This window comes from Halopseudomonas oceani, from assembly GCF_963677335.1.
GTDB classification, from domain to species: domain Bacteria; phylum Pseudomonadota; class Gammaproteobacteria; order Pseudomonadales; family Pseudomonadaceae; genus Halopseudomonas; species Halopseudomonas oceani.
In genome coordinates this window covers 960282-1010000 of record NZ_OY781932.1, presented here as the reverse complement: position 1 = coordinate 1010000, position 49719 = coordinate 960282, and the positions used below count along the sequence as shown (strand labels likewise).

The window sequence follows — 49719 nt, the reverse complement described above, 5'->3', positions numbered from 1 at the left end:
CGACACGCTATCCACGCTGTTTGACCAGGCCAACCTGGGTGCCAGCACCTTGCATGCGGTCATTAACAGCAGTCAGGACGCGCAACGCTTCACTCGCCTGAAGGTTGGCCAAGTACTGGAGTACCAGACCGATACGGACGGCCAGCTGACCGCAATGCGCTCCAAATTGAGCGACCTGGAAACCATCCGCATCGATCGGACGGCCGACGGCTACTCATTCAGCAAGCAGGTTATCGAACCCGAAACCCGTGAACGCTACGTTCAAGGCACCATCAACAGCTCGCTGTTTCTCGCCGCGCAGAACGCAGGCCTCAACCACAACCTGACCATGCAGATGGCCAACATCTTTGGCTATGACGTCGACTTCGCCCGCGACATCCGCCAGGGCGACAGCTTTGAGGTCCTATTCGAAGAGCTGCATGTTGGCGACAAGACTGTCGGCACCAACAATATCCTGGCCGCTCGCTTCACCAACCGCGGCAAGACGTACACAGCCGTCCGTTACACTGACCACAATGGCTACGCCAGCTACTACCGCGCCGACGGCACCAGCATGCGTAAGGCCTTTATTCGTACACCGGTTGATTTTGCCCGCATCAGCTCCCGCTTCAACCCCGGTCGCCTGCATCCGGTACTCAACCGTATTCGAGCCCACAAGGGCGTCGATTACGCAGCAGCAACCGGAACACCAATCAAGGCTACCGGTGACGGCCGCGTGGTTTCAGCAGGCCGTAAAGGCGGCTACGGCAATGCAGTTGTCATCCAGCACGGCCGCAAGTACCAGACCCTGTACGGCCACATGAGTCGCTTTGCCAGTGGCATCACTGCCGGAACCCACGTCACACAGGGACAGATCATCGGCTATGTCGGCATGACCGGCCTGGCAACCGGCCCGCACCTGCATTACGAGTTCCGTGTTGACGGTCGCCACGTTGACCCTCTGAGCGTGCAGCTGCCCGCTTCTGACCCAATACCGAGCAGCGAGCGTACAGCCTTCCTCGCGACCAGCCAGCAGCTGATGGCGTCGATGGATCAGTCCCGCGCCACCCAGCTCGCCACACTGGATCAGTAATGCCCTCCTTGTATGTCGGTATCATGTCAGGCACCAGCCTGGATGGTATCGACATCACCCTCTCCCGGTTCCGAGACCCCCATCAGGCCGAATGTCTGGACGCGCTATGCGTGCCGATGCCAGCGGATCTGCGCCAGCAGTTGCTTGACCTGTGCAGCCCCAGCAGCGACGAGCTTTACCAGGCCGGGATCGCGGGCAACGCCTGGGCGCGACTGGCAGCAGAAGGCGTACAACAACTGCTGAACCAGAATCCGGTATGTCGCGAGCAGGTGCGCGCTATCGGTAGCCACGGCCAGACCGTTCGCCACCATCCGGACCAGGGATTCAGCTTGCAAGTCGGAGCGCCGTCATTACTGGCGGAACTTACCGCCATCGACGTGATAGCGGACTTTCGCAGTCGCGACCTCGCAGCGGGGGGCGAAGGAGCGCCGCTGGTCCCTGCGTTTCATCAGTGGCTGCTGACTAGCCCGACTCAGACTCGCACCTTGGTAAACATTGGTGGATTCGCCAACCTGACGATTCTGCGGCCCGGCCAAACAGCTGCTGGCTTTGATTCGGGACCGGGCAACGCGCTAATGGACAACTGGGCTCAGCGTCATATTGGCACCCCTTACGACGCCGATGGCGACTGGGCCAGCCAGGGTCAAGCACACCAGGTGCTGCTTGATCGTATGCTTGCCGACCCCTACTTTGCACGGACCGGCCCCAAAAGCACCGGACGCGAATATTTCCACGAGGCCTGGCTGGCCGCACACCTGAAGCACACCCCAGGCGTATCTGCTGTTGACGTGCAAGCCACTCTCGCCACGCTCACTGCCACAACGATCGCCGACAGCCTACAGCAGGTCGCACGCGATACGAACGAGCTATACATTTGTGGCGGCGGCGCGCGCAATGCACACCTGATGAGGCTCCTGCAGCAGCGGCTGCCTGCACAAAAGGTTCAGTCGACGGACGCGCTGGGCGTCAGTCCGGACTGGATGGAAGCAATGGCATTTGCCTGGCTGGCATGGAGGTTCGATCAGCGACTGCCGGGCAATCTGCCCAGCGTAACCGGTGCACAGGGAGAGCGCATCCTGGGGGCGCTCTACCCCGCCTAGTCAGATCGAGAAGGAAGACCCGCAGCCGCAGGTGGTGCTGGCATTGGGGTTATTGATGACGAAGCGTGAACCTTCAAGCCCTTCCTGATAGTCCACCTCTGACCCAGCCAGGTACTGGAAGCTCATTGGATCAACCACCAGTCGCACGCCATCGCGCTCAACAATGGTGTCATCTTCAGCCAACTCGTCATCGAAGGTGAATCCGTACTGGAAGCCTGAACAGCCGCCGCCCGTCACGAAAACACGCAGACTCAGACTGTCATTCCCTTCTTCTTCAATCAGTGAGCGCACCTTACTGACCGCGTTATCACTGAAAATAAGCGGGGAAGGGATAAAGACTTCAGCAGACATACAACCTCCGGCGGCCACAGCCGCAGCACAACAGGGCGGCCATTATCCGTTTTCCCGAGGTTTTTGGTCAACTATTCTCCGTTTCCAGCTGGAGAACCGGGTCAAGCTGCACCGCTTGCGCCTCATCGGCCAAGTAGTTGAGCTGACCATTGATCTGCGCGCCCATGACCATCTCCATGTAGCGATAGTAAAGGTCGCCGCTTATGCGCGCCTTGGTATCGAGTTCGAGATGCTCCAGCGCATGCACATCCCCGACCACCTGGCCATTAATAACCACATGAGGTGCCTTGATCACGCCCTCGACATAGCCGTGCTCGCTGACACGAACCAGGCCTTGCTCAGCCTCAATGTTACCGATAATGCGCCCATCAACCTGCAACGCGCCATCAAAGCGCATGTCGCCTCGAATCTGAGCCTGCTGAGCAATGATGGTGGTCTTGCCGCTGAATTGACTGATATCGGCCTTTTTGTGCTTGTCGGATCCCCACATCAGGGTGCTGCTCCTGTAACCGTCCAATCGAATACCTGCTCAACCAGGGTGTCATCGTCACGGGTCGCAACAAGCGTGACCTGCGCTGGCTCAAACCCCTCGGGAAGCGTTATAAAAGCCTGCTCGCTGCGCGCCGGCACCACCTGAAAGTAGCGGAAGTTCAGGTCCAGACTATCGCTACCCAACGCTGGGGACAACTCGGACAAAGGCAAGGTCTCAGCCTTGCCGTCGCGTTTGCCCGCGACACTGATCGCCAGCTTGGCCTGCAGCGTGTCGCCCTCGTCGCCCACCCGACTGACCATGACTTTATAGCGAAAAGTGTCGTCAGCATCTGTGGCCTGCAGCTCAAAAGCCTGGATCCGCAACCCCGGTGCCATCGCATTGGGCGCCAGCACACCCTGATACTGAGCCAGACTTTGCTGCTGCTTGAACAGCTGCGCTTCCAGCTCATGAATGATCTGCTGACCTTCCTGTACCGAGTCACGCGCCACCAGCAGGTCGACCTCCATCTGGTGATAACGCTGACGGGCATCTTCCAACTCTCTGGCCAGTTGCGCCTGACTCTCAATCAGCGCCTGACGCTCCAGCTCAAGCGGCTGCTGGTGTTGCATCGCGGCTTCCCAGCCCTGCCAGGCGCTGACCGGGATCGAGATCAGCAAAAGAATGACCATCCCGCGCCGCCAGCGCCGCTGCATCCGACTTTCGCGCGGCTGCAGCGTGACATGGTGATCTCGAAACGAGTGAGAGCCGGCGCGCTTTGACCAGCGCATCAGGGCATCAGCGCGGGCTGCTGCAGACCGGCGCGCTCGTCCAGCCCGAACAGGATGTTCATATTCTGTACCGCCTGCCCGGAAGCGCCTTTGGTCAGGTTATCAATCACTGACAACACCACCACCAGGTCCCCACCCTGCGGACGGTGCACGGCGATACGGCATACGTTGGCGCCACGCACGCTGCGGGTTTCCGGGTGGCTGCCAGCCGGCATCACATCAACAAAGGGCTCATCTGCGTAACGCTTTTCGAACAGCGCCTGCAGGTCCACACTGGTATCCGCCACACGCGCGTAAAGGGTGGCATGAATACCGCGAATCATCGGCGTCAGGTGCGGCACAAAGGTCAGACCAACAGGGCCACCGGCAGCCAGTTGCAGACCCTGGCGAATTTCTGGCAGATGACGGTGACCCGCAACCCCATAGGCCTTCATGCTTTCACCCGCCTCGCAAAACAGCGAACCAACATTCGCGCCACGACCTGCGCCACTGACGCCTGACTTGCAGTCGGCGATCAGCGTCGCCGGATCGGCCAGCCCCGCTTCCAGCAACGGAATCAAACCCAACTGGGCCGCGGTCGGATAGCAGCCGGGGACGGCGATCAGGCGCGCACTCCGAATGGCCTCTCGGTTAACCTCGGGCAGACCGTACACCGCTTCCGGCAGCAGGTCCGGCGCGCCGTGCGGCTGGTGATACCACTGGGCCCACTCTTCGGCGTCACGCAGACGGAAGTCCGCGGACAGGTCGATCACCTTGACGCCGGTTGCCAGGAGTTCACCCGCAAGCGAGTGAGCGACGCCATGCGGAGTAGCAAAGAACACGACGTCACAAGCGCCGAGGGCAGCGACATCCGGCACAGAAAAACGCAGGTAATCGTAGTGACCGCGCAGATTGGGATACATATCTGCAACGCAGAGGCCTTCTTCAGATCGCGACGTGATGACCTCGACATGCGCTTCGGGGTGCTGGGCCAACAGCCGCAGCAACTCAACACCGGTGTAGCCGGTTCCGCCTACAATGCCTACTTTGATCATCATCACATCCTGAATTGCGTTTGAATTATTGGTAACCTGCGGCCAGCCTGCGCAACGGTGCCGCAAAACGGTCCCCTATGATAAAAGCGCTGGCGGAAATTACCAGCGCTGACCCGGCGCCAGCCAGCTTACAGGAGAGACGCGTGTACCTCTGGATAAAAGCCTTTCACATCATGGCCGTGATTACCTGGTTTGCCGGCCTGTTCTACCTGCCCCGCCTGTTCGTCTATCACGCTCAGGCCGAAGACGAGATCAGTCGCGAGCGTTTCAAGATCATGGAGCGCAAGCTGCTGCGCGGAATAATGAACCCCTCCATGATCATCGCCCTGCTGCTCGGTGGCTGGATGCTCTATCTAAACCCGGGCTGGCTAAGCCAGGGCTGGATGCACGCCAAGCTGACGCTGGTCACCCTGCTGGTAATCTACCACCACCTCTGCGGTCGCATTCGAACCCGCTTCGCGGCTGACGCCAATACTCGCTCACACGTCTACTACCGCTGGTTCAACGAGGCTCCAGTGCTGGCTTTGGTGGGTATTGTTATTCTGGTTGTAGTCAAGCCCTTCTAATCCGCCCTCACGGCCCTGTCCTGCGCCCAGGCGCGCAGGGCTTGCAGCTTTTCGGCCATGACGACTGACAGTGGTGAAGTCCGACCAATTGCCGCCAGTATGTCGCGCCCGCCCAGCAGCTCCCCACTGGCTGCAGTCGCATAAACCGCCGACACCACCGCCTGTTCGATCTCCGCGCCAGAAAATCCTTCACTGGCCTGCGCCAACTGCTGCAGATCGAACTGACTCGGATCAAGGTCGCGCTTGGCCAAGTGAATGCCGAAGATTTCGGCACGTACGGCCTCATCCGGCAGATCGACAAAGAACAGCTCATCGATCCGCCCCTTGCGGATCAGTTCCGGCGGCAGTTGCGACACATCATTGGCGGTCGCCACCAGAAAAACCCGCGATTGCCGTTCCGCCATCCAGGTCAACAGGCTGCCCAGCATACGGCGCGAAACGCCACTGTCACTCTGATCTGCGGCAACACCCTTTTCGATTTCATCGATCCAGAGAACGCAAGGCTCAAGTGCATCCGCCAACTGCAATGCCTCGCGCAGATTTTTCTCTGTTTCCCCAATGTACTTGTTATACAGCCCAGCCATGTCGAGCCGCAGCAACGGCATCCCCCACAGGCCGGCGACAGCCTTGGCAGCCAGGCTCTTGCCGGCACCCTGCACGCCGACCAGCAAGACGCCGCGCGGCATATCCTGAACGCTCCCCGCGCTGCTGAACACTGCCTGCCGGTCCGCCAACCAGGCTTTCAGTTTTTGCAAGCCGCCCACCTCGCCAAAGCGGGCAGTTTCCTGCTCATAGCTGAGCACGCCATCCAGGCCGAGCAGCTCGAACTTCGCCTTGTTCAGGTTCGGCAGGTCGCTCTGGTCAATAGCGCCGTCGTCGATGATCAGGTTGCGGGCCAGTCGACGCGCCTCATCATGGGTCGTGCCGCGCAGGTTGCGTACCACCTGCTGCAACGTGCGGTTATCAGTACGCACCCGCTGACCACGGTTGGCCTCGCTCCAGCGGATCGCTTCCTCCCGCACAATCGCGGTGAGCTCTTCTTCGGACGGCATGCTCAATTGCAGCCGGGCCGCCAGCCGGCCGAGTTCCGGCGGCAGAGTGACACCGTGACTGATCAAAATCAGCGTCGGACCCGTCACTCCCGGGTTCATGGCAAGAGTCTTCAACTGCCGGACGATGCGCGGCGAGTCAAGGAACGGGTGCAGATCGCAGAACACATACAGCGCGTTCTCGCCAGACTCTCGCACCACATCAAGCGCAACACCTGCATCGCGGGTATCCCGCTCCGGGTCAAGGTCAGCACCAAAACCGAGCCGACTCAGACCATCCAGATGATTCCAGGTGTACCATGTCTGCGCGCGTTGCACGGCCAGCGAGCCGATGGTTTCAAGCACCCGCAATTCCTGCCAGGACTCAATGACGATCAACCGGACACGCGAATCCAGCACCAACCCAAGGTCGTGAATATCGTTTTTCAACCAACGCCTCCTCTGCTGCGCAGCGCGCCATGCTACGCACTTCCCGATAGTGCCAATCCGTTTGCCTGCGTTACACTGCCGATGATGCGGTCACCGACCGCGCCCTAAGCAAACCAAGGAGCGCAGCGTGGATTGTCTGTTCTGCAAGATCATCGACGGCAAGATTCCGTCCAAGAAGATATACGAAGATGATCAGGTCTTCGCCTTTCACGATATCAACCCGCAGGCGCCAGTGCACTTTCTGGTGATCCCGAAAAAGCACATCGCCACACTGGACGACGTCACCGAAGACGATCGCGCCGTTGTCGGTCACATGGTCTATACCGCACAGAAACTGGCGAAAGAGCTGGGCTGCGAAGCAGGATACCGTACCGTGTTCAACTGCAATGAACAGGGTGGCCAGACCGTATACCATATTCACCTGCATGTCCTTGGCAAACGCCAGATGACCTGGCCGCCGGGCTAAGCCGCAGAGGGCAGGAGGAGCCACCATGAGCACTCGACACTACAGTTTCATCGACCGCCTGCTGAACCAGGCCGACCAGTCACTGCGCACACTGATTCCCGGTGCAGCCCAGGCTCAGCGCCCCTCACCTGCCCAGCACCTGGCCAATGTGCCGCTGGACGATGAGGAACGTCAGCACATCGCCGGACTGATGCGAATAAACCATACTGGCGAGGTGTGCGCACAGGCGCTTTATCAGGGCCAAGCGCTGACCGCCAAGCTGCCCGAAGTACGCGACAAGATGGAGCACGCTGCAACTGAAGAGATTGACCACCTGGCCTGGTGCGAGCAGCGCCTCAAGGAGCTGGGCAGTCGCACCAGCGTGTTCAATCCGCTGTTCTACGGCATGTCGTTCGGCATTGGTGCAACCGCCGGGCTGATCAGCGACCGCATCAGCCTGGGCTTCGTCGCAGCAACCGAACAGCTGGTCGAACGCCACCTGGACGATCACCTGACCCAGCTGCCGGAGGAAGACATCAAGTCACGCGCCATTCTGGAACAGATGCGCGAAGACGAGATCGAACATGGTCACCAGGCACTGGAAGCTGGTGGCGCGGTATTCCCGGAGCCGATCAAGCAAGCCATGGTGCTGCTCTCCAGGGTAATGACCAAGGCCACTTACAAGGCCTGATTCATTGCTCGCACGGTATCGGGGTGGCGCAGATGCAACACCCCGAACAACATGACCTGCACCAGATGCACGCCCAGCGCACCGGTTTTTTTCAGCTTGCCGAACGTCAGCAGACATTCCAGCACATGCACACCCAGCACGATCAACGCGATCATCTGCAGACGCTGTGGATTGGGTACCGGGACGAGACCAAACAGGCTGAGGATGACCGTCAGCCAAAAAACCAGCATCAACAATTTGCCTACCAACATGGACGCACGCATGAAAACTCCCTGCTTGTTGTTATAGAGGAGCCCGATGGTAGCGCACCATGGTCAGCGTGAAAGGGCCCAGTTCGCCAACAGACTGGCCGTCGAGCGCCATAAAGAAAACGGGCGCGCAGACTGCAACGCCCGCAGACAGCAGATCAGTCGATTTCGACGATTTCGTAGTCGTGGGTCACTTCCACACCGGCGCGCCCCATCAGGATCGAAGCCGAGCAGTACTTCTCGGCAGACAGCTCGACCGCGCGCTTGACGTGCGCTTCCTTGAGGTTCTTGCCCGTTACCACGAAGTGCAGGTGGATCTTGGTGAAGACCTTGGGTTCAACGTCAGCGCGCTCGGCGGCCAGTTCGGTGTGCACATCCCGAATATCCTGACGGGCCTTCTTGAGGATGCTGACCACATCAAAGCTGGCACAGCCACCCAACCCCACCAGCACCGTTTCCATCGGGCGGATACCCATATTGCGCCCGCCTGCTTCCGGCGGGCCATCCATCACTACCGTGTGGCCGCTGCCGGACTCACCAAGAAACATGACCCCATCGACCCACTTGACCGTTGCTTTCATCACCCACTCCCGCCGGAAATTCGCTCAGAGGCCGCGAGAATACCACAGCCACCTGCGACAGATGTCCGCACTGGTCATACGGGTAAAAACTGGACATAATTCGTATCAGTCTCAAGCTGAGGCTCACATGGATGCGCCGCATCTTGGATACGCGCGACTACGGCCAGGACACGCTTTTAATGGTTTCAATCAACCTGACTCCTAAAATAAAAAACATCGATGCTTTTCTCGCCCACTGCCATCGCAGGCGTTTTGCTACACGTAGCACGCTGATCCATGCGGGCGACCAATCAGACAGTCTCTTCTATATCGTCAAGGGCTCGGTCACGATCCTGATCGAAGATGAGCACGGCCGCGAAATGATCATCGCCTACCTGAACCAGGGCGATTTTTTCGGCGAAATGGGGCTGTTCGATCTGTCACCGGCGCAGCACGACCGCAGCGCCTGGGTGCGCGCCAAAACCGAATGTGAAGTAGCGGAAGTCAGCTACAGCAAGTTCCGTGAACTGACCCAGCGTGATCCCGAACTGCTCTACGCCGTCGGCCGACAAATGGCTGAGCGCCTGCGCAAAACCACGCGCAAGGTTGGCGATCTGGCGTTTCTCGACGTGACTGGACGGGTTGCTGGCACCCTGCTTGAGCTGTGCAAGCAGCCTGACGCCATGACCCACCCCGATGGCATGCAGATCAAGATTACCCGCCAGGAAATCGGCCGCATCGTCGGCTGCTCCCGGGAAATGGTTGGCCGCGTGCTGAAAAGCCTTGAGGAACAGGGCCTGATCGACGTCAAAGGCAAGACTATGGTGGTGTTCGGCACCCGCTGAACCACCTCCGTGGCCGGTGGCGCACGCCCCCGGCCGCTCTCTGCAGCCCCCACACTGCTCATGTACAATCGCTCACCTGGCCAATCCAACACGAGGTGAACATGGGCTTGAACAACGAGTGGATGCAACGCGACATTTCGGTGCTCTGGCATCCCTGTACCCAGATGAAAGACCACGAGCACATGCCGGTCATCCCGATTCAGCGGGGCGAAGGCATCTGGCTGCATGACTTCGAAGGCAACCGCTACATGGATGCTGTCAGTTCGTGGTGGGTCAACATCTTTGGCCACGCCAACCCCCATATCAACCAGCGCATAAAGGACCAGCTCGACTCCCTTGAGCACGTGATTCTCGCCGGATTCAGCCACACCCCGGTGATCGAACTGTCCGAGCGTCTGGTGAAAATGACCCCTGCGCCGTTGACCCGCTGCTTCTATGCTGACAACGGTTCCTCCTGCATCGAAGTGGCGCTGAAAATGAGCTTCCATTACTGGCTCAACACCGGCAAGCCGCAGAAGAAGCGCTTCGTCACCCTGACCAACAGCTACCATGGCGAAACCCTGGCGGCCCTGGCCGTCGGTGACGTCGCGCTGTACAAGGAAACCTACCAGCCGCTGTTGATGGACGTGATCACCGTCCCCTCCCCCGACTGCTACTACCGAGAGGAAGGCGTTAGCTGGGAGGAACACAGCCGGCAGATGTTTGCGCACATGGAAAAGACCCTGGCCGAGCAGCACGAGGAGATTGCCGCGGTCATTGTCGAGCCGCTGATCCAGTGCGCTGGCGGTATGCGCATGTACCACCCGGTGTACCTCAAGCTGCTGCGCGAAGCCTGCGACCGCTATGGCGTTCACCTGATTCACGATGAAATCGCAGTCGGCTTCGGCCGCACCGGCAGCCTGTTTGCCTGCGAGCAGGCCGATATTGCCCCGGACTTCCTCTGCCTCTCCAAGGCGCTGACCGGCGGCTATCTGCCAATGGCCGTGTGCATGACCAACGACACCATCTATCAGGCGTTCTACGACGACTACGAGAGCATGCGCGCCTTCCTGCACTCGCACAGCTATACCGGCAACCCGCTGGCTTGCGCCGCAGCACTGGCAACCCTGGACCTGCTGGAACAGGGCAATGTGATCGAGGCCAACAAGGCGCTGTCGGCACACATGGCCAAGGCCACCGCCCACTTCGTCGACCATCCGCATGTAGCCGAAGTCCGCCAGACCGGCATGGTGCTGGCCATCGAGATGGTCAAGGACAAGGCGACCCGAGAGGCCTATCCGTGGCAGGAGCGCCGCGGCATCCGGGTCTATCAGCACGCACTGAAAAATCAGGCAATGCTGCGCCCACTCGGCAGCGTGGTGTACTTCATGCCGCCCTACGTGATCACGCCGGACCAGATCGACCACCTTGCCAGCGTTGCCTGGGAAGGTATCCAGCTGGCCACCCGGGACTGATCGCATGCGCGTATCCCGCTTTTATCTGGATCGCCCGCTGGCGGCGGGCGAGGTCATTCTCGACGGCGACGTTGCCCACTACATCGGCCGAGTTCTGCGTCTGGCGCCCGGGGCACCGGTGCAAATCTTCAACGGCACCGGCCAGGAATGGCCGGGCGAAGTCAGCGCGGTGAGCAAACGCGAAGTGACCATAACCCTGCAGCAACCGGTGCCCGGCACACCCGAGTCGCCGCTGCATACCCACCTCGGGCAGGCGTTATCCCGTGGCGAGCGCATGGACTGGGCCATTCAGAAGGCGGTCGAGCTGGGCGTCAGCGAAATCACCCCGCTGTTCACCGAACGCTGCGAGGTCAAGCTGCAGGGCGAGCGCGCCGACAAGCGCCAGGCTCATTGGCAGCAGATCGCCGTCAGCGCCTGCGAACAATGCGGCCGCAGCACAGTGCCGGCAATCCATCCACCAATGGCACTGCAGGACTGGCTGTCCGGGCTGCAGGTCGAGGTCAAGCTGGTCCTGCACCACCGCACCGAGCAGGATCTGACCAGTCTGCCGGCACCCCGCTCAGCCGCTCTGCTGATCGGCCCGGAGGGCGGCCTGAGCGCTGGCGAGATCGTGCAGGCTGAGCAAGCGGGGTTCCACGCTGCCCGTTTCGGCCCGCGGGTACTGCGCACCGAGACTGCCCCGGTGGTCGCGCTGACCATGCTGCAGCACCTCTGGGGAGATGTCTGAGCGGGCGCGGTGCGCCTGCCAGAACTCGCCGGCCAGCCCCTCCAGTCGCTGCACCAGCGCCATCAGCTCGGCGGCATGCTCATCGTTTTCGGCCATCGCCTCTAGGTTGGTCACGCTGCCCAGGCGGATACGTTGCAAACTGCGGCTGATTTCGTCACTGACACTGCTTTGCTGCTCCACCGCCGCGGTAATCTGCGCACTGGCCAGCGCCAGCCCGGCAAACAGGGATGCACCCTGCCCTGCAGTAGCGCGGCGCAGTGGTAAACATCAAGGAACAAGCAAGTCTTTCAGATCGTCGGCGCACATGGGGAAGCCCAGTTTGAAGCCCTGCCCCAGCGTGCACCCTTCCTGCAGCATCAAATCGACCTGACTCAAGTGTTCGATTCCCTCGGCAACGACCTCCAGCCCCAAGCTGTGGCTCAGCGCGATGATCGCTCTGCAGATGGTGAGTTGCCGGGTATTTTCGTGGGTCTCGTGCAAAAAGCTGCGATCCAGCTTGATGATGTGCAGCGGAAAACGATTAAGGTAGCCAAGCGAGCAGTAGCCGGTACCAAAGTCATCCAGCGCAATACGCACGCCCATCTCGGCGAGTTCACGCAGGCTGGCGAGCACCCGCGAATCGTGATCGATCAACAGACTTTCGGTAATTTCCAGCACCAGTCCGCTGGCGGCGTATCCAGTGGATTTCAGAATATCCCGTACACGCTGTACAAAATCCGCTTCCTGCAACTGCCGGCCAGACAGATTCACCGAGCAGCGCAGCGGCCCGACCCCATCGAGTTGCCAGCTTTGCGCCTGGCGGCAGGCCTGCTCCAGTACCCAGTAGCCAACCCGCACAATCTCGCCTGATTCCTCCAGTACCGGGATAAAGGCGGCAGGCGAAACGGATTCGCCCTCGTGGGACCAGCGCAACAGTACCTCGACCGCCACTGGTGGCTGATCTGGCGTACGCAGATCAAAGATCGGCTGATAGTGCAGGGTAAACTCGTCTCGCTGCAGCGCCTGCAGCACATTACTTTCCAGCCTCAAACGCTGCCGCGCCCGCTGCTGCATCGACTGGTCGAACCGCTCGAAGCGCGCCTTTCCCGACTCCTTTGCGCCGTAAAGTGCCAGGTCGGCGGCCTGCAAGGCGTCCTCCAGTCCCTGCCCCGGCAACAGCGGGGCAACACCGATACTGGCGCTGACCACCAGGCAACGCTCACCAAAACACAGCGGTTCACGCAGCGCCGAGAGCACCCGCGTTGCTACTGTCTCGGCATCCTCAGCGCACGCCAGATCATCCAGCAGCATGACAAACTCATCGCCGCCAAAACGGGCGAGCTGATCGCCAGGCCGCAGGCAGGTGCGCAGCCGCTCTGCCACCATCAGCAATACCCGATCACCGGCGGCGTGGCCGAGGCTGTCGTTAATCAGCTTGAAGCGGTCCAGATCGATAAACAGCAAAGCCGCGTGACGCGCACCAGGGCGGTTCAGTTGGGCTGCGGTGCGCTGCAGCTGAATGTTGAGCTGGTGTCGATTGATCAGCCCGGTCAGCGGATCGTGCCGTGCAGCATGCTCCAGCTCACGCTGAAAGCGCTGGCGCTCGCTGATATCGGTCTGCGACCCGGCCAGTCGGCGACAGCCGGAGACATCCACCTCAACCACCCCCCGGGTCAATACCCAGAGATAGCTGCCGTCGCTGCGACGCATTCGATACTCGTGCCGAATCCAGGGCGAGCCACCTTTGAGGTGCTGCTGAATCGCCGCCTGCAACTCAGCCTGATCGTCCGGGTGCACGCGCTCAAACCAATGCATCGAACGCTGCCCGACCTGCGCCTGAGTCAACCCAAGCATGCTGGCCCAGCGCTCGGAGACGTACAGCTGATCATGCTGAAGATCCCAGTCCCAGATACCATCGTTGGCACCGCGCAGGGCATGGGCGTATCGGGCTTCGCTGGCTTCCAGGGCACGGTGCTCGGCGTCGATATAGGCATCAGCGGCCAGGCTCATATCAAAAAAGACAATCTTCAGCAGACTGTCGAAATCCGCCAGCCTTGACTCCTGTTCCACGCTCAGATCGTCGAACCAGTTGCCGAGCATGCGACTCAGGTACAGCCGATACGCGCCCAGATACCACTTGAGCTCAACCCCAACCTGTTCGTGTATGTGCCCGATGCGCACACGCTCTTCCAGATAGCGCTGGTCAATCTCGCCACAGAACAGGCGGCTGTAGTAGCCACGCTGGCTGTGCTTCAGGCGCTCGACCAAGCCGTCGCCGCGGAGAATCGCCTGCGTTTCCGGATACTGTTTCAAGCGCTCATAGAGCGCCTCAACAAATTCATGGCTGGTCCGTTCGCCAAAACTGGCAACCCGGCGTAAGCGCTCGCCATCTGCGTCGGTCCAATCGAGAAAATGCAGCCGCTGTTGCAGGCCGCAGGCATCAAGCCCCAGCTTGTCGAGTACCGGTTTAAGCACGGTTATCAAATCCATGACAGTGAATGGGCAACCCTCCAGACGGCGGCCGACTGTTGTTATGCGGGTTTGTCCAGGCAACAAAAAAGGCGCTGCAGCCCCAAGCTGAAAAAGCTCGGGGCTGCAGCGCCTTGTCTTTCAGGCCCTTGCGTCCTGACCGGCAAAGCCGTCTCTTTGTAAAGAAACACGCTACCCTAGAGCCCATCCTCTGACAAGCTTTGCAATAGCCCTTGCAAGCGATGGCGGAGCGCCGCCAACTGGCGCGAACGAAAGGCGTGACGCGTCTGCTCCAGCGTGGCAATAGCATCTTCCAGAACAAAGCGCACGCGGCTGCGCTCGCTCAGTTGGTCAGGGGCAAGCCAACGACATAGCGGCGCTTCACTGCAATCCTGCGGCTGGCAAATCAGCTCACAATCAAGCCCGGCCTGCTGAAGCGCCTTAATAATCGGATCGCGCTGCTGAGCCGGAGCAGCAACAACCACTTTGGATTCATCGGTCATGGCAGATCAGAAGAAGAAGTAAGAGTGATGTCAAATTGTAATCAACACCGCATTGAAAGACATTAACAGAGTCAAAAAAACGACACATTTGCTGATCTGTATCAATGCTACCACCCCCCTGCGCGACGCCACACCAATTGACCCGCCCCTGCCCCTTGGGTAATGTTCAGCCGTTTGAATCACCGCCGGATGAGGTAACGCATGGCCCGGAAGAAAACTGCCGTAGATTTCGAGCAGTCGCTAGGCTCGCTGCAGGCACTGGTAGAACGCCTGGAAAGCGCAGACCTCAGTCTGGAAGAGTCGCTCAGCGCCTTTGAGCAGGGCGTCGCCCTGACCCGCGAGTGCCAGCAAGCACTCGCGCAGGCTGAGCAGAAGGTCCAGCAGTTGATCGAAAATAATGGCGAGCTAGGCACCGAGCCTTTTGACGGCACTGGCGAATGAGCGACTTTCAGCAGTACCTCGAATCCTGCCAGCAACGTATCAACGCCTTTTTGAGTAGCCAGCTGGATACCCCTCAGCCTCGCCTCGATCGCCTCTACAGCGCCATGCGCTACAGCGTCGTGATTGGCGGCAAACGGATGCGGCCGCTGCTGGCCTATGCGAGTTGCGAGGCCGCCGGCGGCAAGCCGGGGCAGGCAGATCACGCTGCCGGGGCCGTCGAGCTGATTCACGCCTACTCGCTGATACACGACGACTTGCCCGCCATGGACAACGACGACCTGCGCCGCGGTCAGCCCACCTGCCACCGTGCCTTCGATGAGGCCACCGCGATACTTGCCGGTGACGGCTTGCAGGCGCTGGCCTTTGAGCTGCTGGCATCTGCGCCGCTCTCGCAGGCAGAAACCCGCCTGCGCATGGTCCAACTGCTCGGCCACGCCGCCGGCCCGCAAGGTATGGTTGGCGGGCAGGCAATCGATCTGGGCGCGGTCGGCGAAAAACTGGATCAGGCCACGCTGGAATCCATGCATCGGCACAAAACCGGTGCCCTGATTCGCGCCAGCGTGCAATTGGGCGCGCTGGCCAGCGAGCGCATCAACCCCGCCCAACTGGCCGCCCTGGGCCGCTATGCCGACAGCGTCGGTTTGGCGTTTCAGGTGCAGGACGACATCCTCGATATCGAGAGCGACACCAGCGTGCTGGGCAAGCAGCAGGGCGCCGACCTGGCCCGTGACAAACCGACCTACCCGGCACTGCTCGGGCTGGACGGTGCCCATCGCCTGGCCGCTGAGCTGCGCGACCAGGCGCTCACCGCCGTCGCTGAGTTCGGTCCTGCGGCAGAGCGCTTGCGCCAGTTGGCTGACTACACCGTTCAGCGCCGCTTCTGAGATACCCCTGCGCGCAGTTGGGCTATTGCCCTGCATCGGTTAAACTGCGCCCTTGTTTTCCCGCCACCGACAGTGGCACCCAGAGCCTTGTTTGATGCCCAGCACTTTCCACGAAATCCCGCTCCATCGCCCCAGCACACCGCTGCTGGACTGTGTCGACGACACCGAGTCGCTGCGCGCGCTCGACGAAAGTCAGCTGCCAGAACTGGCCGATGAACTGCGCGCCTTTCTGCTCTGGAGTGTGGGCCAGACCGGCGGTCATTTTGGTGCTGGCCTCGGCGTCATTGAGCTAACCATTGCATTGCACTATGTCTACCACACGCCGGATGACCGCCTGCTGTGGGACGTAGGCCATCAGGCCTACCCGCACAAGATCCTCACCGGCCGCCGCGAACAGATGGCCAGCCTGCGCCAGAAAAACGGCCTCGCGGCCTTCCCGCGCCGCAGCGAAAGCCCCTACGACACCTTTGGCGTCGGCCACTCCAGCACCTCGATCAGCGCCGGCCTGGGCATGGCTATCGCTGCCGGGCTGCAGGGGCTGGACCGCCGCACCGTCGCAGTAATCGGCGATGGCGCGCTGACCGCAGGCATGGCTTTTGAAGCACTGAACCACGCCTCGGAAGTCGAGGCCAACATGCTGGTGGTGCTGAACGACAACGACATGTCGATCTCGCGCAATGTCGGCGGCCTGTCCAACTACTTGGCCAAAATTCTCTCCAGCCGCACCTACTCGCACATGCGTGAAGGCAGCAAAAAGGTACTGGCGAAGATCCCGCCGGCCTGGGAGCTGGCACGCAAGACCGAAGAGCACGCCAAGGGCATGCTGGTGCCGGGCACCCTGTTCGAGGAACTGGGCTGGAACTATATCGGCCCGATCGATGGCCACGACCTGCCAACCCTGGTGCGCACCCTGAAGAACATGCGCGAGCTCAAGGGCCCGCAGTTCCTCCATGTAATCACCCAGAAGGGCAAGGGCTTCTCGCCCGCCGAGGCGGACCCGATCGGCTACCATGCGATCACCAAGCTGGAACCCAAGGCCCCGAGCAATGGCGTCAGCAAACCCAAGTTCTCCAACATCTTTGGCCAGTGGCTGTGCGACATGGCCGAGCAGGACGAGCGCCTGATCGGCATTACCCCGGCAATGAAGGAAGGCTCGGATCTGATCGCCTTCTCCGAACGTTTTCCCAAGCGCTACTTCGATGTTGCCATCGCCGAGCAGCACGCTGTCACCCTCGCAGCTGGCATGGCTTGCGAAGGTGCCAAGCCGGTGGTTGCCATCTACTCGACCTTCCTGCAGCGCGGCTACGATCAGCTGATCCACGACGTTGCGGTACAAAATCTGGATGTGCTGTTCGCCATCGACCGAGCCGGCCTGGTTGGCGAGGACGGTCCGACCCACGCCGGCAGCTTTGATCTGTCGTACCTGCGCTGCCTGCCGAACATGCTGATCATGGCACCGGCCGACGAGAACGAAACCCGTCAAATGCTGACCACCGGGTTCCTGCACGAAGGCCCGGCCGCCGTGCGCTATCCGCGTGGCACCGGCCCCGGCGTACCGATTGATCCGGCACTGGAACCGTTGCCAATCGGCAAGGGCGCGGTAACCCGCCGGGGTGAGCAGGTCGCCATTTTGTGTTTCGGCACCCTGCACCAGCACGCCAGCAAGGCCGCCGAGGCGCTCAACGCGACCGTGGCCAACATGCGCTTCGTCAAACCGCTGGACACCCAGCTGATTGCAGAGCTAAGCGCCAGCCATGACCTGCTGGTCACCGTCGAAGAAAACGCCGTCATGGGCGGTGCCGGCAGCGCAGTCAACGAGTGGTTGCTGGCCGAAGGCATCAACCTGCCGGTGCTCAACCTCGGCCTGCCCGATCTCTATGTCGAGCACGCCAAGCCCGCTGAGATGCTCGCCGAGTGCGGGCTTGATGCAGCCGGCATCGAAAACGCAATCCGTACCCGTCTCAGCCGACTTGGCTGAGACTTGACCCGCCGGGCCGAAAGCCCTAGAGTCCGCCCCACTTCCAGTCGCCTGGGTGCCCGAGGCTGCTCTGCAGCCCGGGTGAAACGGGAAGTCGGTGCAAATCCGACACTGCCCCCGCAACGGTAAGGAATCGCAGGCCTGCCCTGCCAGTATCATCGACAACGCCACTGTGCTCAGCATGGGAAGGCGATGATGCTCTGATTCCGAGTCCGGAGACCGGCCCAGCGCGAGTACAGCCACGGCACTGCCGTGCCCGCTGTCTGCTGAGGTGTCGCGGAGGGCGTCACCGGTCAGCGTGCAGTCGCCGCGCCGTGGCCTGCCTCCTGACTTCCCGCCCTCCTCAAAAGCCGAACTTTTGAGGAAACCAATGAACAAGTCACTGCTGATCATCCCCGGCCTGTTAGCCTGCGCTGTTGCTCAGGCCAACGATGCTCTCAATCTGCCTGAAACCATCATCACTGCGTCCCGCCTTGAGCAACCACGCGAATCGGCGCTGGCAGCCAACACCGTCTTTGACCGGGACGACATCGAGCGCCTCCAGGCCCGCAGCGTGCCGGAACTGCTTCGCCGCGTTCCGGGTGTTCAGCTAAACAGCAATGGCGGCGTGCTGTCGTACTTCGTTCGCGGCGGCAAAACTGACCAGACCCTGGTACTGGTAGACGGACAACGTATCGCCTCAGCAACCACGGGCGGCGCGCGGCTTGATTACCTGAACATCGACAATATCGAGCGCGTCGAAGTGGTACGCGGTCCGCGCTCGGCGGTCTACGGCGCCGACGCCATCGGCGGCGTAATCCAGATATTCACCCGGCAGGGTCAAGCAGGCCTGCAGCCAACCATTCGACTGGGAGTTGGTAGCAACCACACATTCGAGCGCAGCATTGATATCAGCGGCGGCAACGACAATAGCCGCTTCATCCTCGGCGCAACCCTGAATGAAACAGAAGGTTTTGACCTCACCGAGGATAACCTTGGCAACGACCGCGATGATGACGGCCAACGCACCAAGAGCTATTTCGCCCGCTTTGATCACGCCTTCAACGAGGACTGGAGCGCAGGTCTCAGCGTCAACGAACAGAATGGCAAAAGCGAGTTTGATGACGCCTACGAGTTCAACCCGGCCAACCCGGAAAACCAGTTCCGCGTACGCGGCTATGCTGCCTACCTGCAAGGCCAGCTGACCACCAGCTGGCGCAGCCGCCTGGAGCTGGGCAGCAGCGAAGACCGTAACAAAACCGTCGGCTCTCGCTTCAATGACGGCCAGATTAAAACCGAGCGTCACTCTGTCAGCTGGTTGAACTACATCGACCTGTCTGCTGACCAGCAGCTCAACGTAGGGGCTGACTGGCAACGCGACAAACTGGACTCTACCAACGCCTACACCAAGGACCGTCGCGAAAACATCGGCCTGTTCGCGCAGCACAGCTGGACTGGGGAAAGCATCAGCACCGAGCTGGGCGTGCGCCACGACGACAATCAGCATTTTGGTGAGCACAACACCTGGAACGCCGCACTGGCCATCCCCAGCGGAGACAGCCAGCAATGGATTGTCAGCTATGCAACCGCCTTCCGTGCACCGACGTTCAACGACCTCTACGCGCCGCCGGGCTGGGGTGGCAACCCAGACCTGGACCCTGAACACTCTCGTACCTTCGAGCTGCAATGGCGTGGAGACTTGCTGAACAGCCAGTGGGAAGCCTCTCTTTATCGCACCGACATCAAGGATCTGATTGTCTGGGACTCCAGCACGTTCCAGATGAACAACGTCGACGAAGCGCGCATCAACGGCCTGGAGCTGGCCATGAGCACCGACGTCATGGGCTGGGCCTCGCGGACCGCCGTCAGCTTCATCGACCCACGTGACCGCCAGACAGGCAAAACCCTGCAACTGCGTGCAAAACGCACACTGACCAGCGACCTGGATCGTCAGTTTGGTGACTTCGGCGTGGGCGCAACCTGGGCGCTGTTCAGCGAGCGCTTTGCCGATGCTGCCAACAGCAGCACGCTGGCTGGTTACGGCACGCTCGACCTGCGCGCCAACTGGCAGGCGACCGCCTCAACCCGCCTGGATCTGAAGGTCAGCAACGTGCTCGACCGCGACTACCATCTCGGCATGTACCAGCGACCCACCGCCCCCTTTCCGGCGCCGTCGACTGACTACAGCTACAAAGAACAAGGCCGCGCGGCACTGCTGAGCGTGACCTGGACCCCGCAGCTGTAAGCACCACCCACAGCCAGCGCCGTGCCAATACCCCCCGCCCCGTGCGGGGGGTATTGGTGCCGGCATCCGCCCCTCACCCGCATGAACTCCAGCACAGCCCGTCGCTCCAACTTGCCGCCCGGCCCCGCTGATCAGGCATAATGCGTCCTTGTCCGAACCGGAATTCGACGCCCTATGTTTTTTACCAACGAGCGACTGCAGTTCTTCCGCCCGCTCACCAGCAAATACCGCGAACAGATTGTCGAGTGCCTGCGCCTGCTGCACGAGCGGCTGTACAGCGCCCGGGCCGATTACGGCGAATCACTCAAGCGCGAACAAGTACTGGATATCTTCAGTGAAGCGCTGGAACGCGCGCCGCTGCTGGAAAGCGACGACGAAGACGCCAGCCGCTTCAAGAGCAACCGCGAGCAGGCCAGCTGGATTCTCACCAGCCTGATCGAAAACGGCTGGCTGGAACGTCAGGTGGATCAGGCCACCTTCCAGTCGACCTACCCGTTCAGCCGCATGGGCCGGCTGTTTGCCCAGTCGCTGGCCGAGGCGCACGGGCACAACACCCGTACCCGCCACCGCAACACCCGCAACACCCTCAACGCGCTGTCGGCGTTTGCCGAGCACGGCGAGGTGTATGACCTGCTCGATGCCCACGAATACGCCGAGCGGATCATTGCCGACTTCACCGACATCATCGCGGAGCTGGAAGAGCGCAAGCGCCAGCTGGTACGCGAGGTCGAAGCGCAGCAACTAGTCCAGCAGGCCAGCGATCAGTTCTTCGACTTTATGGAGCGGCGCTTCCAGCCCGATCTGGCGGTGCGCCTGTCGGCCGACAGCGTCGAGAAGCACCGCGAACGCATTCAGGATGTGATCAGCCGCATTCGCCGCAAGCCACGCGAGTGGAAGGCCGAGGCCGAGCGCGAGCTGCGCCGCCTGGCGCCGGATTTGCTGGTGGACGAACGCAGCTCGATTCTCTGGCAGTTGCTGGACGGCATCGAAGGCTGCCTGCGCAACGCCGCCGACATCATGCTGCCAGCCCTTCGCCGCACCCTGCAGAGCTTCACCCAGCGCGCCGATATCATCATCCGTCAGCTCAGCTACCTGCACAGCCAGAAGCACAGCGACATCGTCGGCCTGTGCCGCGAGCTGTCCGCCCTGCCCGCCGAAGAGCAGGCCAAGCGTCTGAGCGCCGCCGGTGAGGAGATGGCGGTGGTCAATCTGGCGCTGGTCGATCCCGGCCAGGTGAAGCTGCGCGAACGCCGCGAGCGCCCGCCGGTGCACAGCCTGATGGAAACCCTCGACGCGCCGGAAGACGACACCTTGCGCACGCTGGCAGTCAATCAGTTGCTCGACAAGGCCTTCAACGTCAACGCCAGTGGCCTGCGCAGCTACCTGCGCGCCGCCCTCGGCAACGGCAGCCAGCTCAACACCCGCGACCTGCCGGTCAACAGCGCCAACGACCTGCTCGCACTCAGCCATGTGATCGCGCTGGCCAGCGCCGAGCACGCCGCCAGCGGCCTGCGCGTGCGCATCGAGCCAAGCGGCGAGACCATCAGCAACGAAACCTATTTTGATCGCCGTGACGGCTTCATCATCGATCTGGAACATGACGAACATGCGTGACGCGCTGGACCACCACCTCAACGAACGCGGCCTGAGTGCCGAGGACTTTTCCGAGCTGATGATCCGCCTGCTCGACCGCGGCGTGCTCTGCCGCGACGAAAGCAACCGCGAGGCCGAGCTCTACGACCGCTACCTGCAGGCCGCCGACCTGGTCGAGGACTATCTCTCGGTGCTGCGCATCCGCGTGCTGCATGAGCCGCGCTTCAACCTGGTCCGCGTATTCCCGCCGGGCGCGGAAGTGCCCGGCCTGGTCGACGCCGACGACAGCTTCGGCAGCGGCCTGCGCGAGCGCCTGAACCAGCAGGAAGTGGCGCTGATTCTGGTGCTGCGCGCCGAGTACGACAAGGCCCTGCGCGAAGGGCAGGTCGACGAGTTCGGTCAGGTCATGCTGTCGCTCGAAGCGCTCAACCTGAGCAGTCGCAACCTGCTCGGCCGTTCACTGCCGGAACAGCAGAGCGAACGCCGCAACCTGCTGCGCCGCCTGCGCCAGCTGCGGCTGATCCGCAGCCCCAGCGATGCCGAACTGGACAGCGGCGAAGCCTGGCTGACCATCCGCCCGGGCATCATCAGCCTGGTCACCGACAGCGCGCTGGCCCAGCTCGCCAGCCCCGAGATTGAAAACAGCGAAGACCAGCCGTCCGCCGAGGAGAACAACGGATGTATCTGAAGCGTTCGATTACCGTCAACTGGGGCAACCTGCCGGTCGAAGAACTGGAATACGGCCCGGTCAACCTGTTCTCCGGCGGCAACGGCTCCGGCAAGACCACCGCAGCGGATGCCCTGCAGACGCTGATGACCGCCGCCCACGACAACCTGTTCAACTACAACCCGGGACAGGACGAAACCACCCAGCGCGGCCGTGGCGGCAAGCAGGTGCGCACCCTCGCCTCCTACGTGCTCGGCTGTGACGACGGCGCCTACGCCCGCCCCTGGGATACCGACGGCTACATCGCCGGCGTCTTCCACCCGACCCGTGGCGAGACCGCCGAACCCTTTACCGCGGTGATCGGCGTGCGCGCCCACCTGGACGCCGCCGGCAGCAGCCGGCAGGCGCGGCAGGACGAACTGCTGCTGATGATCATTCCCGGCGAAATGCTGTCGCTGTCGCACTTTCTGCGCGAGCAGGATGACGGCCGCCACGTGATCGCCGTGACCGAGCTGCCCGGCCTGCTGCGCAAGCAGTTCAGCGCCCAGCAGATCGAAGTCTACGACCGCAAGAGCGCCTATCTCGCCCGTCTGTACGCGGCCCTGCGCGGCCGCCGCGATGCACTCTCAACCCGCGAAGCCAAGAACGCCGCGCGCACCTTTGCCAATTTCATGGCCTACAAACCAGTTAAATCCATCGACCAGTTTGTCGCCGAGGAAGTGCTGGAGCCGCGCGAGTTTGGCGACACCATCAAGCGCATCCGCGAGCTGCTGCGCACCGTGCACGGCATGGAGCAGGAAGCAGCACGGGTGCGTCAGGCGGTGGAACTGCTGTCGCTGACCACCAGCCAGACCACCCAGTATCTGGACAGCTGGCTGGAACGCACGGGGCTGGAGTACGCCGCCGCAGCGCAGGCCTGGCAGAACAACCAGCAGGGTTATCTGGCCGCCAAGCAGGAACAGCAGCAGCTCGCCAGTCAGCTCGAAGCGCTGCAGGAAGACCAGCGCCTGACCACTGAACGTCTCGGCCAGGCCCACCACGAACTGGTGCAACTGGAAGCTCGCCGTCAGGGCATTCCGGCGCTGCAGAACAAAGATCAACTGGAACAGCGTCAGCGCCAGCTCAGCGAACAACTGCGCAACGCTGTGCCCGGCCTGCTGACCCAGGCCCATCAGCGCGACCGCAACCTGGTGGCGCTGCAATCCGCCAGTGCATTGCTGACCCAGCACAGCCTGAGCCAAGCCATTCCACAACTGGCCAGCCGCGGCTGGCGCGATACCAGCGCTGCGGTACTGGCCGCCGAACGCGAACCGGTCGCCGACCTCAATCAGCTGCTGGCCCGCGACTGGATCGACCTGACCCCGCTGGACGCCGGCCTCGACGCCATTCGCAGCCAGCAGCGTGCGCACAACCAGCTGGCCGAGCGCCTGCGCGAGCAGGACAGCGAAGGCGCCAGCCTGCTCCAGCGGGTCGACCGGCTGGTGCAGGAACGCACCAGCGCGCTGAACAATCTTGATCGTCAGGTCAGCCAGATTCGCCACCAGATCAGCACCCTGCAGAGCAGCCGCGTGACCTACCCCGCGTATGTCGAGGAAGCGCTGCTGGCGATCCGCAAGCAATGCCCGCAGGCCGACCCGCGGGTACTCTGCGACCACGTCGAGGTACTCGACCCGGATTGGCAAATGGCCATTGAGGGCTACATCGGCGGCAGCCGCTACGCCATTCTGGTCGAGCCCGAATATGAAGCCGAAGCGATCCGCATCGTGCGCCAGATGAACAGCCGCGAACGCAACCGCGCGCGGGTGATTCAGGGCAGCAAGGCCAAGCAGGACGCCGAACGCATCAGCCTGCCGAACGATTCGATCCTGCAGGTCATGCGCTTCAGCCATCGCGTCGCCGAATACTACCTGCAGGCGTCATACGCCACGGTGGCCCGGGTTGCCGACGCCGGTGCCCTGCGCCAAACCCGCCGCGGCATCACCCGCGACGGCATGGGCTCGGGCAACTACGCGCTGTTTCGCTGCGACATCGACGACAGCCAGCTGGTATTCGGCGCCGCCGCCCGCGAACGCAACCTGCGCGCGCAGGAGCAGCGCCTGCACGATCTGGATCTGCAGCAGCATCAACTGCGCCGCGAACTGGAAGCCCTGCGCGAACTGGCCCGTCAATTAGGTCAGATCGCGCCGCTCGACTACGCCGCCCGCGCCAGCGAGCTGCTCGATAGCCAGCGCCAGCTGCGCGAAGTCGAGCAGCAACTAGAAGCGCTTGATCTGGGCGCGCACCACGATCTGGAATCCGAACAACAGCGCGTGACCCTGCGCCATCGCGAGCTGGAACTGCACGGCAAGGAGCTGGACGTGCAACTTGGCCGTCTGCAGGAGAAGCAGGTCAGCATCGGCCAGCGCATTACCCACTTCGCCGACCAGAGCGATGCCCTGCTCGACGCCCGCGACAAGGCCGAGCAGTATCTTCTGGATGCTGCCGCCCAAGTACCGGGGCTCGACCCGCAGGCGCGGCTGGAACAGCTCGACACCATGCTCGAACAGCGTGGCGGCCAGTTCGACTTCATTGCCGACGCCCAGGCGCTGACCAGCAGCCTGCACCGTCAGGTTGCCGACCTGCAGCGCGCCATCGAGCACTACAACGAGCAGGCCCAGCCCGCCGATCAGGTACTCGCCGACACCCCGGCCGAACTGCACAGCCTGGCCTTCTTCCGCCATGTCGGCGCGCTGCATCAGCAGCTCGACAACCTGCACAACCGCCTGCGCAACAACGTTTTGCTGGCCAAGCAGGAACAGCTCGCGAGCCTGCGCGACAGCTTCAACACCACCTTCGTCAGCGACCTGTGCCACGAGATTCATCAGGCCATCAACGACGGCCGTCGGACGCTCGAGCAACTGAACAAGGAGCTGGAGCACCACCGCTTCGGTGCCGACCGCGAGCGCTTCCAGTTCGACTGGGACTGGCTGCCCGAGTACAAGGCCTACTGGGATTTCTTCCGCGAACTGATCCAGATGCCGAACCTGGGCGACGGCACCAGCCTGTTCGACGACGCCCTGTCCGAGCGTTCGGCCGCGGTGCGCGATCAGCTGCTGGCGTTGCTGCTTGATGGCGACGAACAGCAGGCTCTGCGCGAACTGGAGCGCATCAGCGACTACCGTCGCTACCGCCGCTACGACATCCTCAAGCACCCGGAAGGCAAGTCGCCGATCCGACTGAGCGAATACGGCACCGGCTCCGGTGGTCAGCTGGAAACCCCGGCCTACATCATCCGCGCCGCCGCCGTGACCAGCGCTTTCCGCTTTAACGAGGGCGACAGCCACCTGCGCATGGTGATCGTCGACGAAGCCTTTATGCACATGGATGAAATCCGCTCGCGTGAAGTCATCGCCTACCTGACCGAAACCCTCGGCCTGCAGCTGATCTTCATCATGCCGACCAGCAAGGCCGGCCCCTTCCTGGAACTGGTCAGCAACCAGTTCGTGTTCAGCAAGGTGCCCAGCAGCCAGCCGGTCGGCGAGCTGAACACCCGCGTACTGCTCGACCGCCAGCAGCTCAACCGCGAACGCGTGGCCGAGCTGTGGGCCCAGCACCGCCGGGTGATTCGTCAGCAGGGTGCGCTGGAGTTTATGGAAGACGTGATCTGACCCGTGCATGCGTTGCCGGCCACCCCGGCAACGCATTGCACCGGCAGATGCCAAGCACCGCACATTCCCCCCAATAGTCGATTGTCCAACCAGCCACCGCCCCGCAGGATCAGCGCAGGAACACCTGCAGCCAAAGGGAAATGGCATGTCCGGCAAACCCGCCGCCCGACTCGGCGACCCCACACAATGCCCGCAGACCGGCCACGGCAGCCAGCGCCTGATCAGCGGCGCCGCTGACGTACTGATCAACGGCAAGCCCGCTGCCCGTCAGGGCGACACAAGTAGCTGCGGCAGCCCGCTCACCAGCCAACTCATCAGCGACGTCCTGATCAACGGCCGCCCCACCGCCGTGCTCGGTAGCGTTGGCGCCCACGGCGACTCCATCACCGCCGGCTCCCCGACTGTTCTTATTGGCAATCAACCCGGCAGCGCCGAGAGCCGCGCGGCTCAAGCCATGATCATCACCGGCCTGGTACGCGCATTGCGGGCGCTTTTTGACATTCCAGTGCAGCCCGGCGCCAGCAACGCCGTGCCGCTGGAGCGCGAGGAAGAAGAGGAGGAAGAAGAAACCGAACTGCCGCAGAAGCAACGCATCACCCTACGCGTCGGCATGTTCTTCGACGGCACCCTCAACAACCTGCCCAATGCTTCGCTCACCGCCCAATGCCGCCGCGAAGACCTCGCCCAACTCGGCCCCGACGGTCTGGAGGCCGTCACCCGCTTCTGCGAATCCCACGGTTATAACGACAGCAACGGTGACGGCTTTTTTGATCAACGCCCGGATAACAGTTACGGGAATGAGTTAAGTAATGTGGCGTTGTTGTTCCGTCTCTACAAAGACGACTCACAGAGACAAATAGAATCAGACGCCACCCAAGCTAGCGTAAAGGTCTATATCGAAGGCGCCGGCAGCAAAGTGGGCGAAGAGGACGCCACCATGGGCATGGCGTTTGGGCAGGGTGAGACTGGCGTTGTTGAGCGGGTTGAACAGAGCCCTACACTTCTGAGAAGAACGATCGACAATATCTACCGACATAATCCGCAGGTCATGATTGAAGCCATCGAGTTCGATATCTTCGGCTTCAGCCGCGGTGCTGCGGCGGCTCGCCACTTTGCCAACGAGGTGCTGAAAACCGGTGGAGGCATTCTCGCAAAACACCTGGATACCAAGAAACCAGCGTTCGCTCCCGGTTTCTCCATCGAAGAAAACATAGGCAACAACTTTATCGGCCTGTTCGATACCGTGGCGGCCATCGGCGCACCAGCTCAAGGACACCTCAGCGTCGGCGACGACTATAACCCGGGCGTCAATCTATACCTGCCGCGCGGCTGCGCCCGCAAGGTGGTGCACCTGACCGCAGCCGATGAACACCGCCATAACTTCAGCCTGAACCGGGTAGGAGAAGCCCATGAAGAACTGGTGCTACCCGGCGTACACTCCAACCTCGGCGGCGGCTACCCAACGCTCTCCTATGAACGCCTGGTGATTGGTAGGCCGGTCTTCTTCCTCAGCAATCACTACCCATTGGATGGCCCGGCACGCCATCAGCTGATCCGTTCCCGCGCCTGGCGGGTCAGGCAGCAAGAGGAAGAGCGCTTCCGGGCGCGCGGACTGCCTGGCGACGGCCGCTTTGAGCGGTATGAGGAGCTCGTCGGAAAAAACCCTAATACACGGGTACTGCTGACGCTATCGATTGTCCGCAGCGTCAGAGGCGAGCTATCCCGCGTATCCCTCAAAGTAATGCATTCCAAGGCAGCGAGTTCGGGTGTTCCGCTGGATACCATGAACGATGCTGACAAACGCTTCACCATCCCGCCGGACCTCAAGCCAATAGCAAACAAGGTCTACGCCGCTTGCATGATGGGATGCAGCCCCATACTGAGCGAGCAAGAAAAGCGCTTTTTGCATGGCCGCTATATCCACAGCTCGGCCAACTGGGTACCGGTGCGCGGGTTTATGGCCAACAAACCACGCCATGATTTTATCCGCGCCGTCTATCCAGACGAACCACAAAACGGATACCCAGTATGATTAGGCAAACTCTCCTCTTGTTCACGGCTTTTATCCTCAGCGGCTGCCTAAACAGCAAAGCTGCTGGACCTTTTCCGCCTATACCAGACCTGCCCTACCGCACTTGGCATGTGGGGCTACTAGCCCCTGACTATATGGAAGCCTGGGTAGAGCAAGTAGACCTTACGGATGTAAATGACCTGATGTATGAGGACGTTTTCGGCGGTGTGGCCTCGACAAGTACACCTAACAACAACGCGGGCGAAGCACACGGCTGGCCCGAAAACCCCGGCCCTGGCTCGAACTTCCCCATGACGGGAATAGGCCTCCCTGAAAAGATTACGGTGCGCTGGCAATCCCTAGCAGAACCAAAGGCCTACCGAGCATCATTCGATGTATCGGCCGCAACAAGAGCAGAAATGGTTAGACCGAGACAGGCCTACTGCGCATGGCGGGATGAATACGAAACCCAGTACCGGGACACCATTGCCATCGGAGTCGCGCCAGGAGGGGTTGTTAGGGCCTGGTTACTTGGCCCCTGTCTCGACTCTATCGAAATCGCCCACGTCCAAGGCGAAATAAACCCCGTCGGCCCCTACAACGGTGAATCCAACGGCGAGTTCTACCGCCCACCCAGCCCCAACGCCCAGCACTATATCGACACCCACGGTATCCCGTTTGGCAGTTGGTAACCGTGCTCAACCCTTCTTGCCTGGGCGTTGATCCTTGACCAGCAGCAGGTTGTTTTCCCGTCGCAGGGTGAACAGACCAATACCTTCCACCAGCCCACTGAACTTGCTGTAGCCATAGTTGCGCGGGTCAAACTCCGGCATCTGTTTGGCCAGCTGGCTACCCACCGGGCCGAGATTGGCCCAGCCGTCATCATCGGAGGCCGCTTCGATTGCCTGACGCAGCAGCGTGCAGAGCTTAGCGTCCTGTCGCAGCTCCTGAGCAGAGCGACGCTGAATAACCGTTTCGGCGTTCTCCGGATGCTGGGTAAAGATTTCGGTGTAGATAAAGCGGTCGCAGGCGGCAACAAAAGGCTTGGGCGTTTTCTTCTCGCCAAACCCATACACCACCTTGCCCGACTCACGCAGGCGCGCGGCCAGACGGGTGAAATCACTGTCGCTGGAAACAATGCAGAAGCCACCCAGGTCTGCCGAGTACAACAGGTCCATGGCGTCGATAATCATCGCGCTGTCGGTCGCGTTCTTGCCGGAAGTGTAGGCAAACTGCTGGATCGGCTGAATAGAGTGCTCCAGCAGCGACGCCTTCCACTTGCCCAGACTCGGCGTAGTCCAGTCGCCGTAGATACGCTTTACGCTCGCCACACCCAACTTGGCCACCTCGGCCAGCAACCCTTCAACAATCGCCGGATTGGCGTTGTCGGCATCAATCAACACGGCCAACCGTGTTGGCTCCATCTGCGCTGCCATAGCCTAACTCTCCTGTACAGGTAGCGATCATCTTGGCAGGCAATAGGGCTGGTGAACAACCCTGTCTAGAAACGCACCAACCCGCACAACTGCTCTACTCCACCAATAATCGCCGGCGTCGGGCGGACCAGCAGGTCACTGTCGAGTACATGGAGGCGGTTGTGCTGCACCGCGCTCATTCGCGGAAAACGACGCCAGTCGTCAAGCCAGCCTTCGGCGGTGACGCCCTGATCGGCCAGCGCGATGATGATGTCGGGGTTGGCGGCCAGCACGCCTTCGCGGCCGACTTGCGGGGCGAGGCCGGCAAGGTCGGCGAAGACATTGTCAGCACCGCACAGAGTCAGGACATCGGACAACAGCTGGTCACCGGCGACGGTGTAGAGCGGGTTGTCCCAGAGCTGCAGGAAGACCTTGGGCCGGGTTTCCGACGGCGCTGCGCGGAGTCGGTCCAGCTGGGCGCGGAAGTCGGCTTCCAGCGCTTGGGCTTCGACTGACTGATCAAGCAGTTCACCGAGCCGCAGGGTCATGCTGGCGATGTCATCAAGCCGTTGCGGGTCGAACTGTTCGACGCGAATGCCCCAGCCACGAAGACGCTCAAGCAGTTCGGGGGGATTGCCTGAGGTCCAGGCGAGGATCAGATCAGGCTGGACGGACACGATCCGCTCGGCAGAGAGGCTCTGATAGCTGCCGACGGTTTGCCGGTCGCTCAGCTCGGCAGGCAGCTGACCGTCATCCAGCACACCAACCAGCCGGGCACCAGCGCCCAGCTGCAGGGTCATGTCGGTCAGGAAGGGAGCCAGGCTGACGATGCGCTCGGCAGCCTGAACGGGAAGTGCGTTGAGCGATAGCGCCAGCAGTAGCGCCAGCAGTTGGCGCACTCAGTCGACCCAGGCAGCCGGCGGGCGATACAGCAGCATAACGCCAAGGCTGACGATCACCAGCAGCACCAGCGGGATGACCTCACCCACGCAGAAGTAATGCACCAGCGCAATCAGCGCCGGTAGCGCGGCGGCAGCCAGACCCAGACTCTGGTTGCGGTGCAAGACTGCCCAAGCACTGGCGGCCTCGTCGCTCTCACCCAAGCCTTCGGCGCGAATAAGCGCGCGTTTGTAGAGCCGGAAGCGCCAGAGGGTCAGCATCAGACTGGCCATGCCCACGCCAAACAGCGGGACGGCAGCATCGTCAAACAAGCCGGTCCAGTCGCCCAGCACCACAACCAGCAGGATCGGCAGTAGCAGAACGGCCAGACTCAGCATCCGCCAGACACTGCGCAGTGCGCGCCAATGGGACTTGGGATCAAACATCGCCAGACTCAGCCTCGGCTTCTGCCTGATGCAGCTGACCGAGCATATGGCCCAACTTGCCAGCCTTGGTTTCCAGATACTTGGTGTTGTGCGGGTTCTTGCCGAATTGCAGCGGCAGACGTTCGGCGACCAGTACGCCAAAGCCCTGCATGGCCTTGACCTTGCGCGGGTTATTGGTCAGCAACTTGAGGCTTTTGATGCCCAGATGATCGAGCATCGGCTTGCAGATGCCGTAATCGCGCTGATCCGCACCAAAGCCGAGCAGTTCGTTGGCTTCAACGGTATCGGCACCACCATCCTGCAGGTGGTAGGCACGGATCTTGTTCATCAGGCCAATGCCGCGGCCTTCCTGACGCAGGTACAGCAGCGCGCCGCGGCCTTCCTCAGCAATGGCCTTGAGCGCCGCTTCCAGCTGGAAGCCACAATCGCAGCGCAGGCTGAACAGGGCGTCGCCGGTCAGACATTCGGAGTGCAGACGGCCAAGCACGGGCTCGCCATCGGACACATCGCCCATCGTCAGCACCACATGCTCCTTGCCGGTCGCTTCTTCCAGGAAGCCGTGCATAGTGAACGTGCCCCACTTGGTGGGCAGCTGGGATGACGCAATAAAGGTGACAGTCACACCGGTCTCCTGTACGACCTTTGCAAAAAAGGGGCCGCTATATTATCAGCTGAAGCGGCTGCGGGCGATCTGCAAGACGCCTTGATAGCCGTGGTGAATGCCCTGATCTGAGCGCCAGGGAGTCAGTATTTGCGCTGGAGCAACAGCAGGTTGTCCTGTTCATCCATGCGGACACGGCTCAACCAGCTCATCCCCAGCAGCACTTCGAGCGGGAAACGGCCCTCCAGCACCAATGCCTGCACATTGCTCAACTCAATATCGCCCACTTTCACCCGGGCCAGATTAACCTGATAGCCTTCCACTGCGCTCGACGCCGTCGCCGCCCGAACCGGAGTACCATCCATTCGATAATCAATACCGAGACGTCGCGCCTGGGCGGAACTCATTGAAACACTGGTCGCCCCGGTGTCGACCATAAAGCCCACGGCTTGGCCGTTGATTGAGCCGGTAATCCGATAGTGCCCGCCCTCGCCGCGGGGGATGCTCACCTGCTGCCGCTCGGCCTGGGCAAACCCTTCGGTATATTCACGCTGCAGACCGAACTGGCGCGTCTGACCATCCACTCTCAGGGTTGCAGTCCGGCTGTCGGCGGCGATCAACTCGACCCCGTTCACCGGCGGCCTGCCCACTCGCAGCATGTGCCGCTGGCCATCGATATTAACCACTGCCGCGTTGGCGAACAGCCCGACTACCCGCACCTGGGTTGCCGCCGATACCAGCGAGGTCGCCGCCAGTCCAACGCCCAGCAGTACAGCAGAGAGAGAAGCGATACGGCCCATCCGGAGTTTCCTTTGTGCGACAGCCAGCGAGATTTACACCATAGCCAACAGGGTTTCAGCCAGCAACAGCACCAGCAACGCCATAAAGCCCGCAATGATGTCGTCGAGCATGATGCCGAACCCTCCGCCAACCTGACGATCAACCCAACGAATCGGCCAGGGCTTCCATATGTCGAACAGGCGGAATAACACAAAACCGGCCAGCAACCAGAGCCAGCCGGTCGGCGCCAGCCAGAGCGCAATCCACAGCCCGACGAACTCGTCCCAGACGATGCCACCGTGGTCGTGCACGCCCAGGTCTGCAGCGGTCCGATGGCACAGCCAGATGCCGAGCAGGGTCGACAGTACGATCACCAGGCTGTAGCCGCCTAAGGGCAGTTGCTGCCACAGCAACACAAAGGGCAATGCCGCCAGCGTGCCCCAAGTACCCGGCGCAGGGCGAATCGCGCCGCTGCCGAAACCAAAGGCCAGAAAATGGATCGGGTTGCGCCACACCGAAGGTGGCGTGGTCTCGCGCGCGTCAGTCATCCGTGCTCCTGAAATGTTGATATCCCGCCGGGCCGTCGACGTTCTGCGGGCCAAGACCGAGGTCCAGCTGAACCCCCTTGCCGCCCTGCACCTCGCCGATCACGCTCACCGCAAGCCCGGCAGCACGCCATTGCTCCAACCACCGGCGGGCAGCGCGCGGCAAGGTGAACAGCAAAACGTAATCGTCGCCACCGCGCAGCATCCAGTCGAGCCGCTGCCGTTCGGACCAGCTGCGCAGCGCATCCGACATCGGCAGCTGCGGCCCATTGATCAGCAGCCGCACGCCGCTGGCTGAGGCGATATGCGAGGCGTCGGCCAGCAGCCCGTCAGACACATCCAGTCCGGCGCTGGCAACGCCCCGCAGCCGTTGCCCCAGTGCCACCTGCGGCATAGGCCTCCAGAAACGCTGGTACAGATAATCCTGTGCTGCCATCGGCAATCCCACTGGCAGCTGATTGCCCAGCACGACGTCAAGGCCGGCAGCGCCATCGCCCAGGTTGCCGCCAACGCAGAGCAAGTCGCCGGGGCGAGCGCCAGATCTGGTCAGCGCCTGGCCAACGGGTACCTGGCCAAGCACGGTCACACCGATATTCAGCGGACCACGGGTAGTGTCGCCACCAATTAGATTGATCCCAGCGTCACGGGCCGCGTCTGCTAGCCCGCTGGAAAACGCCTGCAACCAGCCGGGCGTCGCCTGCGGCAAGGTCAGTGCAAGAGTAAAACCAAGGGGAGACGCGGCCATCGCCGCCAGATCGCTGACCGCAACCGCCAGAGCACGGTATCCCAACTCGGCGGCGGGCCCCTCTTTAGGGAAGTGCACACCCTCGACCAGGGTGTCAGTGGAAACGACCAGTTGCTGCCCAGCAGCAGGCTGCAGTACCGCGGCATCGTCACCGATGCCGAGGACGGTAGCGCTGGCCTCGCCAGCCCGCTCCAGACGCGCAGTGCGAAAGTAACGGGCAATGAGTTCAAACTCGTCCAGCGCCATGGCCGGTCGATCAGCGCCCCTTGCGGGCAGCACCGACTTCGGCCGCACGCAGACGCGGCGCCAGCTTATCGAGAATGCCGTTGACGTACTTGTGACCGTCAGTCGCACCAAACGACTTAGCCATCTCGATGGCCTCGTTGATAACCACCCGGTAGGGTACGTCGATGCGCTTGAGCAGTTCATATACGCCGATGCGCAGCACGCTCAGCTCGACCGGATCGACATCCTTGATATCGCGATCCAGCACACGGCTCAGCTCGTCGTCGATATCGCCGAGGTTGCGCGGCACGCCGGTCAGCAACTCGTGGAAATAGGCGCTATCAACCTTGCTGAAGTCGTTATCAGTGCGAAACTGCGCTTCAATATCCGACACCGGCAGATCAGCCATGTGCCAGGAATACAGGGCCTGCATCGCCAGGCTACGCGCCTTGCGGCGGGCCGACGCCTTGGGGCGACCGGCAGCGCCAGAACTCTGCTGAGCGTCCATCAGGCCTCCAGCTGCTTGATCACGCTGACCATTTCGTAGGCCGACATGGCCGCTTCCGCGCCCTTGTTGCCAGCCTTGGTGCCGGAGCGCTCGATAGCCTGCTCGATGCTATCGACGGTCAGTACACCGAAAGCAACCGGGATGCCGTACTCCAGAGATACCGCACCCACGCCTTTGACGCACTCGCCGGCAACGTATTCGAAGTGCGGGGTACCGCCACGAATAACGGCGCCCAGGGTAACAATGGCGTCGTACTGCTTCAGGTCGGCAACCTTCTTGACCATCAGCGGAATTTCAAAAGCGCCGGGAACACGCACGATGGTGATGTCTGACTCCTTGACGCCGTGACGTTTGAGCGCGTCAACTGCGCCCTCGACCAGGCTTTCCACCACAAAGCTGTTGAACCGGCCAACGACCAGTGCATAGCGGCCTTGGCCAGTTACAAAATCACCTTCGATGGTACGGATAGCAGTCATGAACAGTCTCTCTGTATAAAGAACCGGCAGGGCGCCAGGCGCTGCCGTGAATCAAATGGGCGACGAAAACTACCTGCGCTTACTCAACAGCCGGTCAGTCGCAGGGCAAGTATTCTACTACTTCCAGGTCAAAGCCGGATATGGCATTGAACTTCATCGGTGCCGACAGCAGGCGCATCTTGCGCACACCCAGATCACGCAGAATCTGTGAACCGGCACCAACGGTATTATAGGTCGAGGGACGGCGTGGTGCCGACGTGCCGGTACCCAGGTTGCTGACGTGCTCCAGCAATGCTTCGGAATCGACCTGATTACCCAGCATCAGCACCACGCCACGGCCTTCGGCCGCTACCCGGCGCATCGCTTCCTGCAGGCTCCAGCGACCAGCCTCCGGTACCAGAAACAGGTCACGCAGCGGGTCGACGTTGTGGACGCGAACCAGGGTCGGCTCTTCCGGCTCGATGTCACCCAGCGTCAACGCCAGATGCACCACATCGGCGGTACGATCGCGGTAAGCAACCAGATTAAACTGGCCCAGTTCACTGCTCAGCACTTTCTCGTCCGCCCGCTCGACCGTGCGCTCGTTGAGCAGCCGGTAGTGGATCAGGTCGGCAATGGTGCCGATCTTGATGTTGTGCTGTTTGGCGAATTCTTCCAGCTCAGGACGACGAGACATGCTGCCATCGTCGTTCATGATCTCGCAGATCACCGCCGACTCGCCAAAACCCGCCATGCGCGCCAGATCGCAGGACGCCTCGGTATGCCCGGCACGCGCCAGCACGCCACCAGGCTGCGCCATCAGCGGGAAGATGTGCCCGGGACTGACGATATCATCGGCAGTCGCTTCAGGTGCGGCGGCAGCCTGTACGGTGCGCGCACGATCAGCCGCAGAAATACCAGTGCTGACACCAACAGCGGCCTCGATGGAGACGGTGAACTTGGTGCCGAAACCGGAACCGTTGCGCTGCACCATCAGTGGCAGCTTCAAACGCTCGCAGCGCTCCAGGCTCATCGGCATGCAGATCAGACCACGGCCGTAGCGCGCCATGAAGTTAATGTGCTCGGCCTGGCAGACCTCGGCGGCCATGATCAGGTCGCCTTCATTCTCGCGGTCTTCGTCATCCATCAGGATGACCATCTTGCCAGCGCGAATATCGTCGATCAGTTCTTCAATGCTGTTCAGTTTCATCCGGCCCTCCAAGGGCTGGTTATATCAAGACTTGAGGAACCCGTTTTCCGCCAGAAAGGCCATGCTGATGCCAGTAGATGTCGGCTCGGCGGCTTTTTCGCCCAACAGCAGACGCTCCAGATAACGGGCGATCAGATCCACTTCCAGATTGACGGTGGTGCCGGGCTGGTAATCGCCCATGACGGTTTCCTGCAGGGTGTGCGGAACGATGTTGAGATGGAAGACCGCGCCTTCCACCGCGTTGACGGTCAGGCTGGTGCCGTCAACAGTAATAGAGCCTTTGTGGGCAATGTACTTGGCCAGCTCGGCCGGGGCTTCCACGCGGAAGTGCCATGAGCGAGCGTCCTGCTGCAGCGACAGCACCTTGCCGACGCCATCGACATGACCGCTGACCAGGTGACCACCTAGACGGGTAGTCGGTGTCAGCGCCTTTTCCAAATTGACCCGGCTACCGGGCTTGAGGGTGGCAAGCGCGGTGCGGCGAATAGTCTCCTGGCTGACGTCAGCCCAGAAGCCGTCACCCGGCAATTCGACGGCAGTCAGGCAGACACCGTTGACTGCAATGCTGTCGCCCAGTTTGACGTCCCCGAGATCCAGCTTGCCGGTGCGCACATACAGACGTACGTCGCCGCCCTTGGGCTGCATGCTCTGAATCTGACCAACCGCTTCGATAATGCCGGTAAACATGAATTGCCTCGCTTTCGCCTATGCCGGTCAGGAAACCAGCAGACCCAGACCGTAGACAGCGATGAAGCCGAAGGCAAAGGCCATCAGCAACAAGCCAAAGCTGCGCAGGTAGGTCATGAATGTCAGGCCGGGCATCTTGCTCATGGCGACGATGCCGGCAGCGGAACCAATTATAAGCAGGGAACCGCCCACACCGACAGCGTAGGTCAGCCCCATCCACTCGGCGACGTTCATATGCAGGTCAGCTTTCAGCAGCGCAGCGGTCAGCGGTACGTTATCAATCAGGGCCGACAGCATACCCATCAGGAAGTTGGCCAGCAGGGTCGGCATAACGTCATACAGCGCGGTCAGGTTCTGCAGGGTGCCAATATACTGAAGCATGCCAACCAGCAGCAGCACGCCGAGGAAGAACAGCAGCGTCTCGAACTCGATAACGCGGATGTACTCCAGAATCGGGTCCGCATCGATGTCTTCGTTGAAGAACCGTGCAATCAAAAACATCAGCGCCAGGCCGGTCAGGAAGGTCAGCACCGGCGGAATAGCAAAGAACAGGCTGAGCAGAATGGTGGAGACGATGGTCAGCAGGAACAGCCCGCCGATGACCTGATCCACCCCACGCAACTCGTGCAACTGGTTCTTCTCGATGATCACTTCGTTGCTCATGCCGATCGACAGCAACCCGGCCAGCAGCAGCACCGCTATCAATGCCGGCGCACTGAGCAGCAGCAAGTTGGTGATCTCGACCTTGTCAGCCATAAAGATCATCAGGGTGGTCACGTCACCCGTGATCATCGCGACACCGCCGGAGTTGACCGCAAACACCACCAACGTGGCGAAGCGAAGCATCTTGCGCAGCTCCAGATTGAGGCTCAATACCAACGCCACCGACACCAGGGTGGCGGTGATGTTATCGGCGATGGAGGAAAAGACAAAACAGAATGCGCCGGTCAGAAACAGCAGCTTGCGCTCGGTAATCCGTCCGGGAAGGATGCGATAGATAACGTTCTCGATCAGCCCCTTTTTGTTGAGATAGGCGACGAAGGTCATGGTTGCCAGCAGGAACAGCCAGAGGCTGGCGATATCGGTGATGTTCTCGTTGAGAGCATCCTGCACATGCTCCCGTACCGCATCGCTCGGCGCCGCGATAAACAGCACCAGCCAGGAAAGTGCCCCGAACAGCAGCACCACCTTGGCCTTGTTGACGTGAATGACTTCTTCCAGCACGACCCCCAAAAAGGCCACTACCGCCATTATCCACAGCAGTATCTGCACACTACTTTGCATTGTCTTACACTCTCAGGAAGGGAAAATCGGTCGTGCTGTGATGCGCCAGTCCTGGCCTATTGCGCGCATGTCGACGATGTCTACGTCCATCGCCTCACTCATGCTTTCGAAGGGCAATTGCATCAACGGCCGCGCCTGACTTCCGAGCAGACGCGGCGCCATATACACAATCAGTTCATCAACCAGCCCGGCGCGCCAGAAGGCACCAGACAGGCCGGCGCCAGCTTCCACCAGCACCTCATTGCAGCCTCGCCCGGCGAGGGTCTGCAGCACCGCGTGCAGATCGACTTTGCCGTCTGCACCGGGGACCGCCAGCAGCTCACTGCCAGCAGCACGATAATCATCGGCGGCCTGTTCTGCACTGGTACTTATGACCAATGTCGGCCCCGTTTCTCGGAAAAAACGCTGATCCAGCGGCACCCGGCGCAGACTGTCGATCAAGACGCGCAGCGGCTGACGCGCAGCGGCTGACGCGGCTTCGTCTTCGGGCAACCCCAATTCGGAGGCACGTACGGTCAGCGCAGAATCATCCAGCAGCACGCTGTCGGCACCGCTGACAACCGCCCCACTACGCGCGCGCAGGCGCTGCACATCGGCACGGGCAGCGGGCCCGGTAATCCACTTGCTCTCACCACTGGCCATCGCCGTACGGCCATCAAGGCTCATCGCCAGCTTCACCCGCACCCACGGCAGGCCTTGCTGCATACGCTTGATAAACCCGGGGTTGACCGCTTGAGCCTGTGCCTCAAGCAGGCCGCAACTGACCTCGATACCCGCCTCGCGCAGCCGATTCAGGCCGTTACCGGCAACCAGGGGATTCGGGTCCTGCATGGCCGCAACCACACGGCGGACACCTGCCTTGACCAACGCCTCGGCGCAGGGTGGCGTGCGACCAAAATGACTGCAGGGTTCGAGGGTAACGTAGGCAGTGGCGCCACGCGCCCGGTCGCCGGCCTGCGCCAGCGCGTTGACTTCCGCGTGGCCTTCGCCGGCACGTACGTGCCAGCCTTCGCCGACAACCTGGTCGTCTGCGACCAGGACACAACCAACGCGCGGATTGGGTTCGGTGGTAAAGACACCCCGCTCAGCGAGCATCAATGCTCGACTCATCCACTCCCGGTCAGCCGTGCTCCAATCAGGCATCCGTTTCATCCTGATCGCGGCGCGCAAGCCGCTCGATCTCTTCGCGGAACTGATTGAGGTCCTGGAAGCGGCGGTAAACAGACGCAAATCGGATATAGGCCACTTCGTCGAGCTGTTTGAGCTCGCGCATGACCATCTCACCGACAGCCAGGGCCTTGACCTCACGCTCGCCGGTCGCCCGCAAGCGGTGCTTGATATGACCGATCGCGGCCTCGATCTGTTCGACGCTCACCGGACGCTTTTCCAGCGCGCGTTGGAAACCGGCACGCAGCTTGTCTTCATCAAAGGGCTGGCGACGGCCGTCCTGCTTGATGACACGGGGCAAGACCAGCTCGGCGGTCTCAAAGGTGGTGAAGCGCTCCTGGCAGGCCAGACATTCGCGGCGCCGACGTACCTGATCGCCCTCAGCCACAAGACGAGAGTCGATCACCTTGGTGTCATGTGCGCCACAGAATGGACAGTGCATGCAGGTTTTCCCAGGCGAATAAAAAACGGCCTACATCTTACCTTTTGTAGGCCGCGGATGAAATGTGTCATTACATTTCAACTACCACATTGTCGCACCCGACCGGGCTGCCTGCGTTTCAGCCGCCCGGCGCCGGATCAGAGAGGCTGCCTGATCACCAAGCCGGGCAGGCTGAAACAGCAGCAGAGCCTAAATGGAAACACCGTGTTCAGGCGCTGGCGCTCAGATAGCTATCACGCAACCTGCGCTTGGCCACCTTGCCGTTGTCGTCACGGGGCAGCATATCCACCAGCTCGACACGCCGGGGAACCTTGTAACCGGCCATGTTGCTGCGGATAAACGCCTGAACGGCAGCTTCATCCAGATCCGGGTCGGAGACGGCGACCACCGCCATCAAAGACTCGCCATACTCGGCGTCCGGTATACCGAATACCGCGCAGTCGCGCACCCCGGGCAGGGTGATCAGCACATGCTCGATTTCCGCCGGATAGATGTTCACACCACCGGAGATCACCATGTCGGACTGACGGTCGCAGACATAGAGGTAGCCGTCGGCATCGAGATAGCCGATATCACCCACGGTTGCCAGGTCGTCGAGTCCGGCCTTGCTACGAGCCGCGTCGTTGTTCAGGTAGGTAAAATCCGGCACCAGCGGCTGACGCACGTAGATCACGCCGGGCTCACCGACACCGCACACCTTGCCATCCTCAGCAACGATGCGGATCCGCGTATCACCGATCGGTCGCCCTACGCTACCCGGCTTACGCCGGGCCGACTGGGGGTCTTGCAGGGTGATCATGCCGGTCTCACTGGAGGCGTAGGTTTCAAAAATCACGTCGCCCCACCAGTCGAGCATCGCCTGTTTAACGTCCGGAGCGCAGGGCGCGCCGGTCGAGGCAACAAAGCGCACGGACGAAATATCGTACCTGGCCCGCACCTCAGCCGGCAGACGCAACAGGCGGACGTACATGATCGGCACCAGATAAACGGTTTCGATCCGGTGCTGTTCGATCAGCGCCAGCGTCTGCTCGGCGTCGAAGCGCGGCATGACCACCAGTGTTTCGGCCTGCTGGATCGCCTGCTGGGCATAGGAGGTTGGCGCGCTGTGATACAGCGGCGCGGTCACCAGAGCGCGCGTGCCGGGGGTTATGCCCCAGGCAATCCGGCACAGCTCGCGCATATGCTCGGCCATCTGCGCGCGCGCCTCTGGCGGCGGCGCCAGCCGCACGACCCCCTTGGGGCGCCCGGTGGTGCCGGAGGTGTACGCCATGTGAGCTCGCGGCGTACGCTCGGGACCGGCGTAGGGTGCCTGCTGCGCCAGCCAGCGCTCGTAGTCGCGTGCATCCTCTGCCCCGCCACCAACTACCAGCACATGCACGCCCGCCGGAATGGCACCGTCAAGCGCCGCCAGCAGATCAGCCTCGACAAGCAGCACCTTGGCCGCCGAGTCATTCAGCAAATAAGCCACCTCATCGCTCTTGAAGTGCCAGTTGATCGGACAGTAGTAGCATCCCGCGGTCTGACAGCTCTGAATAGCGTCGATAAATACCGGGCCATTGCGCAGCATCACGGCGATGACGTCTCCATCCTCCACCCCCATGCGCGCAAGACCACCAGCCAGACGCTGCGCGCGCAGGTCCAGCTCGTCACCGCTGCGCTGCAGCTCGCCGCAAACCAGCTCGGCCGTCATATCAGCGCGCTCCAAAGGGCTGGGTAATACGCGCCATGCGCTCCTGTGCCTCGTGGTACTCGCGCTCCAGCGTGCTGACCGCTTCCGCTGTCGAGGTGACCGCGCCAATGCTGCCAACGCCCTGACCTGCGCCCCAGATATCGCGCCAAGCCTTGGTCTTGCTGCTGCCACCGGAGCCGAACTTCATGCTGCTCTTGTCGCCTTCGGGCAGGTTATCCGGGTCCATGCCGGCGTTGACGATACTCGGCTTCAAATAATTGCCGTGCACGCCGGTAAACAGGTTGCTGTAGACAATGTCGGCGGCAACGGTATCCACCAGCATCTGCTTGTAGGCCTCGTCAGCGTTGGCTTCATGGGTGGCAATAAAGCGGGTGCCCATATAGGCCAGATCCGCGCCCATTGCCTGCGCGGCGAGAATTTGCTCACCCTTGGTAATCGAGCCCGAGAGGATGATCGGGCCGTCGTAGAAAGCGCGAATTTCCGACACCAGCGCGAACGGGCTGAGCTGACCGGCATGCCCTCCGGCGCCAGCGCACACCAGGATCAGGCCATCGACACCGGCTTCGATAGCCTTTTTGGCGTGCTTGACGTTGATCACGTCATGGAACACCAGGCCGCCATAGCTGTGAATCGGGCCAACCACTTCATTGGGTGCGCGCAGGCTGGTGATGATGATCGGCACCTTGTACTTCACGCACAGTTCGACGTCGTGCTGCAGGCGGTCGTTGCTGCTGTGCACGATCTGGTTGACCGCAAACGGCGCCACCACAGCATCCGGGTTTGCCGCCTTGTAGTCCGCCAGCTCGGTGGTAATGCGCTGCAGCCATTCGTCCAGCACTTCGGCCGGGCGCGCGTTGAGGGCCGGAAACGAGCCGACAACACCGGCCTTGCACTGGGCAATAACCAGATCCGGGTTGGAGATGATAAACAGCGGCGAACAGATAACCGGCAGGCTCAGATTGCCTTGCAGTACGGCGGGCATACTCATGCGTGCATTCCTTGTAGTTGTGGTTGACCGACTATAGAAGCGCCGCCCTTGATCTACAATGCACACACCCAATGCCCAAACTGTTTACTAATCGGCAACAATTATGGATATCAAAACCCTGCAGTACTTCAGCGCCATCGTCGAAGCCGGCAGCATGAGCGGTGCAGCTCGTCGGCTTGGCACCTCGCGTTCGCATATCAGCCGGCGCCTCAAGGCACTGGAGCAGGATCTGCAGGTGCAGCTGCTGCGCCGCACTACCCGGCGGGTCGAGCCGACCCAGATCGGCTGGGCGTTATATGAACACGCCGCCCGTATTAGCCAGGAGCTGAGCGCGCTGCAATCGACGGTCGACAACCTCGGGCGCAACCTGCGCGGCCATTTGCGCCTGAGCGTACCCTCGGCGCTTGGCCAGCAGATCATCGGCCCGCTGCTGCTGGAGTTTGCCGACACCTATCCGGATGTGACCCTGCAGCTGACCTTCAGCAACCGCATCTTCGATCTGGTAGCCGAGGAAATTGACGTCGCCATTCGCGTCACCAACACCCCGCCGGATACGCTGGTCGCCCGCGATCTGGGCCCCATCGAATGGGTGCTGTGCGCCAGCCCCAGCTACCTGCAACGCATCGGTACACCAGCGGCGCCGGAGGACCTGCTGCGCTGTGATGTCGTGAGCGTCAAGGTGCCGGACCTGCGCCTGCCGCTGGAACTGTCCGATGGCAAGCACAGCCAGCAGCTGACCCTGCGCCCACGCTTGCAGACCGAGGACATGCTGTTCCTGCGGCGCGCCGCGCTGCAGGGGCTGGGTTGCGCTTTGCTGCCCTACTACGCGGTGAGCGAGGAGCTGAATGCCGGCAGCCTGAAAGCCGTGCTGCCTGGCTACCGCGCGCGAGTCGACGCCTGGGGCGATCACCTATACCTGCTGACCGCGCCCAACCTCTATCCAACCCTGGCCACCCGGGCACTAATCGAGTTCCTGCGCACCCGGCTGGCCGACATACCGCTGACACCGCAACACCCGACAGCGAGTGAACTCGCTACAATGCCCGCCTGACTTCAGGAACCCGACCATGACACTCGACGCCCTTACCGCTGAACTGCATCAGGTTCTGCCCGATGCCCAGCTTGTGCCGAGCCGCCTGCCCGGCCTGCCGGAACTGGAGCTGTGGTTGCTCGATCCGCGCAATCTCGATCGTGCCTTCGCTAGCGATGAAACCCGTCGTCTGTTGGAGCACCCTCCCTACTGGGGATTCTGTTGGGGCAGCGGTCTGGCGCTGGCGCGTTGGGTGCTGGATCACCCAGAACAGGTGCGCGGCAAGCGGGTACTGGATTTCGGCGCGGGTTCCGGTGTAGTCGCCCTGGCCTGCCGCATGGCGGGCGCCGAACAGGCTATTGCCTGTGACCTCGACCGCCCCGCCCTGCTGGCCTGCGCACTCAACGCCCGGCTCAATGACATGCAGATCGTGCTGTCTGACAATTACTTCGCCGTTGAAGGCGAGATCGATCTGCTTATCGCCGCTGACGTGCTCTACGACATCGAGAACCGTCCGCTGCTGGACCACTTCGCCGAGCGCGCCGGCAACGTACTGATTGCCGACTCGCGGGTACGTAACCTGACCCACCCGCGTTACCAGCGCAGCGCCATCCTACCGGGGCGTACCTGGCCCGATCTGGGTGAGCCGCTCGAATTTCGCGATGTCAGCCTGTACCAGCTTACCCCTTGACCTTGGCGCCATCGCCACCATATAAGCCAAACTCGATATCACCGCAGCGGAATAGTCCATGTCATCGCCCTATCTGTTCGACGCCACCACCGATACCTTCGATCGCTACGTGCTCGAAAACTCCTTCCACAAACCCGTGTTGGTGGACTTCTGGGCCGACTGGTGCGCGCCCTGCAAAGCGCTTTTTCCTGTACTGGAGAAAATTGTCGACAGCTACGAAGGCGAACTGCTGCTGGCCAAGGTCAACTGCGACGCAGAGCCAGGCCTGACCGAGCGCTTCGGCATCCGCAGTCTGCCGACCGTCGTACTATTCAAGGACGGCCAGCCGGTCGAGGGCTTCGCCGGCGTACAAACTGAGAGTGCCATTCGTGAGCTGCTGACGCCGCACGTCAACGAGCCCGCACCCGTTGCCGAGCAGCCCGGAGAAGATCTGGCCAGCCAGGCACAGGCGCTGATCGATGCTGGCCAGCCGCAGCAGGCGATCACCCTGTTGCAATCGGCCCTGCAGGCGGAGCCGGATGATGCGTTGCTGTTGGTATTGGCTCGCGCACTGCTGGCCGACAACCAACTGGACGACGCCGAGCAAGTCATCAGCGCCGTCCAGCAGCAAGACAGCCACAAACAAACCCTGAGCGCACTCAAGGCGCAACTGAATTTCGCCCGCCAGACCAGCGACATCCCCTCCCGCGAGCAACTGCAAGCACGCCTGAACGCCGACGCAGGTGACAGCGAGGCACGCTACCAGCTGGCCCTGCACGACCTCACCGATGGCCATGGCGACAGCGCCCTGGCATCGCTGCTTGACCTGCTGCAGCGCGACCGCAGCTGGAATGACGGAGCAGCGCAGAAGACCCTGCTGCAGGTCTTTGATCTGCTGGGGGGCGATCACCCGCTCACGGTGCAATACCGCCGCAAGCTGTACCAGGCCCTCTACTGATTCAACCAATCGCTCCCGCGTCGGCGACAGCGCATGACCGGGAGCGATAAATGCGGGGTTGCCTTATCGCAAAAATGAAATAAGATAACATTTTATTTCAACCAGGAGCTTACCCATGCGCCGTACCCTGCTTGCCCTGAGCGTCGCCCTGTCCGTCAGCCAGTCCGTCCTTGCCGAAGAACACCAGCACGCCAGCCTCGGCGCCCATGAGCACGGCGTTGCAAGCCTCAACCTGGTGGTGGATGGCAGCCTCGTGAGCCTTGAGCTCGACAGCCCCGCAGCCAATCTGGTTGGCTTCGAGCACCTGCCAAGCAATGACGAGGATCGCGCTACCGTCGCCCGCGTCAAAGCGGCACTCGAACAGGCTGACACGCTGTTCAGTTTCACCCCGGCAGCCGGCTGCACACTGCAGCAAGTCGAGCTGGAGAGCCCCCTGTTTGCCGCACACGAGGACGAAGACTCGGATGAGCATGAGCATCATGACGATCACGCATCGGGCGAACATGAACAGCATGATGACCACGACGATCATCACGACCATGAACACGGTGAACACGCCGATATCGAGGGCCGCTTTGACTTCAACTGCTCGACTCCCGAGCGACTTGAAGCGCTGACCCTGCCGTTGTTCAATAGCTTTCCGGCGATGCAGCGCATTCAGGTGCAGGCCATCACCACCAGCGGCCAGCATGGCGCCGTGCTGACCGCCGACCAACCCACGCTGTCATTGGACTAAAGCCAACATGACCACACCTCTGCTGCAGGTCACTGACCTGCAGTTCGCCTGGCCGGGCCAGCCGACCTTGCTGGACATTCCGGCCTTCACCCTTCAGCCGGGAGAGCGGCTGTTTCTCAAGGGCCCGTCCGGCAGCGGCAAGACCACGCTGCTCGGACTGCTCGGCGGAGTGCACCAGCCGCAGAGGGGCGAGATCAACGTGCTGGGCCAGTCACTGGGTCAACTCTCCGCCCTGCGCAGAGACCGCTTCCGCGCCGACCACACCGGTTACCTGTTTCAGCAGTTCAACCTGCTGCCGTACCTGTCGGTACTCGACAACGTTACGCTGCCCTGCCGCTTTTCAGCCCTGCGCCGCGAACGTGCACTGCATCAACATCCCAGCCTGAACGCCGCCGCCGAACATCTGCTGCGAGAACTCGGGCTAAGCGATACCACCCTGCAACAACGCAGCGCCAGCGCCCTGTCGATCGGCCAGCAACAGCGCGTGGCCGCCGCCCGCGCACTGATCGGCAGCCCTGAACTGGTCATCGCGGACGAACCGACCTCGGCACTGGATGCCGACAGCCGCGACGCCTTTCTCAAGCTGCTGTTCGACGAGTGCGCACAGATGGGCAGCAGCCTGCTGTTTGTCAGCCACGACACCAGCCTCGCCACGCGCTTTGATCGCGCCCTGTCGCTGGCCGAGTTGAACCGCGCCAGTCAGCCGGAGATATTCTGATGTATCTGCTGCGCCTTGCTATCCAGAGTCTGGCCAACCGCCGTTTTTCTGCCCTGCTTACCGTGCTTGCAATTGCCCTGAGCGTCACCCTGCTGCTCGCCGTTGAGCGGGTTCGCACCGAGGCTCGCAGCAGCTTTGCCAGCACCGTCAGCGGCACTGACCTGATCGTCGGAGCCCGTTCCGGCTCGGTTCAGTTGCTGCTGTATTCCGTTTTTCGTATCGGCAACGCCACTAACAATATTCGCTGGGACAGCTTCCAGCAGATCAGCAGTCAGCCGCAGGTCAAATGGGCTATCCCGTTGTCGCTTGGTGACTCACACCGCGGCTTCCGCGTACTCGGCACCAGTCAGGCCTATTTCGAGCATTACCACTTTGGCCGCAATCGCAGCCTGAGCTTCAGCCAGGGCCAGCCGTTTTCCGATCTCTATGATGCGGTGCTCGGCGCGGACGTCGCACAGGAACTCGGGTATCAGCTCGGCACCGAGCTGGTGCTGGCCCACGGCGCCGGCGCGGTCAGCTTCGTCAAACATGCGGACAAACCCTTCCACGTAGTCGGCATCCTGGCCAAGACCGGCACCCCGGTTGATCGCACTATCCATGTTAGTCTGCAAGGCATCGAAGCCCTGCACGTGGACTGGCAGCAGGGCATGCCCGCGCGCGGCGCCGGCAGGATTAGCGCCGAGCAGGCGCGTGAGCTGGACCTGACGCCGCACGCCATTACCGCGTTTATGCTTGGCCTCAATCGCCGCATCGATACCTTTGCCTTGCAGCGTCAGATCAACGAGTTCACGGGTGAGCCGCTGCTGGCCATCCTGCCCGGCGTTGCCCTGCAGGAACTCTGGGGGCTGCTTAGCGTGGCGGAAAAAGCATTGCTGCTGGTGTCCGTATTTGTCGTACTGACCGGACTGGTAGGCATGCTGACCGCGATTCTCAGTGGCCTGAACGAGCGACGCCGGGAAATGGCCGTACTGCGCTCGGTCGGTGCGCGGCCGCTGCATATCTTCGGCTTGCTGTTGCTGGAGGCTGTCAGCCTGACCATCGCCGGTATCGCTCTCGGCCTGGGCCTGCTGTACGCCGGCATCGCTGTGGCCCGGCCCTGGCTGGAACAGCAATACGGTCTGTTCCTGCCGCTCGGCTGGCCAACCGGCAACGAGTTGGCGCTGCTTGCCGGCATCGTCGGCGCCAGCGTGCTGATGGGATGCATTCCAGCCTGGCGTGCCTATCGACAGGCGTTGCTCGACGGCTTATCCATTCGACTTTAGGAGTCTGCACAGACCATGACCCGCCTCACCCGCCTGCTTGCTCTGACCCTGGGTCTGCTTGCCCTGCCAGCTGAAGCCGCCCGCGAGCTTAGCTGGGAGGAACTGGTGCCCGCCGGTACCGGCTACCTGTACGGGATGCCGCCGGCACGCCATGACGGCCTCCAATCGGAAGATCAGCCCCCTGCCGATCCGTTAACCCAAAGCATGACCAACGCGCCCACAGTCGCAGAACTGGACGGCCAGGAGGTTAAATTGCCGGGCTATGTGGTTCCGCTCAATGTCGACCCAAACCAGCGCGTCACCGAGTTTCTGCTGGTACCCTACTTCGGTGCCTGCATCCACGTACCACCCCCCCCCTCGAACCAGATCGTGCTGGTTCACAGTGAAATCGGCATCGCTCTGGACGCAACCTGGGTGCCGTACTGGATCACCGGCACCTTGCGGGTCGAGCAGAGTGAAAGCGAGCTGGCAAACGCGGGTTATCGCCTGGACGCCAGCGGGATTGAGGAGTTTGCCTACTGAGCCGCCTCCAGCGCCTGCTCCGCCAGCGTGCGAAGCAGGTTGACCTGATTGCGCTGTACCGTTCCGGATGGCTGGAAACCTCGCAAGGTAGCCAGCAACGCCTGCCACTGCTCTTGCTGATACTGCAACCAGGCCACCTGCAGGCGGTCCGCCGATTGCCCTGAAGCCGCCGCCACCCGCAGCCAAAGCTGCAGGGCCTGCGGATAATCCCGCGCCGCTTGCCACAACTGGGCCAACTGACGTTGACGCTCGAGCGTGCTGTCCAGCAGGCGATCACTCAACAACTGCTCAAGCAGGCGGGCTGCTTGCCAGGGTGCGCCCGCACGGGTATGCAGCGCGACCAGTGTTTCCATATCGCCGGGAGTCAGCCCAACACCCGCCAGCTGTGCCAGCCGCATGGTCGCCGCCGCCTTGGCCTGCTGACCGGCCAAGCTCTGCAGACTGGCCAGTTGACGCCAATTGGCCCGATTGTCCGGCGCGCGGGTCAGCAATACCTGCTGCCAGCGCGCGGCCTCAGAGTAGCGCTTGATTTCGTAGTTCATGCCGACCAGCAACTGATACCAGATATCCCCGGCCTCCGGGCGCCGGCGCACCACCTGTTCGGCCAGCGGCAGGGCCTTGCTGAACTCACCCAGCTCGCGGTAGGCCTGGACCAGCAACTCGCGGCTGGCATCGCTTGTCGGCAGTTGCTCCAGCTCCATGACGGCCTGCCGGTAACGCTGCTGTTGCATCAGTAAACGGGCCAGGTTGGCCCGATCCTGCGCTTCAACCTCAGCGCCCAGCGCGTGCTGATTGAGCGACTCGCGCAACCAGTGAATCGCATGTTCGGCATCACCGGCATCAATCGCCATGTAGGCCAATCGCTGCTGTAACAGCGCACGCTCCAGACTACCCTCGGCGCTCGCCGGCAATGCCGCCTGTAGCTGCAGGCGAGCGGCAGCCTGATCACCACCCTGCTCGGCCGCCCGGGCATCATCCAGCGCCCTGTAGACCCTCGGGTCGATCTGCTCGGCCAACACCGGCGCCGCCAGCAGCAAACAGCTGAAAATCCAGGCGCGCATCAGTGCCGCCCCGGAAGAACGAATTGGAACTCCTTGGTTGCCTCCCGCGCGACCGCGATACCGTTTTCCTGCCGAGGCACAAATCGGCTGCGGCTGACCGCTCTGCGGGCAGCGCGGTCGAACACACCGGGCGGCTCGGAACTCAGCACTCTGATGTTCTCGACACGCCCCTCGGCGTTCACCACAAACTGCAGAGTAACCGTTCCCTCGATACCTGCCCTTTGCGCCCGCTCCGGGTACTCCGGCTCGACCAGATTCAGCGCTACCAGCTCTTGTGCATCACTCTCGGGTGCACCGTGCGCCGCAGCCTGAGGCGCCGAATTGCTGCTCGCTTCACTCGGCGCGGCGGCCACAGCAGCGGGTTCCAGCACCGGTTGCGCTGGGGCGGCACTGGTCGTGAGATCGCTTTGCAGTTGCGGGACTTCAATCTTCAACGTCGGCGTTGGCAATGGCGGGGCAACAGGCGTC

Annotated in this window: 51 protein-coding genes and 1 riboswitch (2 of these 52 running past the window's edge); of the genes, 24 read left to right on the top strand and 27 right to left on the bottom strand. The window is 61.8% G+C overall.

The window, feature by feature from the left end; translation table 11 throughout:
• Nucleotides 1-1072 carry the 3' portion of a peptidoglycan DD-metalloendopeptidase family protein gene (locus tag ACKPCU_RS04770; protein ID WP_321350291.1) on the top strand. 356 nt of this gene lie to the left of the window's left edge, so 1072 of the gene's 1428 nt are visible here — the last part of the coding sequence; its start codon lies beyond the left edge, outside the window; the stop codon is at nt 1070-1072.
• Entirely contained in the window at nt 1072-2172 is a 1101-nt protein-coding gene (locus ACKPCU_RS04765) for an anhydro-N-acetylmuramic acid kinase (protein ID WP_321350289.1), read from the top strand. Before ACKPCU_RS04770 ends, ACKPCU_RS04765 begins: the two co-directional genes overlap by 1 nt.
• Here ACKPCU_RS04765 and erpA read toward each other — a convergent pair whose 3' ends face one another.
• From erpA to argC, 4 genes are all read right to left on the bottom strand, one after another.
• Nucleotides 2173-2523: an iron-sulfur cluster insertion protein ErpA gene (gene erpA / locus ACKPCU_RS04760; protein WP_104739508.1), complete on the bottom strand. Its 351-nt coding sequence runs from the start codon at nt 2521-2523 to the stop codon at nt 2173-2175. It abuts the gene before it with no gap.
• Nucleotides 2524-2590: 67 nt separating this feature from the next.
• Nucleotides 2591-3013 (bottom strand): bactofilin family protein, encoded by a 423-nt coding sequence (locus ACKPCU_RS04755; protein ID WP_321350287.1) that lies wholly within the window; start codon nt 3011-3013, stop codon nt 2591-2593.
• The gene (locus ACKPCU_RS04750) at nt 3013-3684 is read right to left on the bottom strand and encodes a DUF6776 family protein (RefSeq protein WP_321350286.1); all 672 of its coding nucleotides are present in this window, start codon (nt 3682-3684) and stop codon (nt 3013-3015) included. The genes ACKPCU_RS04755 and ACKPCU_RS04750 overlap by 1 nt, the downstream gene beginning before the upstream one ends.
• A 98-nt stretch (nt 3685-3782) precedes the next feature.
• Nucleotides 3783-4817, bottom strand: a complete 1035-nt coding sequence (gene argC / locus ACKPCU_RS04745) for an N-acetyl-gamma-glutamyl-phosphate reductase (RefSeq protein ID WP_321350283.1) — start codon at nt 4815-4817, stop codon at nt 3783-3785.
• A gap of 173 nt (nt 4818-4990) precedes the next feature.
• On the opposite strand from argC, the gene hemJ reads away from it, so the two are divergent.
• Entirely contained in the window at nt 4991-5383 is a 393-nt protein-coding gene (gene hemJ / locus ACKPCU_RS04740) for a protoporphyrinogen oxidase HemJ (protein WP_321351739.1), read from the top strand.
• On the opposite strand, the gene ACKPCU_RS04735 is transcribed toward hemJ, so the two are convergent.
• Nucleotides 5380-6861 (bottom strand): AAA family ATPase, encoded by a 1482-nt coding sequence (locus ACKPCU_RS04735; protein ID WP_321350281.1) that lies wholly within the window; start codon nt 6859-6861, stop codon nt 5380-5382. The two genes, hemJ and ACKPCU_RS04735, sit on opposite strands and share 4 nt — an antisense overlap.
• 127 nt (nt 6862-6988) lie before the next feature.
• On the opposite strand from ACKPCU_RS04735, the gene ACKPCU_RS04730 reads away from it, so the two are divergent.
• Together ACKPCU_RS04730 and coq7 are read left to right on the top strand one after the other, a co-directional pair.
• Complete coding sequence (locus ACKPCU_RS04730; protein WP_321350279.1) at nt 6989-7327, top strand: histidine triad nucleotide-binding protein; 339 nt, start codon at nt 6989-6991, stop codon at nt 7325-7327.
• 25 nt (nt 7328-7352) lie between these two features.
• On the top strand, nt 7353-7997 hold the full coding sequence (gene coq7, locus ACKPCU_RS04725; protein ID WP_321350277.1) for a 2-polyprenyl-3-methyl-6-methoxy-1,4-benzoquinone monooxygenase: 645 nt from the start codon (nt 7353-7355) through the stop codon (nt 7995-7997).
• Here coq7 and ACKPCU_RS04720 read toward each other — a convergent pair.
• Complete coding sequence (locus ACKPCU_RS04720; protein ID WP_321350275.1) at nt 7985-8260, bottom strand: DUF1145 domain-containing protein; 276 nt, start codon at nt 8258-8260, stop codon at nt 7985-7987. The genes coq7 and ACKPCU_RS04720 overlap by 13 nt on opposite strands.
• Before the next feature lie 143 nt (nt 8261-8403).
• On the bottom strand, nt 8404-8826 hold the full coding sequence (locus ACKPCU_RS04715; protein WP_104739499.1) for an OsmC family protein: 423 nt from the start codon (nt 8824-8826) through the stop codon (nt 8404-8406).
• A gap of 179 nt (nt 8827-9005) precedes the next feature.
• Here ACKPCU_RS04715 and crp point away from each other — a divergent pair, with 179 nt between their 5' ends.
• The 3 genes from crp to ACKPCU_RS04700 all read left to right on the top strand — a co-directional run bounded on the left by crp (nt 9006) and on the right by ACKPCU_RS04700 (nt 11831).
• Nucleotides 9006-9650 (top strand): cAMP-activated global transcriptional regulator CRP, encoded by a 645-nt coding sequence (gene crp, locus ACKPCU_RS04710; RefSeq protein WP_321350273.1) that lies wholly within the window; start codon nt 9006-9008, stop codon nt 9648-9650.
• A gap of 101 nt (nt 9651-9751) precedes the next feature.
• Nucleotides 9752-11104 carry an adenosylmethionine--8-amino-7-oxononanoate transaminase gene (locus ACKPCU_RS04705; RefSeq protein WP_321350271.1) on the top strand — a complete coding sequence of 451 codons (1353 nt, stop codon included), beginning with the start codon at nt 9752-9754 and terminating at the stop codon, nt 11102-11104.
• Nucleotides 11105-11108: 4 nt separating this feature from the next.
• Entirely contained in the window at nt 11109-11831 is a 723-nt protein-coding gene (locus tag ACKPCU_RS04700) for a 16S rRNA (uracil(1498)-N(3))-methyltransferase (protein ID WP_321350269.1), read from the top strand.
• Between the two features lie 267 nt (nt 11832-12098).
• Here the strand turns inward: ACKPCU_RS04700 and ACKPCU_RS04695 are convergent, their stop codons facing one another.
• The gene (locus tag ACKPCU_RS04695; protein WP_321350267.1) at nt 12099-14285 is read right to left on the bottom strand and encodes an EAL domain-containing protein; all 2187 of its coding nucleotides are present in this window, start codon (nt 14283-14285) and stop codon (nt 12099-12101) included.
• A gap of 191 nt (nt 14286-14476) precedes the next feature.
• A complete protein-coding gene (locus ACKPCU_RS04690; RefSeq protein ID WP_104739494.1) occupies nt 14477-14782 on the bottom strand; it encodes a hypothetical protein in 306 nt (101 codons plus the stop codon).
• Nucleotides 14783-14983: 201 nt separating this feature from the next.
• On the opposite strand from ACKPCU_RS04690, the gene ACKPCU_RS04685 reads away from it, so the two are divergent.
• The 9 genes from ACKPCU_RS04685 (at nt 14984) to ACKPCU_RS04645 (ending at nt 28919) form a co-directional block, all read left to right on the top strand.
• Nucleotides 14984-15223 carry an exodeoxyribonuclease VII small subunit gene (locus tag ACKPCU_RS04685; RefSeq protein WP_321350264.1) on the top strand — a complete coding sequence of 80 codons (240 nt, stop codon included), beginning with the start codon at nt 14984-14986 and terminating at the stop codon, nt 15221-15223.
• On the top strand, nt 15220-16107 hold the full coding sequence (locus tag ACKPCU_RS04680) for a polyprenyl synthetase family protein (protein ID WP_104739492.1): 888 nt from the start codon (nt 15220-15222) through the stop codon (nt 16105-16107). Before ACKPCU_RS04685 ends, ACKPCU_RS04680 begins: the two co-directional genes overlap by 4 nt.
• A 94-nt stretch (nt 16108-16201) precedes the next feature.
• Nucleotides 16202-18085 carry a 1-deoxy-D-xylulose-5-phosphate synthase gene (gene dxs, locus ACKPCU_RS04675; protein ID WP_104739491.1) on the top strand — a complete coding sequence of 628 codons (1884 nt, stop codon included), beginning with the start codon at nt 16202-16204 and terminating at the stop codon, nt 18083-18085.
• A 37-nt stretch (nt 18086-18122) separates the two neighbouring features.
• A riboswitch (cobalamin riboswitch) is annotated at nt 18123-18327 on the top strand.
• 128 nt (nt 18328-18455) lie between these two features.
• The gene (locus ACKPCU_RS04670; protein WP_321350260.1) at nt 18456-20309 is read left to right on the top strand and encodes a TonB-dependent receptor domain-containing protein; all 1854 of its coding nucleotides are present in this window, start codon (nt 18456-18458) and stop codon (nt 20307-20309) included.
• Between the two features lie 174 nt (nt 20310-20483).
• Nucleotides 20484-21923 carry a Wadjet anti-phage system protein JetA family protein gene (locus tag ACKPCU_RS04665; protein WP_321350257.1) on the top strand — a complete coding sequence of 480 codons (1440 nt, stop codon included), beginning with the start codon at nt 20484-20486 and terminating at the stop codon, nt 21921-21923.
• Nucleotides 21916-22590 carry a DUF4194 domain-containing protein gene (locus ACKPCU_RS04660; RefSeq protein WP_118131953.1) on the top strand — a complete coding sequence of 225 codons (675 nt, stop codon included), beginning with the start codon at nt 21916-21918 and terminating at the stop codon, nt 22588-22590. The genes ACKPCU_RS04665 and ACKPCU_RS04660 overlap by 8 nt, the downstream gene beginning before the upstream one ends.
• Nucleotides 22581-26216, top strand: a complete 3636-nt coding sequence (locus ACKPCU_RS04655; protein ID WP_321350254.1) for an ATP-binding protein — start codon at nt 22581-22583, stop codon at nt 26214-26216. The genes ACKPCU_RS04660 and ACKPCU_RS04655 overlap by 10 nt, the downstream gene beginning before the upstream one ends.
• A 145-nt stretch (nt 26217-26361) precedes the next feature.
• Nucleotides 26362-28248: a PAAR domain-containing protein gene (locus tag ACKPCU_RS04650; protein ID WP_321350252.1), complete on the top strand. Its 1887-nt coding sequence runs from the start codon at nt 26362-26364 to the stop codon at nt 28246-28248.
• On the top strand, nt 28245-28919 hold the full coding sequence (locus ACKPCU_RS04645; protein ID WP_321350250.1) for a DUF2931 family protein: 675 nt from the start codon (nt 28245-28247) through the stop codon (nt 28917-28919). Before ACKPCU_RS04650 ends, ACKPCU_RS04645 begins: the two co-directional genes overlap by 4 nt.
• Before the next feature lie 6 nt (nt 28920-28925).
• Here ACKPCU_RS04645 and ACKPCU_RS04640 read toward each other — a convergent pair whose 3' ends face one another.
• The 16 genes from ACKPCU_RS04640 to ACKPCU_RS04565 form a co-directional block, all read right to left on the bottom strand.
• Nucleotides 28926-29663, bottom strand: a complete 738-nt coding sequence (locus tag ACKPCU_RS04640; RefSeq protein ID WP_321350248.1) for an NYN domain-containing protein — start codon at nt 29661-29663, stop codon at nt 28926-28928.
• A gap of 65 nt (nt 29664-29728) precedes the next feature.
• Nucleotides 29729-30541: a cobalamin-binding protein gene (locus ACKPCU_RS04635; RefSeq protein WP_321350246.1), complete on the bottom strand. Its 813-nt coding sequence runs from the start codon at nt 30539-30541 to the stop codon at nt 29729-29731.
• Entirely contained in the window at nt 30542-30967 is a 426-nt protein-coding gene (locus ACKPCU_RS04630) for a hypothetical protein (protein WP_321350244.1), read from the bottom strand.
• On the bottom strand, nt 30960-31589 hold the full coding sequence (gene ribA / locus ACKPCU_RS04625) for a GTP cyclohydrolase II (protein ID WP_104739483.1): 630 nt from the start codon (nt 31587-31589) through the stop codon (nt 30960-30962). The genes ACKPCU_RS04630 and ribA overlap by 8 nt, the downstream gene beginning before the upstream one ends.
• 122 nt (nt 31590-31711) lie before the next feature.
• Nucleotides 31712-32368, bottom strand: coding sequence for a retropepsin-like aspartic protease family protein (locus tag ACKPCU_RS04620; protein WP_104739482.1), 657 nt, complete (start codon nt 32366-32368; stop codon nt 31712-31714).
• A 33-nt stretch (nt 32369-32401) separates the two neighbouring features.
• A complete protein-coding gene (locus ACKPCU_RS04615) occupies nt 32402-32896 on the bottom strand; it encodes a phosphatidylglycerophosphatase A family protein (RefSeq protein ID WP_321350242.1) in 495 nt (164 codons plus the stop codon).
• Nucleotides 32889-33878, bottom strand: a complete 990-nt coding sequence (gene thiL, locus ACKPCU_RS04610) for a thiamine-phosphate kinase (protein ID WP_407651848.1) — start codon at nt 33876-33878, stop codon at nt 32889-32891. Before thiL ends, ACKPCU_RS04615 begins: the two co-directional genes overlap by 8 nt.
• Before the next feature lie 16 nt (nt 33879-33894).
• Nucleotides 33895-34371, bottom strand: a complete 477-nt coding sequence (nusB, locus tag ACKPCU_RS04605) for a transcription antitermination factor NusB (protein ID WP_104739479.1) — start codon at nt 34369-34371, stop codon at nt 33895-33897.
• The gene (gene ribH / locus ACKPCU_RS04600) at nt 34371-34847 is read right to left on the bottom strand and encodes a 6,7-dimethyl-8-ribityllumazine synthase (RefSeq protein ID WP_104739478.1); all 477 of its coding nucleotides are present in this window, start codon (nt 34845-34847) and stop codon (nt 34371-34373) included. The genes nusB and ribH overlap by 1 nt, the downstream gene beginning before the upstream one ends.
• Before the next feature lie 94 nt (nt 34848-34941).
• Nucleotides 34942-36036 carry a bifunctional 3,4-dihydroxy-2-butanone-4-phosphate synthase/GTP cyclohydrolase II gene (ribBA, locus tag ACKPCU_RS04595; RefSeq protein ID WP_321350236.1) on the bottom strand — a complete coding sequence of 365 codons (1095 nt, stop codon included), beginning with the start codon at nt 36034-36036 and terminating at the stop codon, nt 34942-34944.
• Nucleotides 36037-36060: 24 nt separating this feature from the next.
• Nucleotides 36061-36723: a riboflavin synthase gene (locus tag ACKPCU_RS04590; RefSeq protein WP_321350234.1), complete on the bottom strand. Its 663-nt coding sequence runs from the start codon at nt 36721-36723 to the stop codon at nt 36061-36063.
• A gap of 27 nt (nt 36724-36750) precedes the next feature.
• Nucleotides 36751-38007 carry a sodium:proton antiporter NhaD gene (gene nhaD / locus ACKPCU_RS04585; protein WP_321350231.1) on the bottom strand — a complete coding sequence of 419 codons (1257 nt, stop codon included), beginning with the start codon at nt 38005-38007 and terminating at the stop codon, nt 36751-36753.
• A 12-nt stretch (nt 38008-38019) separates the two neighbouring features.
• Nucleotides 38020-39150: a bifunctional diaminohydroxyphosphoribosylaminopyrimidine deaminase/5-amino-6-(5-phosphoribosylamino)uracil reductase RibD gene (gene ribD, locus ACKPCU_RS04580; protein ID WP_229744476.1), complete on the bottom strand. Its 1131-nt coding sequence runs from the start codon at nt 39148-39150 to the stop codon at nt 38020-38022.
• Nucleotides 39143-39616 carry a transcriptional regulator NrdR gene (gene nrdR, locus ACKPCU_RS04575; RefSeq protein WP_104739474.1) on the bottom strand — a complete coding sequence of 158 codons (474 nt, stop codon included), beginning with the start codon at nt 39614-39616 and terminating at the stop codon, nt 39143-39145. Before nrdR ends, ribD begins: the two co-directional genes overlap by 8 nt.
• A gap of 208 nt (nt 39617-39824) precedes the next feature.
• Nucleotides 39825-41306, bottom strand: coding sequence for an AMP-binding protein (locus ACKPCU_RS04570; RefSeq protein ID WP_321350227.1), 1482 nt, complete (start codon nt 41304-41306; stop codon nt 39825-39827).
• A 1-nt stretch (nt 41307) separates the two neighbouring features.
• Nucleotides 41308-42294 (bottom strand): NAD(P)H-dependent flavin oxidoreductase, encoded by a 987-nt coding sequence (locus tag ACKPCU_RS04565; RefSeq protein WP_321350225.1) that lies wholly within the window; start codon nt 42292-42294, stop codon nt 41308-41310.
• A 103-nt stretch (nt 42295-42397) separates the two neighbouring features.
• Here ACKPCU_RS04565 and ACKPCU_RS04560 point away from each other — a divergent pair, with 103 nt between their 5' ends.
• The 7 genes from ACKPCU_RS04560 to ACKPCU_RS04530 all read left to right on the top strand — a co-directional run bounded on the left by ACKPCU_RS04560 (nt 42398) and on the right by ACKPCU_RS04530 (nt 48190).
• Complete coding sequence (locus ACKPCU_RS04560) at nt 42398-43345, top strand: LysR family transcriptional regulator (RefSeq protein ID WP_321350223.1); 948 nt, start codon at nt 42398-42400, stop codon at nt 43343-43345.
• A gap of 16 nt (nt 43346-43361) precedes the next feature.
• The gene (locus tag ACKPCU_RS04555) at nt 43362-44015 is read left to right on the top strand and encodes a class I SAM-dependent methyltransferase (RefSeq protein WP_321350221.1); all 654 of its coding nucleotides are present in this window, start codon (nt 43362-43364) and stop codon (nt 44013-44015) included.
• A 58-nt stretch (nt 44016-44073) separates the two neighbouring features.
• On the top strand, nt 44074-44952 hold the full coding sequence (gene trxA, locus ACKPCU_RS04550; RefSeq protein ID WP_321350219.1) for a thioredoxin: 879 nt from the start codon (nt 44074-44076) through the stop codon (nt 44950-44952).
• A 115-nt stretch (nt 44953-45067) separates the two neighbouring features.
• Complete coding sequence (locus ACKPCU_RS04545; RefSeq protein ID WP_321350217.1) at nt 45068-45688, top strand: DUF2796 domain-containing protein; 621 nt, start codon at nt 45068-45070, stop codon at nt 45686-45688.
• Between the two features lie 7 nt (nt 45689-45695).
• Complete coding sequence (locus ACKPCU_RS04540; RefSeq protein WP_321350215.1) at nt 45696-46406, top strand: ABC transporter ATP-binding protein; 711 nt, start codon at nt 45696-45698, stop codon at nt 46404-46406.
• The gene (locus ACKPCU_RS04535) at nt 46406-47668 is read left to right on the top strand and encodes an ABC transporter permease (RefSeq protein ID WP_104739467.1); all 1263 of its coding nucleotides are present in this window, start codon (nt 46406-46408) and stop codon (nt 47666-47668) included. Before ACKPCU_RS04540 ends, ACKPCU_RS04535 begins: the two co-directional genes overlap by 1 nt.
• A gap of 15 nt (nt 47669-47683) precedes the next feature.
• Complete coding sequence (locus ACKPCU_RS04530; RefSeq protein WP_104739466.1) at nt 47684-48190, top strand: DUF3299 domain-containing protein; 507 nt, start codon at nt 47684-47686, stop codon at nt 48188-48190.
• Here ACKPCU_RS04530 and ACKPCU_RS04525 read toward each other — a convergent pair.
• Together ACKPCU_RS04525 and ACKPCU_RS04520 are read right to left on the bottom strand one after the other, a co-directional pair.
• Nucleotides 48184-49251 (bottom strand): tetratricopeptide repeat protein, encoded by a 1068-nt coding sequence (locus ACKPCU_RS04525; protein WP_321350212.1) that lies wholly within the window; start codon nt 49249-49251, stop codon nt 48184-48186. The genes ACKPCU_RS04530 and ACKPCU_RS04525 overlap by 7 nt on opposite strands.
• Nucleotides 49251-49719 carry the 3' portion of an energy transducer TonB gene (locus tag ACKPCU_RS04520; protein ID WP_321351738.1) on the bottom strand. Its footprint extends 224 nt past the window's final position, so 469 of the gene's 693 nt are visible here — the last part of the coding sequence; its start codon lies beyond the right edge, outside the window; it ends in the stop codon at nt 49251-49253. The genes ACKPCU_RS04525 and ACKPCU_RS04520 overlap by 1 nt, the downstream gene beginning before the upstream one ends.

Coding starts and splice junctions, on each gene's coding strand:
- ribBA (WP_321350236.1), bottom strand. CDS start 36,036: ATGAAACTGAACAGCATTGAAGAACTGATCGACGATATTCGCGCTGGC.
- ACKPCU_RS04590 (WP_321350234.1), bottom strand. CDS start 36,723: ATGTTTACCGGCATTATCGAAGCGGTTGGTCAGATTCAGAGCATGCAG.
- ACKPCU_RS04680 (WP_104739492.1), top strand. CDS start 15,220: ATGAGCGACTTTCAGCAGTACCTCGAATCCTGCCAGCAACGTATCAAC.
- ACKPCU_RS04650 (WP_321350252.1), top strand. CDS start 26,362: ATGTCCGGCAAACCCGCCGCCCGACTCGGCGACCCCACACAATGCCCG.
- hemJ (WP_321351739.1), top strand. CDS start 4,991: ATGGCCGTGATTACCTGGTTTGCCGGCCTGTTCTACCTGCCCCGCCTG.
- ACKPCU_RS04750 (WP_321350286.1), bottom strand. CDS start 3,684: ATGGTCATTCTTTTGCTGATCTCGATCCCGGTCAGCGCCTGGCAGGGC.
- ribH (WP_104739478.1), bottom strand. CDS start 34,847: ATGACTGCTATCCGTACCATCGAAGGTGATTTTGTAACTGGCCAAGGC.
- erpA (WP_104739508.1), bottom strand. CDS start 2,523: ATGTCTGCTGAAGTCTTTATCCCTTCCCCGCTTATTTTCAGTGATAAC.
- ACKPCU_RS04665 (WP_321350257.1), top strand. CDS start 20,484: ATGTTTTTTACCAACGAGCGACTGCAGTTCTTCCGCCCGCTCACCAGC.
- argC (WP_321350283.1), bottom strand. CDS start 4,817: ATGATCAAAGTAGGCATTGTAGGCGGAACCGGCTACACCGGTGTTGAG.
- nrdR (WP_104739474.1), bottom strand. CDS start 39,616: ATGCACTGTCCATTCTGTGGCGCACATGACACCAAGGTGATCGACTCT.
- ACKPCU_RS04545 (WP_321350217.1), top strand. CDS start 45,068: ATGCGCCGTACCCTGCTTGCCCTGAGCGTCGCCCTGTCCGTCAGCCAG.
- ACKPCU_RS04525 (WP_321350212.1), bottom strand. CDS start 49,251: ATGCGCGCCTGGATTTTCAGCTGTTTGCTGCTGGCGGCGCCGGTGTTG.
- ACKPCU_RS04705 (WP_321350271.1), top strand. CDS start 9,752: ATGGGCTTGAACAACGAGTGGATGCAACGCGACATTTCGGTGCTCTGG.
- ACKPCU_RS04615 (WP_321350242.1), bottom strand. CDS start 32,896: ATGACTGACGCGCGCGAGACCACGCCACCTTCGGTGTGGCGCAACCCG.
- ACKPCU_RS04645 (WP_321350250.1), top strand. CDS start 28,245: ATGATTAGGCAAACTCTCCTCTTGTTCACGGCTTTTATCCTCAGCGGC.
- ACKPCU_RS04700 (WP_321350269.1), top strand. CDS start 11,109: ATGCGCGTATCCCGCTTTTATCTGGATCGCCCGCTGGCGGCGGGCGAG.
- ACKPCU_RS04540 (WP_321350215.1), top strand. CDS start 45,696: ATGACCACACCTCTGCTGCAGGTCACTGACCTGCAGTTCGCCTGGCCG.
- ACKPCU_RS04765 (WP_321350289.1), top strand. CDS start 1,072: ATGCCCTCCTTGTATGTCGGTATCATGTCAGGCACCAGCCTGGATGGT.
- ACKPCU_RS04685 (WP_321350264.1), top strand. CDS start 14,984: ATGGCCCGGAAGAAAACTGCCGTAGATTTCGAGCAGTCGCTAGGCTCG.
- trxA (WP_321350219.1), top strand. CDS start 44,074: ATGTCATCGCCCTATCTGTTCGACGCCACCACCGATACCTTCGATCGC.
- ACKPCU_RS04630 (WP_321350244.1), bottom strand. CDS start 30,967: ATGTTTGATCCCAAGTCCCATTGGCGCGCACTGCGCAGTGTCTGGCGG.
- ribD (WP_229744476.1), bottom strand. CDS start 39,150: ATGCCTGATTGGAGCACGGCTGACCGGGAGTGGATGAGTCGAGCATTG.
- ACKPCU_RS04690 (WP_104739494.1), bottom strand. CDS start 14,782: ATGACCGATGAATCCAAAGTGGTTGTTGCTGCTCCGGCTCAGCAGCGC.
- ACKPCU_RS04715 (WP_104739499.1), bottom strand. CDS start 8,826: ATGAAAGCAACGGTCAAGTGGGTCGATGGGGTCATGTTTCTTGGTGAG.
- ACKPCU_RS04655 (WP_321350254.1), top strand. CDS start 22,581: ATGTATCTGAAGCGTTCGATTACCGTCAACTGGGGCAACCTGCCGGTC.
- coq7 (WP_321350277.1), top strand. CDS start 7,353: ATGAGCACTCGACACTACAGTTTCATCGACCGCCTGCTGAACCAGGCC.
- ACKPCU_RS04620 (WP_104739482.1), bottom strand. CDS start 32,368: ATGGGCCGTATCGCTTCTCTCTCTGCTGTACTGCTGGGCGTTGGACTG.
- ACKPCU_RS04560 (WP_321350223.1), top strand. CDS start 42,398: ATGGATATCAAAACCCTGCAGTACTTCAGCGCCATCGTCGAAGCCGGC.
- ACKPCU_RS04530 (WP_104739466.1), top strand. CDS start 47,684: ATGACCCGCCTCACCCGCCTGCTTGCTCTGACCCTGGGTCTGCTTGCC.
- ACKPCU_RS04570 (WP_321350227.1), bottom strand. CDS start 41,306: ATGACGGCCGAGCTGGTTTGCGGCGAGCTGCAGCGCAGCGGTGACGAG.
- ACKPCU_RS04670 (WP_321350260.1), top strand. CDS start 18,456: ATGAACAAGTCACTGCTGATCATCCCCGGCCTGTTAGCCTGCGCTGTT.
- nhaD (WP_321350231.1), bottom strand. CDS start 38,007: ATGCAAAGTAGTGTGCAGATACTGCTGTGGATAATGGCGGTAGTGGCC.
- ACKPCU_RS04660 (WP_118131953.1), top strand. CDS start 21,916: ATGCGTGACGCGCTGGACCACCACCTCAACGAACGCGGCCTGAGTGCC.
- crp (WP_321350273.1), top strand. CDS start 9,006: ATGGTTTCAATCAACCTGACTCCTAAAATAAAAAACATCGATGCTTTT.
- ACKPCU_RS04555 (WP_321350221.1), top strand. CDS start 43,362: ATGACACTCGACGCCCTTACCGCTGAACTGCATCAGGTTCTGCCCGAT.
- ACKPCU_RS04755 (WP_321350287.1), bottom strand. CDS start 3,013: ATGTGGGGATCCGACAAGCACAAAAAGGCCGATATCAGTCAATTCAGC.
- ACKPCU_RS04640 (WP_321350248.1), bottom strand. CDS start 29,663: ATGGCAGCGCAGATGGAGCCAACACGGTTGGCCGTGTTGATTGATGCC.
- ACKPCU_RS04535 (WP_104739467.1), top strand. CDS start 46,406: ATGTATCTGCTGCGCCTTGCTATCCAGAGTCTGGCCAACCGCCGTTTT.
- dxs (WP_104739491.1), top strand. CDS start 16,202: ATGCCCAGCACTTTCCACGAAATCCCGCTCCATCGCCCCAGCACACCG.
- ACKPCU_RS04565 (WP_321350225.1), bottom strand. CDS start 42,294: ATGAGTATGCCCGCCGTACTGCAAGGCAATCTGAGCCTGCCGGTTATC.
- nusB (WP_104739479.1), bottom strand. CDS start 34,371: ATGGACGCTCAGCAGAGTTCTGGCGCTGCCGGTCGCCCCAAGGCGTCG.
- ACKPCU_RS04720 (WP_321350275.1), bottom strand. CDS start 8,260: ATGCGTGCGTCCATGTTGGTAGGCAAATTGTTGATGCTGGTTTTTTGG.